Genomic DNA, 45,803 nt, shown 5'->3' with positions numbered 1-45,803 from the left:
TATTGTAGGGGCGAATTGCATTCGCCCAAATAATTGTGCCTACCTACTTAGGACATTCTGGGCGCACGCGATGCGCCCCTACCATTGGCACAATAATAATATTATTATTGTAGGGGCGAATTGCATTCGCCCTCTTTAATTATAAACCCTTTTTCTAATAAATTGTGTCAAATATATCTTGACAAAAATCGATAAAAATGCTAATTAAATTACGAACAGCTTAATATGTCCCGTGGGAAACAGTGGGACAAAAGCGAGCGGAAGACCGCCAAAAATGCCTCTTAGCTTAACTACTATAAGAATTCATCTTTCTATCGTATTGAGGACGACAGGGACTACCCCAAGCGACCTTTTGAGCGGGAATATCGGCAAATACGCTGCTTCTTGCCCCAATAACAACATTAGAGCCAATTTTTACCCCCGGAGCCAAAAAACAATCGGCTGCGATCCATGTACCATTACCGATGAGGATGGGAGTGGTTTTTAAGCCAAAAGAGCGATCGCCGGGATCGTGACTGCCAGTGCAAAGATAGCATTTTTGAGAAATCACACAATGACTGCCGATGGTAACGTTATCTAAACTATAAATCACCACATCATCGCCGATCCAAGTATAATCACCGATCGCCACTTTCCAGGGATAAGTCACCCTTACCGTCGGGCGAATTTTCACCCCAAGGCCGATTTTAGCCCCAAATAGCCGCAAAATAGCGCAGCGAAAGCTATCCATCTGGTGCAAACTGAGGGGAAAAAGAATTCCCTGTACTAACCACCAAAGTAGGATAATTGGATTAGAACGACCGCGATCAAACCAAGATTGATCGTAGGTACGCAGATCTAGCCATGCTTCCTCATCGGTGCGGATTTCTGGGGACATAGGACTTATTTAATCATTTCTACCGGTTGAGGTTCCGAGGGTTTAATCGGGGGATTAACATGGGTATTAACGTTTAATTTACCGCCAAATCTCCGTAATTCGTACAATTTAACCCCAATTTGGTATTCATACTGACTCAAAAGACGACCGTAGATATAACCAGCTTTGCCATCCAAGAAACCGAGACGGATAACATAAAAGAGAATAAAGCGGAGCAGCGGTTTAAAGGGCAGTTTTACCCAAATTTTCTTTAAAAAACGTTTTCTCTGCACCGCGTCACCGAACAGGTGCGCTCCGATCGTGCCACTTTCGTCATTACCCGTGAGAATATTGTAATAAACCCGGGCCTCCCAGTTGGAATAACGATTATGTCTTTCTAACCAATGATAGATATCGCGGAAATCGATGTGCAGCATATCATTTTTTAGATAGCCCACCTTGCCATTAAGGATAACGTGTTCGTGAACTTCGTTATCTCCCGTGTTGGGTATATCTTCCGTGTTTAAATTCTCATATCTACCCGACTTATGTTTAAATAAACGCAGATTCCAGTCGGGATACTTGCCACCATAACGAATCCATTGTCCGAGGAAGAAAACGCGACGATTGAGATAATAACCGTTATAGTTGGAATCTTGGATCACGGTGGCGATTTCGTCCCATAGTTCGGGGGTGATTCTCTCATCACAATCGACGATTAATACCCATTCGTTGCGAAAAGGCAGGTTATCAAGGGACCAGTTTTTCTTTTTCGGCCAACGACCATTAAAATAAAATTGGACTACATTAGCCCCATAGTTGGTAGATATTTCGATCGAGCGATCGATACTTTGGGAATCGACGACAAACACTTCATCAGCCCTAGCAACACTCTCTAAACAAGCGGGAAGGTTAGATTCCTCGTCTTTGGCGGGAATTAACACCGAAACGGGAATTTTTTCTGATTGACTAAACATTGGTACACTGTGGCTAGGTAAAGTGTTCGCATCTTTCCTTAAAACCCTCCGTCACTCAGAAAGCGAGAACTAGGACTTAAGATTTTTTTCAATCATACTATACCTTATTTGGTTTTTAAGTCATTCTCCTGCTTTTCTCCCTAAATTGCTAACTGCGAAATAGACGACTATACTGGGTTTCGTGGTTCATACTGGCAAAACTTAGCCCCCAACTCCAACTGGTCAGGTTTTCATCGGCTAAACTGATAATATCTGCTGTTGCTGTTAATAAACTGGGCTGTAAACCGATCAGAAGCGCTTGTCCTAGGGTTTGTCCAAGGGGAATTAAACGCAGTCCTGCATTGATTAAATTACTTGCCCAACTGTGTAAATAGCCTAAAACCGCTAATTCTTCCCCAATTTGCCAATGACTTGCCCCGATCGCAAAGGCGGTGGCATAATTAGCCTGTTCCGGTAGATTATCTCTGTCTGGTGCTAACTCCCGCAATAGGTTTAACAGCGATCGCCCCATTTGCCAGCTTTGTTGTCTTAATTCGGCCGTTTCCCGCGTTGCCGATAACCAATTGTCCCAATAATTAAGTTTTGTAAAATCTTCTTGACAAAAACAACGATATACCCTTAGCAAAACAGCCGCTTCTAAGCGAATCGAGCCTTGACAAAGCGATCGCTGTAACCAATCATTTAAGCTGGCACTATTGGAGATAATCCCCTTTTCGACGAGGGTTTCTAGCCCTTCAGAATAACTATAAGCCCCCACAGGTAAAATGGGACTAGCCAATTGTAATAAACACAAAAGTTCTTTTTGATCGAGCATAGAAAACCGAGAAAATTGTCCTTAACACAATCAGGGAAATGCTTGGCGCTTCGTTATTTAGATTGAGCGGGTAGAAAGCGGCACTTTGTGAATTATACCGTGATTAATAGGCACAATTATCAACTGTTATACTTATGTCCTCACGAAAACAGCATTTTCTGAAAATAAATCTTGTCGTTCTCCTCTTGATTTTAGCTTTGATTGCTGGGGTTGATCGGGCAGAATTACCCTCTAGTCTTTTGTTTTATCCTCCCGCTACTCCCCCAACTCCGATCGCTGGTTTATTAACCCATTCTTTTCAGTTTCTTTGTTGTTTACCTCCGATTGTTTGCCTTTTTAGTTATGCTTTATTGTCCCGCAAGACAAGTTTCAATAATTCTGACAATTTTTTACTTTTTTCTGGTATAGTAACGGGGCTTTTTGCCATCAATGAAATCTTCAGAATTCATATCATTCTCCTCTATTTTAATATTCCCAAATTCTTAACTATCTCTGTTTATGCCCTCGCAATTCTGATTTATGGGTTAGCATTTTGGCGGCGAATAGGACAAACTTATTACCAAATTTTAATCATTGCTTTAGCACTTTTAACTTTTGCGATTACTATCGATCTTCTCCAGATTAACAATCAAGGTTTTGCTAGTCTAAGTGAAGGAATTCCTAAACTGTTAAGCGCAGTGAATCTGGCCAGCTATTTTTGGGATGTATCTTTTCAAGAAATTTCAGACAAGATAAAATCTCAATAAATTATCCATTCATCTGTTTAACCAGATGTAAAATTTCAGGAAGAATCAGTTTTTCTAGGGCTAATTTAACGGCATTAGTGGAACCAGGGAGAGAAAAGACCAATAGGTTTTGATAAACCCCAGCTATTGCCCTCGATGCCATGGCACGGGAGCCGATTTCCTGATAGCTAAGATAACGAAATAATTCGCCAAAACCGGGCAAAGTAATCCTTAATAAAGGTACTAAAGCATCGTAGGTGGTGTCTCTGGGAGCAATACCCGTCCCCCCATTAAGAATTAAGACTTTTATCTGATTTTGATTGCTAATCTCTGGTAAAATTGCTTGAATTTGTAAGGGTTCATCGGGGATAATTAAGTATAGGCCGATATCATGACCCGATCGAGTTAGTAACTCTTGAATTATTTGGCCACTTCTATCCGTCTCTGGGGTACGAGTATCACTCACCGTGACTACGGCACAGGTAAGATTAAGGGGGGCGGTGTCGGGATGGGGAATAAAGGTCATAATTAGCGATCAGATGAGAGTTGGAGAAAAACAAGCATTAAGAACAAATGTATGTACTGACCAGCCAGTGCAGTCACCGTGAAATAAAAAACTTAACTTTGGCAAGTATTGCCGATTTTTGCTGGTTTTTGCAACCTTTTCGCTGGTAATGACGACAAAGTAAAGGGAACTTCTAGAGAACAGATTATCCCAAAATAACAAAATCGAGATTATCATCTAAGTTGGTATAGATTATGACTGGAATTATGAGTCAACTCAGTCCCCTACAAGCCGAACAAATCAAGGAAATCGGGACTTATTTACGTCAAAAACGAGAAGAAAGCTGCCTGAGCATAGACGATATCGCCGCCGTGACGATGATTAGATTGCCAATGCTAGAAGCGTTGGAAACGGGGAATTGGGAGAAATTACCAGAATTAATTTATGTCAAGGGATTTATTAAACGCTACGGTGATGCCCTAAAAATTGATGGTAAAGCTTTAGCCGATCGCTTGTCTCCTAGTGCGGAACAATTAGCTCAAGAGGTAACTATCCCGAAAACACTGCCCACAAAAGCTACCCCCATCCCCAAGGCTGAACCGGCTGCCCCAAAAGCGGAACGAGTGAAACCAGAAAACTCGGCCCCAGAAACTAGCCCCCAACCAGCTAAATCGACCTTTTTCGGGATATATCTCTGGTTAGGCTTACTGGCGGGCATATTTTGTGGTATTGGCTATCTTTTCCTCCGTCCCCCTCTCTCTAATCCCCCTGCCGTTACTCCCTCTCCTTCCCCCGTGGGTTCCCTCGCACCGGTAGTCCCTCCTGCGCTGGTAGCCTCTCCTTCCCCTTCTCCTCCGCCAAAAGTTCCCCTCTCAGCCGAAGTAACTATTGAACAGGCCACTTGGGTAAGGGTAATTGCCGATGGCAAAAAAGTCCACGAAGGCAATCTCCAACCCGGGACCAAACGAACTTGGACAGCCCAAAAGAGTTTAAATATTCGATCGGGCAATGCTGGTGCTGTTAAAATCTCTCTTAACGACAACCCTGCCCAATTAATGGGTAAAGCTGACCAAATCGGCGAAATCACCCTCACTGCACCCCCTCTCAGTGATCAGTAAACAGTAATCAGTGAACTAAAAACTCACATCTGAAAACTGAAAACTGAAAACTGAAAACTGAAAACTGATAACTGATAACTGATAACTGATAACTGATTAGGCTGCATCATCCCAGATGGGGGTAAGGGTTTGATAATCGTAGCGGGAAGCGTTGGGATGACAGGTGACACAGGTGGTGTGACCGAGAGGAGTGGGTAAATTGACCCTAGGGTGCAAAACCTTTAAATAACTGGACTGTTCAATTAGGAGGGGAACAAAAGTAGTCTCCCTAAGAGGGCGGGAAGAATAACTGAGATAATCCCAGATAAGACGCTGAGTAATGCCGACAATTGGTTTTAAACGGATACCATAGTGAGAATTAGGATTTTCTAGGATTTTTTTCCAAGTTTGACTCGGTAGGATGCTGGGAGGAATGGCAATATGGCAGGTGGCACAATTTTCTAGATAGGTTTGCTCTCCAATTTGATAACGATTTAGCAATGTATCCGAGGAGGGAGATTGGGCGATCGCTGGTTGTTGAAGTAGCGAAGCCAGTAGAATACCCCCTAGAATACTGAGGAGAAAGAGGATCAGAAAAAAAATCGATTTCACTTGACCGCTGGAAGGCATGACTGGGATGACGAGTAATTGAACACAATTTTGACACTCTCGCCATCACAATGCCAAGCTGTGTGATGGGAGATTCTTGCTTCACAGAAACCTGCTTTTTGAGACGAATCCCAAGGAGTCTTACAGTCTCTCCACAAGTTTAAACTCCTGACTGCCCATCAGTATTTGGGTTCTTCTGGTTTATGTGTGGAAACGAGGTCTATACTGATATTTTCTAGTTTCTTCTGCGGCTCGACTGAGCATCGCCGAACGTTAAAATAGCCCTAAAAGTCTTGCTTGATAGGTATTTCACGGTTTCATCAGCAAAAATTATAACACAAAGTCGAGAAGAGCCTCTTAACTTTTTTTGTATCAAAATTACTTGAACGGGGGCATTAAAAGGGGAGAATTACCCCATCAATCTAGACAAAGAAACTATTGACTGCAATAGGGCCGAGCGCCGGGAAAGCACCCGTTAACCCAGTCAGATTAATCACCAAATCATTAGCACTTTGGAAACCTGCTGTACCGTCGTTGATAATTAGGTAAGTGGTAGTAGCATTAGCAACCCGCACTAAAGCAGCACTGTTAGTTCCGAGAGCTTGATTTCCGGCTGTTGCGCCATTAGCATCGGTAAAGACGTTAGTAACAATAGTGTCAATATTAGTCGTGGTGCTATCTGTTGCCCGGGTAAAAGCGACCGGGGCATTAATGGCCCCACCAGCTTGACTAAGCAGGTCAATCTTATCAGTACCGATAGCAAAATCCGTAACTCGGTCTAGGGCTGCGGCAGTGGACTGACCAAACTGGAAGATGAAGATGTCTGTCCCTGTCCCACCGGTTAAAGTATCGCGTCCAGCAGCACCATTGAGGGTATCGTTACCAGCAGCACCATTGAGGCTATCGTTACCAGCAGCACCATTGAGGTTATTATTGCCACTATTCCCTGTAATCTGGTTATTTAAGCCATTACCCGTGCCATTAAGATTACCACTACCAGTGAGGAGGAGATTTTCCACATTGTTAGGAAGGGTATAGGAAAGGGAAGCTTGCACGGTATCGGTTCCCTGGTTGAGAGCTTCAATGACCAAATCCCCGGCGTTATTTACCGTATAAGTATCGTTTCCGGCTAATCCAGTCATGGCATCTGCTCCAGAGGTTCCCACAAGGGTGTCCGGACCAGAAGTACCGATAAAGTCATCATTATTGATGGTTCCGGTGGCAGTAGCGGTGGTAATGGTAGCGCCGTTGGTGGCATTGGAGAGGGTGACGGTAAAGTTTTCGTTCAGTTCTACTGTTGTATCTCCCTGAACGTCAACAGTAATCACCTTACTGCTTTCTCCCGGGGCAAAACTCACTACCCCACTGGGTAACAATCCCCCAGCAAAATCAGTGGCATTGGCAGGATTGCTGCCGCTGCCGGTAACTGCCCAGTCAACGTTATTGCTTCCCGTGGTGTTATCCCCACGAGTGACGGTGAAAGTAAAGGCTTTACTGCCACTGTTGCCCTCGGTTTGATTGGCATTGGTGGCGGCAATGGCGAGGGTGGGAACTGTGGGACCACCCACATTTAAGGCCCACAATTCCTCACCGTTAACGCCGTTATCGGCAGTGAAGAACAGGGTGTTGCCCACTACCGTCATATTGTTGGGGTAGGAGCTAGAGGCACCGGGGGAGATGTCGGCCACCAGAACTGTACCCGCCGCCGTGCCATCGCTTTTCCATAATCCCCCACCGTTAACGTCGTCATAGGCAGCGAAATACAGGGTGTTGCCCACCGCCGTCAGATTGCGGGGGTAGCTACCACCTCCGGGGCGGATATCTTTGACCAGAACTGTACCGGCCGCCGTGCCGTCGCTTTTCCACAATTCATGGCCGTCTCCTACCCCACGGGCACTGAAGAACAGGGTACTGCCCACCGCCGTCAGATAGCGGGGGTAGGAGCTATAGGAACCAGGGCCGATGTTCTTGACCAGAACCGTACCAGCTGCCGTGCCGTCGCTTTTCCATAATTCTTGACCGTTAACGCCGTCATCGACAGTGAAGAATAGGATGTTGCCCACAGCAGTTAGAGAAAGGGGGTAAGACCAAGAGGCACCGGGGAGGATATCTTTGACCAAAACCGTACCGTCCGCCGTGCCGTCGCTCTTCCACAATTCCCCACCGTTAACGTCGTCATAGGCATTGAAGAACAGGGTGTTGCCCACCGCCGTTAGACTGTGGGGAGAGGTCAGAGGGAAAGAGAAACCAGGGCGGGTATTTTTGACCAGAACCGTACCAGCTGCTGTGCCGTCGCTTTTCCACAATCCAAACATACCGTTAACGCCGTCAAAAGCAGTGAAGAACAGGGTGCTGCCCACTGTCGTTAGATGGCGGGGGTAAGACCAAGAGGAACCGGGGAGGATATCTTTGACCAAAACCGTACCGTCCGCCGTGCCGTCGCTTTTCCACAATTCCCCACCGTTAACGTCGTCATAGGCAGCGAAGAACAGGGTATTGCCCATCACCGTCAGATTGCGGGGGTGAGAGCCGGAGAAACCAGGGTAGATATCCTTGACCAAAACCGTGCCCGCCGCCGTGCCGTCACTTTTCCATAATTCTTGACCGTTAACGCTGTTATTAGCCCGGAAGTAAAGGGTGTTGCCCAGCGCCGTCAGATAGCGGGGGTAGGAGCTATAGGAACCGGGGCCGATGTTCTTGACCAGAACCGTACTGGTCGCCGTGCCGTCGCTTTTCCACAATTCATAACCGTTCACGCCGTCATTTGCCCGGAAGTACAGGGTGTTGCCCACTGCCGTCAGAAGGCCGGGGTCGGAGCTATAGCCACCGGGGCGTATATCCTTAACTAAAAAAGGAGTTGACATGATTTTTTCCTGAATAAAGGGTGAAAATTTTAAAATCGCCGTTTCCCGCACTTGGGACAGCCCTAGTCGTTACCATGCCAAGAAGCGGCTCAATCATCGCCGTCAGCGTTGGGTTTCATGCTTTAACCCAACCCAAGTTCACCTCTGGTATAGATTAGAATCGATTATTAACATTGATTTTTGCTTATGATTTATTATGGTTTCAGTGGGTATTAATGGGGGTTATTATAAACAAACCAATCAATATTATTGATAAAGTTTTTTGAACGGCTCTTCTGGTTTATGTTTGGGAACGAGGTCTATTCTCGCGAAACAGGTGCAAGATTTTGAGGGAATCGTGCTTCAAAACCTTGCGTTTTCATCGGCCCCCGTCCTGTAGGGGCGAAGCATTCGGATAAAAAATCTACGGTTTCACCGATAGGTTATTGCCCGAATGCTTCGCCCGTACTTCTTGCCGCAAACCCTAGATAGAGTCCTACAGCAGCGGGCAGAAGGTAGTATTTTCGCCGCTTTTGCCCCCTTTTAGAGAGATTCTTCGATCACGGAACCATCTTCTTGCACCCAGGCGAGATTTTTAATCATTCGATCGCGGGCATAGGTGCGAATTTGTGCCTCGCTGCGACCACCTAAATCGATCGCCACCCTCAGATTCGGATCACTGGTGCGAAGGGAGCGAGCTTTACTAAAAGTCGCTATCTGGGCGTTATTACCCAAAGGGATAAGCAACCAGTCGAGGGGGGGAGCTTGGGTGGGTAAAGTCTGCCCTGATAATAGACTTTCGTGCAGTTCTTCGATATTTAGGGAAAAACCGATACCCGGAGCCGATTGGCCCTGGGGATGAAAAACGCCCAATAATTGATCATAGCGTCCGCCCTGGCCTAAAATACTGAGATTTTGCTGGTGATCACTAACCGCTTTAAAAACGATGCCGGTGTAGTAATCAAAGGTTTGAATCAGACTTAAATCGAGAATTAGGGGGAAAGGACTAGAGCGATCGGCATTAAGCAGCTCTACTAGGGATTTAAGGTTATTAACGGCTTTTTGGGCTGATTCTTCCTGGGCTAATAGGGCCACTTGTGCGAGGACATCGTGAGGATTACCGCGCAGGTGAAATAATTTTCGGGCTTGCTGCCGGAGGGTTTCGTTGGGATAGGGAAGATTTTCGAGGCTAACATAGTCCAGGAGGGCTAAACAGCGTTTCACCTGTTCGCGTAAGGGACCGGGAAAAGGGGAAAGTAGGGAACGAGTCAAACCCGCTTCTCCTAAAATAATCTGCCAGTTAGGGACGGCCAAACTATCGAAACAGTCAGCCAGGAGCAGTAAAATCTCGGCATCAGCTAGTAAACCGCCAGAAAAGAGCAGTTCTACCCCTGCTTGATAGAATTCCACTTGACGACCGTGATAACCGGCGCTAGGGCGACGAAAAACGTTGGCCCGATAACAGAGACGTTGGGGATAGGACTCCCCACTCATGCGGGTGACGGCACTACGCGCAATGGAAGCGGTTAATTCAGGGCGTAATCCCGATAGTCCTTGACTATCCCCGTGGAGTTGGATCACGGTGCTGGGATCGATCGTACCGCCTGCGGTGAGGGTATCGAGCCATTCAATGGTTGAGGTGACGATCCTTTGATAGCCCCAACGCTGAAAGACAGACTGAAGGCGATCATTAATCCAGCCTTTTTGGGTAACTTCTAGGGGTAATAAATCCCTTGTCCCCGCCGGGGGTTGATGAATCATCGAAAATTTTGGGTCTGAAACCCCGTCGTTCTACGACGGCTTTACTGTTAAATATTAGCACATTTACAAAATATATGCTAGAATGTGAGACATGGAAAAAGCCTACTCGTTTCGATTTTACCCCACACCAACACAAGAGTCGCTATTGCGGCGCACTTTGGGCTGTGTAAGATTAGTTTACAATAAAGCTCTCCACGAACGAACACAAGCATGGTACGAAAGACAAGAAAGAGTAGGATATGTTCAAACTTCTTCAATGCTAACCGATTGGAAAAAACAAGAAGAATTAAACTTTCTCAATGAAGTAAGCTGTGTACCTTTACAACAAGGGTTAAGACATTTACAAACAGCTTTCACTAACTTCTTTGCTGGTCGTACTAAGTATCCTAACTTTAAGAAAAAACATCAAGGAGAAAGTGCCGAATTTACCAAATCTGCTTTTAAATTTAAAGACAAACAAATCTATTTAGCCAAATGCACAGAACCTTTACCTATTCGATGGTCAAGACAAATACCAGAAAGCTGTGAACCAAGCACAGTAACAGTCAGATTACATCCTTCTGGACGCTGGCATATTTCAATTAGATTTGATGACCCAACGATTAAGCCATTACCAGTAACAGATAAAGCCATCGGAATTGACTTAGGAATTAGTAGCCTAGTAATTACCAGCGACGGCGATAAAGTATCTAATCCTAAGCATTTTAAAAAGCATTATCGGAGACTGCGAAAGGCCCAAAAAAGCCTTTCTAGAAAACAGAAAGGGTCAAAAAATCGGGAAAAAGCAAGAATCAAAGTAGCCAAGATTCACGCTCAAATCACCGATAGTAGAAAAGACCATTTACATAAGCTAACCACTCAATTAGTTCGTGAAAACCAAACGATTGTGGTTGAGAATTTAGCCGTTAAGAATATGGTCAAAAACCCGAAATTATCTCAGGCAATATCTGATGTAAGCTGGGGAGAAATCACCCGACAATTAGCCTATAAATGCCGTTGGTATGGGAGAAACTACATCGAAATAGATAGATGGTTTCCTAGTTCTAAAAGGTGTAGTAATTGCGGGTATATTGCTGAGAAAATGCCGTTAAATGTTCGAGAATGGGATTGTCCAAGCTGTGGGACTCACCATGACCGAGATATTAACGCCAGTAAAAATATTTTGGCCGCAGGGCTTGCGGTGTCAGTCTGTAGAGCGACCTGATGACCAGAACAGAGTAAATCTGTTAAGGCAGGTGCGAAAAATCCTTCGGGAAAGAAGCAGAAACCCAAATCGTGAGGTTTGGGAATCGCCGTCCGTTTTACGGCGGCGAGGATGTCAAGGGAGTTTGCTAATCAAAATCGGTGGCACTGGTCAGTCCTATTTCTTTTTACCACCAAATCGAGACCAAAAACCGCCCTTGCGCTCTCCTTCCTCTTTTTGTCCTTTCTGGTCTTGCATTTCAGTATTAGAATTAATTACTTTATCTAGTTCCCGTTTGCTCCTAATCACCGTCGCATCTTTGGGGTTGGTTTGCCAAGCGCGATTGATATGAACCCGGGCCATGGACAGTTGATTTTGTCGCAGGTAGGCTAAACCGATCAGGGCGTGACAGATGCCATTATCCGGTTCTTGCCGCAGGGCATCGCGCAATTCTCGCAAAGCTTGGGCGGGGTTATTTTCGTCAAGAGAAGCTTGGGCGCGGCGAATATAGGCTTCTAGGGGCGATTCCTTCGCTTTAGCTGGGGCTGCCGTGGTGACAGCCGCGACCACTAACTCGGACTGGTTAGTATTGCCCTGGGAGATAAAGACTTTCGGGGTGGTTTTCCTGTTGCCCCTACCTTCGGTTAAGATCAGATAAACGAGATTGAGTTCACTGAGTTGGGCGATTTTTTGATAGGTATTTTCCAGAGCGGTATATTGATCGATCGCCAAAGATTGCAGGATTTTTTGATAGACTAATTCGTAGTTAGCGCTAGATTGGGCTAGTTTTCTAGCTGGTTCGCTACTGATGGTGATTTTACTCAAATCTCTCCCCATTGCCTTGCCCATTTGTGCTAAAACAAGGCGAAATTCTTCGCGAGATAGATCGTGGCTCAGATGTTCGTAGGCGGGGTTAACTAATTTTGAAAGTAACTGATGAGCCTGTTCTTTTTCATCGGGGGTGTAAGTGCGACAGGTATCAGGATGGAGTTTATAGGCGATTTTTAAGTAACGCTGGCGAATCTCCTCCTGTTCGGCATCGATCGAGACTCCTAAAATAGCGAAGTGATCGATTAAATCATATTGAAATAATCCCTGGGAAATTGGAAAAGTCATAGAGAGTATCCTAACTTTAATCAAAATGATAATCGCATTAAAACTGAAAGCTCCAAGAAGCCGCTTTTTGCAGAGCTTGGCTTAAGGGGGTGTGAATCTGTCCGTTAGTAGCCAGGATTCGCCCCGTTTCTATCAAAAAAGGACTCTCATCGTAGGCGCTAATTTTACCCCCAGCTTCTTCGATCAGAATAACTCCTGCGGCCAGATCCCAGGGATTAATCCCTCGTTCCCAATAACCATCTAAGCGCCCACAGGCCACATCGGTTAAGTCGTTGGCAGCGGAACCGCTGCGGCGTACCCCTTGGGTCAGATGGGTCAAATAACAGAATTCGGCATAATTATTATCGGAGGTTTGACAGCGATCGTAGGCAAAACCCGTCACCAGTAAACTTTTTTCTAGTTCACCGGTCCGGGAGACATGGATGGGACGACGGTTCAGAGTGGCCCCCAAACCCCGGGCTGCCCGAAATAGTTCCTTTCTAAAGGGGTTATAGATGACTCCCACTGCTGCTATCCCTGCGATCAGTAGTCCGATGGAGACGACGGATACGGGATAACCGTGGGCATAGTTGGTGGTTCCATCGAGAGGATCGATCGCCCAGAGATAGTCGCTATCGGTCCCTGGCAGTTTTCCCGATTCTTCCGCTAAAATCCCGTGTTTGGGAAAGTGACGGCCAATAATTTTGAGAATTTCTGTTTCTGCTCGACGATCTATTTCCGTCACTAAATCGCCCGATCGCCCTTTTTCTTCTATTGTCTCGATTTTACCCCAATTATCGAGGATAATTGTTCCCGCCGCTAGAGCGGCTTCGCTGGCAATGTCTAAGTATTTTTCTAATTGGCTGCTGGTATCTAGCACGATTAATCCCTAATCTATTCCTCATCTAAGGGTAAACCAAAACGCACTTTCCCACGAGCAAAAAAGCGACCGAATTGCAGTTCATAGACTTCATCTTCGTCCTGGGTGGCTACTTCCAGATCGCCACGGGCATAACTGACACAAAGTAAAGCATAACCTCTGGCTTTTAATTCCGGCGATAGTCCGATCGCTTCTGGTTGATGGATATCTCCCGATAATACCCTGACCGCGCAGCTGGTACAAGCTCCATTGCGACAGGAAAAGGGTAATTGATAGCCCTGTTTTTCCAGACTGTGGAGTATATAGTTATCCTCAGGAACGGTGGTGGTAATTTTTTCGCCCGTCTGACGATTGTTAACGGTGATTTGATGATATTTAGTCATAGTTTAGTTAGGCGGAAATTAAAGCTGTAATTCTAGATAGTTCTGAATTTAGGTGCTATTTTGGTCAGCCGTCTTGATTATATCATAAATCATTGCTCAAATAGTCATCATAATCTCTATAAATGCTTCCTGACAAAGGGGGCGGTTTTCGGGGAATTTGCCTAAATCTAAGAATCTCCTACCATCATCTTTAATCCTCAAAAATCTACGCACTTGAGATAGGCGAAAAATCAGCATCTTTTCTTAAATTACAATGAAATTGATTAATGTTAATAGTTCTCACAAAACGTTTAGGAGAGAGAGACTTATAAGGTTTCAGGCTGGGAATAGATTGACGCACGATTTATCTATTTGAAAAGATTGGTTACAATTTTGTAAATCTCTCCTAAGGATTTAGCCTGTCTCTTAATACTGCATTACTCAGTTATTATCAATTACAAGTCAGCATCAAATCAGGTTATGCCGTCATAATCCCAATCGATCGCCCAGTAGTCAATCAAGGCAGCAAGGTTATCCTTAATCGCCTTCCTTAGTTCGGCTTTTTAGTGATCTTGTCAAAACCTGTACTTGATGCTTATCAATATTGTCATTAAACAGAGTATCGGTACATTCAGAACGTAAAGCTTTCCATAATGTTGCTTCTTCATAGTGTTCAATCTCTTTTGGAATATAGTCTAGGAGAGTTTTAGAGCAAACTACTATTAAACGCTTTTTAACTCTTGAAAATGCAACGTTTGAGCGATTTAAACTAAGAATGAACTCCACAGTCTTGCCAATTGCTGATGGATTACTTGCTGTTGCAGAAACGATCACATTGTCACGCTCACCACCCTGCACTTTCTCGACTGTATCAATTACATCTACAGCGTTTTCATAATAATTTGCTAATTTGGTTTTTAGTAGCGATCTTTGAGCGCGATGGGGTGTAAGAATTGCAGTAGAACCATTAGGAATATCTCCTCCCGCATCAAGAATTTTTTTGATTATTTTCACTTCAATTTGATTGCTACGTTTTGATTCACGTTCATCATGAACAACAAGATAAAGACCTCCATTTCCCTGTAAAAGTTTTTCCCAAGTTCCCGTAATTTCATCTTGTTTTATACTTTCATCTCTTGGTTTTCCTTGTAATTCAATGTTATCTTTGCGATAAAGACGTGCAATAAGTTCACGAATTTCATGGGGTAAACGATGAGTATAATCTAAAGCTGAACGTAATATTGCTTCATCAGATATTTCAATATCTGAGTTTTCTTTAAGATTTTGAATAGCTTGATAAGCACTGACATAGGGTTGATAAAGTAAAACAGGAGGACGATCTTCATTTTCCCAATCATGAGTAATAATAGGAGCGAGTTGTCTGTGATCTCCTGCCAACATAATTTCACCATCATCTTTAACTAATGTAGCTAAAGCCAGAAATTGAGGAAATACCATCATACTTGCTTCATCGACTATTAAAGTAGTTGTTTTAAAACCTTGAGGATAATATTGAGGAAAAGTTTTTGCCTGTTGCAGTGTATTTAACATCTTTAAAATTGCGCCCGTTGTTCCACCAATAACTGCTATACAGTTATATATAGTTATTTTTTTAGCTGTTTTCTTACCTCGTAAATTATTAATTTTTTCAAAGCAAGATTTTGCGGAAAAATCAGTGATATTTCCGCCTGTTCTCTTAATTTCTTTAGAATGCACTTTACTCAACTTAATTGGTGGAACAGAAAGTTGATAATCATTGGCGTGTTCTTGCAAAGTTGGCAACAATTTATCTAAACGTAAGAGTAAATTATCTACAGCAGTATGCGTATGAGCCGCAATCAGAACAATATCGCCAACATTGCGACGCGCCAAGATTCTTAGAAAAGTAGCGATCGCAGTTGTTTCTGTTTTTCCAGTTCCCGGTGGTCCTTGTAAAAGTTGAATTCTTGTATTCAATCCCTTAATAATTACTTCAAGTTGCTTTTCATCCAGTTTTTGATTGTTTGATAACGGTAAAGTATCAAGTAGATTAGAATATTGTTCTAAATCATTCTCCGAAATAGGAGTTTGTGGGGGGATTTGAGGAGTTTGCGGATTTAACCATTTACAAATGTGATTATCTTTAGCATTTTGTAATTTTTGATCAACCCTTCCAGCTATAAAATCCGATGGACTTTCATCTAAAGTCGCGTTTTGAAAAACTTGTGTTACGCCGTTATGAGATTTACTGTAAAGTCGATAGAGTTGTGACTTACCAGGAATAACAGAAAGCTCTATCTGCTCAGTATCCCAGTCAATTTTTTCTACAACACAGGTACTTCCACCAGCAAAAAGTTGTCTGATTGTTTGACCTTGATGTGGATCTTCGGAACTAGGACTAAGTCTAACAAAAGAACCTACATCAATGGTACAGTTAGCTTGTAAAACTTCAGCCGTAATATTATATCCATCAAGATTAATTTCTGCTGTTAGTCTATTATCACCCTGTAACCTTACATTTTTTACAGGTATTGTTCTCCCTAAAGAAACACGGTAGATAGGTGGTATTAAATGATTAGCAATCCAATCTGTTACCTTAACGTGCTGATCCAAACGAAGAAAATCAATAGCTGCCTGGGCAGCATCCACATCTAAACTAAAAACGGGTAAATCAGCAATAGTCAAAGATTTTTTTGTTATTTCTGGATTCTTAAATCTAATTCCTTCTTCAATCCATCTGATAGCATGAGTACGAGCGCGAAAATACTCTTTTAAATAATTCGGTTTTTGTGCTTGATTGTAGCGTTCAATGGAGCTTTTTAACTTGGGGGGAAGTGTTGGCTCATTAGGGTCAGGAAGTGTTCGCCATAAGGCACGCCAATAAGCTGCACTTAGAGAATTAAAGTATCTTAGTCTAACTTCAAACTGATGCTTACGAACATTTTGAGATTGTGATGTCGCCCATTGATTATTATCATCTATTTCTAAATTATTTTTAAAGTCAAATATATCTTGAGAAAAAGCCTGATCTAAATTAACAAGCCTTCCATTGATCTCCCGTCTCCAATGGTAACGTCTTCCAAACCACTTAAGAGAAGTGACAACCGCTAAATCTCTACCTGTCCATCCTAAAGCATAACGGCGATCTACTTCATCGGAAAGACAAGAGTAAATAAGTTGTTCTAAACTTTCTCGACATCCTAGTAACTCTCGTAAATGACTCAATAGTGCTGAATTAACGCGAGAACATCCCTCAACTAATTGAGTCATTTCTTGACGTGACCAAACATAAAAATGAATGGGTGCTTGTTCTGTTTTAGCTATCTTGGCAATCTTACCAACTAATTCTAATAAAAATCCTTGTATTAACTCTTTTTCAGAACCATTATCTTCTTTATAATCTCCTGTCCATGCTGAAGTTTTAAATTTAATTAAATCTTCTCCCTCAAGTTCTTTTTCTTTAAAAATAGGTTTATTATTTTCATCAATTCCTTCTTCTAAATATTCTTTAATGTTAGGATCTGGTTGCCATTTACCATCTGCATTTTGCTCAAATTTTGGGTCTAATTTTCCCTCACTTTTAGTAACATGAGCAGCCAGCGCACCTATTCTATTTTCTACATAATCATACTCAACAGAAAGATAGACACGAATAAGGCGTTTTCCATTAATTGTATGTTCTGGAAGTTGACTCTTACCTGAATAACTCGGAAGTGCCGTCACTTCATAGGTTCTTGGATCTAAGTCTCCACCAGGAAGAGTCCGCCGACGAGTGTTTGCCTTTAATTTAAGCAGTTCTAGATTCTCTGTAAAACTTATATCTTTTTGAAGTTGAATAGCTTGATTTCCTGCTAAGTCAATCTCGGCTAAATCATCAAGATTTTGAATACCTACTTTATTCAATGATTTAACAACTGATGAATCTATTCCCAATAATTCTAAACGGCGTTCTCTTGCACTTTCAGCTAAACAATGAACACTCAATGTGCAGTCACTACATTTTTGGTCTAATTGATAATCTAAATCAGTTAAATCAGTTTCAATAATACGTTTTAGCACACCATCAGAAGCTACTAAACGATTAATATCAGCTTCTATTGTATCTAGGTTTAAAGCTTCAGATTTAATAATATCTTGACTTTTATTAGTATTTTCATCAATGCGAACTACAACACATTCAATATTTTTAGGCTTTAAATTTATTCCATTGATAGTGATTGGATTATCGTTTATCAGTTGACGTAAAAGCATTCTATATAAAGCAACTTGTACTCGATGATAAGTTCTATCTTTTCGAGACGCTTTACACTCAACTAATCGCAGTTTAGGTTGTTCATTTTCCCAAAAAACAATTACAAAATCAATTTGCCCACTAATCTCAAATTCTCCCAGTTTTCCATTGATACCAATTTCCCGTCCATAAGCTTTTTGTCCGACTGACAAATTTGTTAACTTTTCAACAAAGTCATTCCAATTAGTTGATTTGTCTTCCTTAGAATTCTGCTCTATTTGGGTTAAATCTACTAATCCTTCTTTCTGAAGTGATTTCTCCCATTCATCCTCTCTTTTTCGACCTTCTGCTTCTAAAACCGGGTCTAAAGAGGTTGAAAAAATCAACTCATAAAAAGGAATATCTTTTTTGGCAAGTTCATAATTTTTGTACTTTAACTTAAAACGGCGATCGCATGATTGATAACGAATATATTCAGCAATGTCAGTAGCTCTAACCAATGGGATTGTCATTTGAGCTTCTTGGTTCTCCGTATTTTCGTCGGGCATATTCGTAGATTTCTCGAATTTTTGTATTATAATTCACTAAAATTTGTCATTTTACAACACTTTAGAGGAGATATTTTCTCTATTTCCCCGTCCTCCTTCTTTTTTACCTGATAAATATCCCACCGCAATTGCAGATTCAGCCAGAAATCGGGTGAGTTGCCGAAGAACTTTGCCAGACGGAGTGCCGTGCTGGGGGTAATGCCTCGTCGGGCATTGACTAGCTCGTTGACTCGCTGGTAAGGAACGTGAAGTCTTAAAGCCAGCTCTCGCTGTGTCAGGTTCATCGGTTCCAGAAAATCATAAAGGAGAACTTCTCCTGGATGGCTGGGGGCGCGATGGGTTGGTACTCGGATCATCTTTCACCTCAATGGTAGTCCACTATCTCTACTTGAGAAGGTCCGCTTTCTGTCCAAACGAAACAGATGCGGTACTGGTCGTTGATTCGGATGCTGTACTGCCCCTTCCTATCTCCTCGGAGTGCCTCCAACTTATTCCCTGGTGGAATTCGGAGATGGTTTCTTGACTAGGTGCGCTTGTGCCACCTAGCAAAAGTGAGGGAATGGCCGCTAAAAAAGGAGATATTTTCATATTAAACAAGCAAGGGGAAATATCAGGTATTCCAGGAAGAATAATTTCCAAATAAATTGGTAGAATCGGCTGATTTCGCTTTTATCTTCTAAATTTACTCCGCGACTACGCCACCAAAGAAGAACAAGTAGGAGCAGATGGGCGACAATGGCCAGAGGAGAATTAATTCCCGTTATTCCCAAGAGACCGACGACAATCATACCTGCATAACACAGAGAAATTGTCAAGAGAGAAATTGTTAAGATTTTTTCTGGGCCGAGCAGCAGGGTAAAAGTGGTAATTTGGTAAATGCGATCGCCTTCTAGGTCAGGAACATCCTTGAAAATAGCGATCGCAACGGTGAAAACGAGAACAAAAGCGGTTAAAACCCAGACTGAGGGATAGATAGACTGATTTTGATTAATAACTGTGTTGTAGTGGCGAAAAAGACCTAAATTAACGATGACACCCCGGACGGTAAAAATACAGAAGGCTGCCCAGAGGGGAAAGCGTTTTAACCGCACTGGTGGCAAGGAATAGGCAGTGCCGATGAGTAAACTAATCCCCACGGTGATTGACAGCCAAAAACCACCGATAAAAGCCAGTATGATTGCTAAAATACCGCTAAAACCCACGATCAACCCGCCTGTTAACCGAGAAAATTCGCCCTTGGCTAGGGGAAGATGGGGTTTATTGATTTTATCGATGTCGATGTCTTCCAACTGATTTAAACCGACAATATAGACATTACCCGCAAGACAAGCAGTCCAAGTGAGCAATAAAACCGACCAATGGCTAAAAAAATCGCTAATATTGCCTAAAGCAATCAAATACAGACTTAAAACACTTAAAGAAGTGCCGATAATCGTATGGGGACGGGAAAATTTCCAGAGACTCCCTAACCGGTCGAGAAAGTTAGGCCGGGGATGGTTAACTGGAAGAAAAGGAGCTTGATTCATAAAAAAAAATCAATCCTAGGACAAGTAATCTGTTAAAATAATAATCCAGACTCAAACCCTGTGGAGAGGTGGCAGAGTGGTTGAATGCGGCAGACTCGAAATCTGCTTTAGGGTCACACCTAACGTGGGTTCAAATCCCACCCTCTCCGTTGAACTGATAACTTATAACTTAGTGCTGTCGTTAAGGAGCTTAAGGGATGTAGCGTTGTCCTGGGTGGTTTCCGCAAGAGCAAAAGCTTTTCTAATACCTCTTAGCTTATTCACTTTTTCATGGCCAGGGTCAAACCATCACCAATAGGAATAATACTGATATTGACCCGTTCATCCTGCTGAATTTTGGCATTAAGGGAACGGATAATTTTGGTGCGATTATCATTGCTATCGGCCGTCGCTACCCGTCCTGACCAAAAAACATTATCAATAGCGATAATTCCGCCGCTTCTGACCAATTGCAACGCCTGTTCGTAGTAGCAATCATAATTACTTTTATCGGCATCGATAAAGACAAAATCAAAACTATTACTTTCTCCCCCGGCGATTAATTGATCTAAAGTCTCCAGGGCCGGGGCAATTCTTAAATCGATTTTATCGGCGACACCGGCCTGCTGCCAATAACGGCGGGCTATACTGGTATATTCTTCCCTCAGATCACAGGCGATGAGCTTGCCTTGCGGGGGTAAAGCTAAGGCTACCACTAGCGCACTATAACCGGTAAAAACCCCTATTTCTAGGGCTTTTTTCGCCCCGATCGCCTGTACCAAAAAAGCCATAAACTGACCTTGTTCGGGGGCAATCTGCATGACTGCCAGGGGTTGAGAGGCAGTTTCTTGACGTAATTGAGCTAAAATCGGAGATTCTCGCAGACAGATAGATTGATAATAGGAATAAAATTGTCGATCGAGTCCAAGAGTTTGATTAGCCATAAAAAAATTCCTAGTGGATGGATTTATCGGGTAAAATTCTGGGTAATCTGAAGCTAGAGAGAGCGCATTGGTTGACCAAAAAGGAAGACTTGGCAGGAAGCAAATCATGATGAAACCCGACTGGGATCATTTCTTTAACGAAGATCTCGAACAGTTGTTAGAGAGTTTAGAAGACAAAGACACCGACGGTGACGAGACCCTAGACGAACTTAGCTTTTTATTTGAGCAGACTTCCCCGCCAGCGGCGAGGTATGGGGCTTCTCTTGACCAAACCCTGTCTTTCTTGCCCTTAGAACCGGAATTAGCAGAACTTTTTAGCGATAGCATCAATTGGGAAGAAACCGCCACTAATGATCTTCATTCTACCCGTGGGACTGCTGCCAAGTCAGAAGCCGAAGATTGGGATGATCTGGAATCGCTGCTGCTAGAAAATGCAACAGTCCAGGACTCAGAGGCAATTATAACCATCAGCAACCCGAATTTTTACGACAGCCTCGAAGACTTAGAAGCTTTTCTGGAAAAACCCACTCCACCAGCGCAATCGCCACTGCCGGACATCTTTGAATCCCTAGAGGTCTTCCTCTGGGAATCCACAGCAGGGGAGCCTCTGGCCGCGACAGAACCTCTCCAACGGTTAGAATCACTGGAAATTGCCACGGAAAGCTCCCCAGAGCCTGAATTCAAGGATTTAGAAAAACTCCTCGAAGAAACCAATCCACCGGTCGGGTTAAATAACCTGCGTCCCCTTGTTGGTAAAGCTTTTGAACAGACGATGCGGGTGCCGATCAAACAATTGGACAACCTCAGCAATCTGATCGGGGAACTGGTGGTTAAACGCAATCACCTTGAACAGGAACAGGATCGCCTGCGTCTCTTTTTAGATAATTTGCTAACCTGCGTCCAAAATCTCAGCGATGTGGGCGTTCGGATGCAGGATCTCTATGAAAGAAGCCTCCTAGAAGGGGCTTTACTGGCTAGTCGCAATGCTGGTGGTGCCATCGGTTACGATGGAGTTCAGGGAAAAAATCAGGGCAATTCGACTATGACTGGGGAACTAGATGCCCTAGAGATCGACCGTTTTACCGATTTCCACTTATTATCCCAAGAGATGATCGAATTGATCGTGCGAGTGCGAGAATCGGCCTCTGATCTTCAATTTGTCGTCGATGAAACCGATCAGGTGACGCGCAGTCTGCGACAGGCTACCACCCAACTACAGGAAGGGATGACCAAATCGCGCATGGTTCCCTTTAGTCAAACTGCCGATCATCTACCCCGGGCAATTCACGATATTTCCCTGAAACTGCACAAACAAGCCAAATTAAAAGTGGAAGGAGGGGGTGTTCTCATCGATCAGATGATCCTCGAAAATCTCAATAGTCCCATGATCCATCTGGTCAACAATGCGATCACCCACGGCATTGAATCACCCGAAGAACGCCTGGCCAAAGGCAAACCTGTCCACGGTACGATCTCGGTTCGGGCATTCCTACAGGGCAATCAAACCGTGATCACCGTTAGTGATGATGGGGCCGGTATTGATGTTAATCTGGTTAAACTTAAGGCGATCGAAAAAGGCCTGATCAGCGATCGGGAAGCTCAAAACCTCAGTACCCAAGAAGTCTATGAAATTCTTTTTCATCCCGGTTTTAGTACCAAAGATCAGGCCGATGATTTTGCCGGTCGTGGGGTGGGTTTAGATGTGGTGCGTACCAGTTTAATCGATGTGCGCGGGACGATTACTATTGACTCGGTACTGGGCCAAGGAACCACTTTTACCCTCCGTTTACCCCTAACCCTGAGTATCTGTAAGGCCCTCTGTTGTGTTAGTAATCATGCTCGCATCGGTTTCTCCATGGACGGAGTGGAAGATGTGAGGGATTTCCGGGCCAGGGATATCCAAATGGATCGGGAGGGACGGCGCTGCGTTTTCTGGCAAAACACTTTACTACCTTTCCAACCCTTGAGCGATTTGCTTTCCTACAATCGACAACTTAGTCGCGGTAGTTTTTACACCGGCAAACAGGGGGAAGACTCTTTTGCGATCGTGATCCTGCGCGGTGGTAATAATCTCCTCGCGGTACAGGTGGATCAAGTGATCGGGGAACAGGAGATCGTGATCAAACAGATTGAAGGACCGATTCCGAAAACGGCTGGGATTGCTGGGGCGACGGTTTTAGGCGATGGTACGGTGATGCCCGTCGGCGATGTGTTAGAGTTGATCGACATCGCCAGCGGTCGTCTGCGTATCGATAACGGTGGTCTTTGGCGCCAATCCGTACCGCCTGTAGATGTGGAAATTAGCCAAAAATCCGAGGCTATGGTTCTGATTGTCGATGATTCGATTACTGTTCGGGAATTGCTCTCTTTAAGCTTTAGTAAAACTGGTTATCGTGTGGAACAAGCTCGGGATGGTCAAGAAGCTTGGGAAAAATTACGCGGTGGTTTGCCCTGTGATATCGTTTTTTGTGATATCGAGATGCCCCGCATGAATGGCCTGGAATTACTGTCTAATTTGCAAAAATACCCCCGATTAGCGACGATTCCCGTGGCTTTGTTGACTTCCCGAGGCTCGGAACGTCATCGTCAGGTGGCGGCGAAATTAGGGGCCAGTGGTTATTTTACCAAGCCCTACACGGAAATAGATTTACTCTCGGCAGCTGAAAGAATGATTGCGGGGGAAGTATTACTAGCTAATAGTATTAAAGCGACCTCTAATCAGCTTTCATCCTCCGATACAACGATTATTGATAGTGATCCCGCTAATTTGTTAGCACAATCGAGTCCTCTCGTCTTGATTGTCGATGATTCGTTAATAGTGCGGGAAATGTTAGCGATTTCTTTGGTTAAAGCTGGTTATCGCATTGAACAGGCCCAGGACGGTTTAGAAGCATGGGAAAAATTACAGGCCGGATTAGCTTGTGATCTGATTCTCTGCGATATCGAAATGCCTCGCCTGAATGGGTTAGAATTACTCTCTCGTCTGCAAGAGGATGAACAACTTCAGGGGATACCAGTGGCGATAATTGCCTACCAAGGGACGCAAAAAATGCAGCATCTTGCCGCCGCTAAAGGGGCAAAAGGTTATTTTGTCAAGCCCTATATTGAGGATGTTTTACTTTCAGCAGCCCAACGTTTAATCGCTGGTGAGGTATTAATCCAGAAAGAAAGTTCCGTGGATTAGCTGAGGTTGAGTAGCTGGTTATAATCAAATTTAAAATGGATTTTAGGTTCGATCCCCCCTGCTCCCTAGGGTTGATTCATTTAAATTAAGTACAACTGATGCTAAATTCAGTTATTAAAAACTGATTATTTATTCTCCGTTTTGCCTGAGTGCCTCTCTTGATATGTAGTCCATACTCAACGGATTTAGTATGATAAGCATTTCAGGGCTCAGGAAGAAAGTATGGGGAAAATAGGCCAGCAATTCTAAATTTGCCCTGTAATAAGGCTTTTGGGAGTTAGTTCGCATAATACGGGGTAAAATTCAATGGGATGGCGAATTTCATTTCACGAGTCTTCGGGCTTTTGACGTGATAGTACACCCAAAGTTGCGCCAAAAATCCCCCTTTAAAATGTTCTTTAAATCCCTAAAAGGCTTGCTGTGTCTAAAACTGAGAATTGCTGAGGATTTTGCCGATAGCTTGCAGATGTTCTTGTAATTGCAGTTCTTCTTGAGCATTCATGATGCCTACATCTGGTATGGTTAGTTTAGGACTAATTATCCTCTATCTCCCTCTTCCTAGCCATCAGCATTTATACTCATTACATATCTGGGATGCTCCCCGTTGAACAAGCAATTTCCGATAGTGATAGGTCAAGAATCCCCCGTCACAGCGCAGCTTGACGGTGGGAGTATGTCAACTATTCTGATTGTTATTTGTGGGGCAACTGCCACAGGAAAATCCAGTTTAGCCCTACAATTGGCCGAAAAGTTTAATTCAGTAATTCTCAGTGCCGATTCCCGACAAATCTATCGAGAATTTAATATTGGTACTGCTAAACCTAGCTTAGAAGAATGTCAGCGGATTCCCCATTATCTAATTGATATTTGTGATCCTCAAGATAATTTTACCCTAGCACAGTACCAAGAACAGGCTGAGAATTTAATCAGCAATCTCCAATATTCTCCTCTGTTTTTGGTCGGTGGTACGGGACTTTATATCAAGTCCATTGTCAAAGGTTTAAAAATACCGAGGGTTTCTCCTCAAGCGGATTTGAGACGGCAATTACAAGCTTTAGGACAATCCTATCTTTATCAAATTCTAATGCAGGTAGATGAAGAGGCCGCTAAAAAAATTCATCCCCATGATCAGGTCAGGACTTTACGCGCTTTAGAGGTTTTTTATGTGACAGGAAAACCTATCTCTAGTCAGCAGGGAGAAAATCCCCCCACTTATCCAATTTTACAAATTGGTTTAGACTGTTCCCCAGAAAGTTTAGACAAGCGGATCACTGTTCGTACTCATCAAATGATCACAAGGGGATTAGTAGCAGAGGTGCAGAATTTGGGGGATAAATACGGTTGGGATTTGCCACTTTTGCAGACTTTGGGTTATGCAGAGATTAAGCAATATCTCCTCGGAGAAGTTTCTTTAGAACAGGCGATCGATCTAATTATCCTCCACACCCGTCAATTTGCCAAACGTCAGCGCACTTGGTTTCGTGCCGATGCTAATATTGTCTGGTTTCCCGTCGATAAAGAAAATTTATTGGAATTGGTGGAACGAAAAATTATTTTGTTTCTTGAGGGGTTGTCAAGGCCCGATATAAAAACACATCATCCTGATTAACGATTAACTGAAAGTTCTCATTTTGATTCAGTTTATTTAAGTGATCATCAATTAGTTCTGGTGAACTAGACCAACCGGGATGACGGCGATCGAGTAGGATATAATTAAATTGATTTAAATCCAGGGATTGGGAACCTTCGATCGCTAATTTGATCATTTTCCGATGGGTAAGATGGGGGGCAATTCTAGAAGTAGTCAAGACACTGTCACTGGTGGTAATTTGGGTAAGAGCTTTTTGGGTGGCGGACCAAGTATCGAGGGAATTTAAATACAGTGACCAAAAATAGCCGTATTTAGCTAGGGCAAAAAAGGCAATAATTGCCCAAGTAATTATCCATTTAGGTTTTTTTAACCAGTTACCATTATGGGCTAAAGTGGCGATAACCGCTAGAAATAAAAAGGGCAAAATTGGCAGGGAATATTGAGTGGTTAAGTTTTTTTGTGGGGCATGATCTGCTAATAAATTTAAAGCGAGTGCGGGAATAGCGGCAATTATTGCGGTAGAATAGCGCCAAGATAAACCCCAAACTAAGGGAATAATTAATAGGATGAGGTATTCTAGATTATTGCCAGTAAAGATTTTTCCTAAGACAAGATCGGGTTTGAGGAAAAGATTAAAGATAATTGCTGGCAAACTATCTCCTAGATAACTATATCGAGAATCAGCCATTTCAATAACTGCCGATTTTCCTGTCAGGAGAGGGATTAATAATTTCGTGGTGATAATAAACCAAAGAATGCCGCTAATCATAGCAATTATTCCTGGGATTTTTTTCTTTTCCCAGAGAAGTAACCAGATACCCATTCCCAACAATGTTAAAGAGAGAATTGCTTTACAACCGAGAATAATAATAATTCCTAGACAAAATCCCCAGGGATTATTTAATCTTGCCGCTAAAACCGTCCAAAAAATGGCTGGCACTGCGATAACTTCTGGATGAAAATCAAAGAGATTAACGTTAAAAATCAGGGGATAGAGCAGATAAACTAAGGCTAATGTATAAGCTTGTTTTTCTTTTAATCCCGCTTGTATTGCCAATTGCCAGAGGGGAAAAACGGCAAGGGAAAGGGAAAAAGCTTGCAAGAAAAGCAGCCAATAAACGCTAGGATAAATTTTATAAAGTAAGGCTATAGGATAGAGAATAAAAGCGATATGATCGCCTAAGATATGGTAGCCAACAAAAGATATAATCGGTGGTTTAGCTTGAGAAATTAAGTAAACTCCCTGATCGAACCAACCAAGATCAAGAGCATTAGATTGAAATAAAATATGTCTGATAGCACTGCAAATAAACAGGATTATTGTAGCGCAACCAATTAACCAAAATAAATCATTCTTTTTGTGCATAATCGTTAAATTTTACTGGGATCTTTCGGGATTATTACGACAATACTGCCAAGTATCTCTAAAATAAGAAGCAACTTCAGTAAACCATGCTTTAAAAATATTTCTGTTCTCACTGGTGACGATAACCCCATTAATAAACTCTTGCCATTGGGGATCATTAGCGGGAAGAATGAAACCATAATAATCACAATTTAAAGGATTGCGGGGGATAAGTTGATAATCTTGTTCTAAGGATAAACCGAGAATGACAGCTTCTCCAATTAGCAGAATCCCATCACTAGCAAAAGCATCTATTCTATTCCTTCTTAAACTTTGAATACCTCGCAGTCTTCCCGTCACTCCTTGAAATTCTTGATAGGTAGCAAGAGGATATTTTTGTCTTAATAATTCTTGAGTGGTGGTATCTCGCAAAACTCCAATACTTATACCTTCTAAGGACGAAGAAAAGTTAAAATTATTCTGATTATCACTCCGAACTAAAAACTGAGTTCCCGTCACAAAAAAAGGGCGAGAAAAACTGACACCATCAGGTATATTTTTTCTGATACTATTAGGACCACACTCAAAATCAACGGTTTTATTTTCCAATAACTGGAAGCGATTAAATAAAGTCGATTTATAAATTTTGACACTGATGATTTGGAGGTTTAATTTGTGCTTGAGTTCTTCTCTAAGCAATTGGATAAAATCTAAGCACAATCCCTGCAAATTATTATTACTATCTCGATAGCCAAACGGAATGGCATCTTCTCTCATCGCTACTTCTAATAATCCCGTGCGTTTAATTTTTTCTAGCACTGTTTCAGATTTAGCTGGGAGAGTAGCAAAAACATTAGATAAAATAACGAGAGTAAGAATGATTAATTTCATGGTTTTTGCCGAGATTATTTAAGATTTGTTATGGACTTGATCCCACTGATCTAAAATGTCTTTGAATAATAATTCATCTAACCATGTTTTTACTACCACTGTCAAAGGTAAAGCCAATAATAAACCTAAGATGCCAAACATTTGAGCGAAGAAAATTTGAGCGATTAGGGTAATTGCCGGTAGTAAAGATACCTGTTTAGCCATGACAGTGGGTGTCAATAAATAACTTTCGACATTTTGGATAATAAAATAGAGAATCAGAATAGCGACAATTTTCCAAGGTGCATCGATAACAGCAATGAGGATCGGAAAAATCACACTAGCAGTCGGTCCGATATTAGGGATAAAATTGAGCAATCCTGCTAGGATAGCATGAACGAGAACTAGATTAATTTGTAGAACCAAAAGACCGAACCCACTTAATAATCCTACCATAGTTGAACTAATGGCAATTCCCAACAACCAATTACCTAAACCCGCTTCCGATAGGGTAAGAATTTCCTCAGCACGACGACGATAGAAGTTAGGAAATAATTTTAAGAAAGCTTGTCGATAGGGTTGGGGGTTGGCTAACATCATCATTGCTAACACCAGCACGAATAATAATTGCAAAATTGCCGCAACCGAGTTAGAAAAGAAAGTAAAAAAGTTACTAAAAACAAAAGTTCCTAAAGGTTGTAACTGCTGTCCTAAATCAGTTAAATTAGGCAGCGATGGCAACCAATCAAATTGAAATTGTTGTCGCCATTGAATCGAGTTATTGCGGACTAAATTCCAAGCTTGCGGTAAAAGTTCAATTAATTTTTGAAACTGTTCGATAAAGGGGGGAACAATAATTATAAAAAATAAAATCGCAATTCCCAGACTCGTCAGCAGGGTAATTAAAATAGCCAAACCCCTTTTAATACCTAATCTCTGCAATCCTTTCACACATCTATTTAAGGCTACGGTAAACACGATCGCCATAAAAATCAATAATAACAGCTGTCGAATCTGCCACAATACATAAAGAGCCATTATTAAACAGATAAACCCCAACCACTGACCAAATTTCACGACCTTAATTTATCCTATCGGGACAAATTTTATCATACAGCAGTCCGCCGTCAGTGGTCAGGATTCAGGATTCAGTCTTCGGGAGATTATTTTTATTTATTCTCTCCATCTCCCCATTCCCCCATTCCCCCCATTCCCCCACTTCCCCACTTCCCCACTTCCCCACTTCCCCACTTCCCACTTCCCTTTCAAATCAGCAACGCCTTGGCTTCTCCAGGATGATATTCTAGGAGTTAATCTTTATGTAAATCCGTTGTCACAGAGGGAGCTAACTCATGCAAGTAAATAATCTCGGCTTTATCGCTAGTATCCTATTCGTCCTAGTCCCCACCGTTTTCCTCTTGATTCTGTTTATCCAAACCAGAGAGGAAACCGAGGGTTAAATTCCTTCCCTATCCAGGGTAAGCGCATCTTAACAAGCCTTGACAAAATGAACTTTATGTGAGTTGCTTACCCAGAGAGCGATTCAGGCATATTTGAGGAGAATTGGCCATCTCAATTGTTAGGCAAAAATCCACCCATTTGGTCGATTTCCTAACTATTTTGATTGACTGGTATCACTTGAAATGCCCATGCGGATCACAAAATTGGCCAATTGTCAATAGCGTTTGAGATGCTCTCACCCTGCTTCCCTATCCCTATTCTTCCTAAAAACCCCGGTGATTTCTGGAAGTCATGCGGGGTTTTTCCCTTGAATTAGGGGAAAATGCCAGTTTCGTCACCTGATCCTAAATCCGCTGAGTATAGGCTACTTATGAGGACAAGCACTTATGCAAGAGGCAAAAGGGTGAATAAATAAAGTGATTTCTGATCAAGAAGATACCTGATAAGTAGTTGGAAAAAAGTAAAGTTAACTGTGGGGTAAGGAGTCGGTCGTCGGTCGTCAGTAAGAATTACGGCAATTTACATTTCTTAAGATAGACAACAGAATTTATGTCCGACTACTTAGTAACCATAATTGAGAAAGTTTGTGCTGCTTAAATAAAGAGGTTTTGACAACCAAATTAAAGCATATCTAAAGAGTTTTGAGTTAAAAGTTAAACTTCAGGTTTTCACTTAGAACTATTGTACTAATTAACTAATTTTTTGGGTAAAATTATTTAACTCACCACTATAACATATAACTAATTTTCAAGAGTTATATAATTTATAATTCATAATTCCCACTCCCAACTCCGGCTCTCCCTTTTGCTGAAGAAAAACCCCACGGTTATAGAAATCTTGGCGGAAAAGTCTCTACAACCAGGTTTTTCTAGGAATATTAGGAAAGGAGATTGCCGCGACTACCGTTAGGAAGAATAGTTTCTTCAAGGGAAGCGGAAAGAAGATTATTTTCGGTTAAAATCGCCCCGATTAAATTAGCTCGTTTGAGATTAGCTCGTTTAAGATTGCTTCCCACTAAATAACTCAAGAGTAATCCCGCTTGGTGTAGATTAGCACCGGAAAGGTTAGCGGAGGCTAAATTAGCGCCGAGAAGATTACAACCGGTTAAGTTAGCTTGGCGAAAATTGGCTTTATTCGCGTCAGTTTTGCTTAAATCGGCACCGGTTAAGTTAGCTCCCTCAAAATCACTACAATTGAGGTTAGCTCCCGTCAGATTAGCTCCTTCCAGGTTAGCATAACGTAAATCCGCCCCCCGTAAATCCGCCCCGCGCAAATCGGCATAGCTGAGGTCGGCGTATTGAAGGTGGCAGTTTTCCAGATTAGCTTGATAGAGATAGGCTCGAATTAGGTTAGCCTCTTTTAAGTTAGCATGGCTAAGATTAGCAGAGCTAAGAATAGCACGAGTGAGAATAGCCCGTTTTAGGTTAGCTTTCTCCGCCATGGCATGGGTTAAAGTGGCTGAGGTGAGATTAGCCGCTTCCAGATTCGCCTTGAACAGTTGAGCAAAAAGTAGGCTACTGTGAATTAAACAGGCAGAACTTAAATCAGCCTTTTTCAGAACAGTATTACTCAAAATTGCGCCGCTTAGGTTACTTTGGTGCAAATTTGCCCCAGAAAGAGCGGCTTTAGTCAGGTTAGCATCGATAAGACAAGCTTTGCTTAAATTGACTTCTTCTAGGTCAGCAGCCTTGAAATTAGCGTTAATTAAACAAGCTTCGGTTAAATTGGCTTGTCTTAAGTAACTATGACTTAGGTTAATCTGGTTTAAACACTGTCTCTTTAAATTGACTCCGCTAAGTCTGACTTCCGCAAAGTTGCGTTCACCTCGATTATACAGTTCGATTAGATGCTCACGATCGATTAAGGCATTGCTACTCATAAAATAACTAAATTGTCCTGGAAGGTGATTTCCAGAGAATTGGTTGGGGAAAATTACTGATCATGAAGTCGATCTCTAAGATTAGTACAGGGAGCGACTGGGGATTTTTGCGAATAAATAGAAATTTTCAACCAATTATGGGCTTAAAATCCCTATTGGCAATTACTGAAGCGGGTAAATAACCACAAGAATCGGGGTTCAATACCAAAAACAACCTTTACCTAAACCCGCCACTTGTTACCAGCCAGGTCTAGGCATTAAATTAGAGAAGTCTTGTGCGTCAGTTTTTCTGACTGAATCTACTGCCTCGCCGATGTCTTGACTCGGTATCATACAGTTGAATTTGTTAGGTCTGCTTAGTCAGTCCAGTAGCCAACAGGCTAAAACTCTTAATCACCAGATTTCGGGGACTTTCTAGTTGAGCAATCATAAAACTTCGTAAAAGTCAATCCCTCTTAAGGATAAATCGCCCCATTCTCTTCCCTGAAGCCTTGGCTCAACCAGTTTATCAGGTTGTGGTCTGTTTTGGCAAGAGGCGTTAATGGCTTTTCAGTAATTCCCAAGGCAAACGGTAGCACAGAATACAGAATCATTCTTACTCTTGCCCTTCAAAATCAAGTGAAGGGTTTGAATAGTGGGTTTCGGGGGAATGGAAGTCAAACAACTGAATTTTATGGGGATGCTGAACTATTTCCAGTTAGTTATCGCCGGGATAACTGACCCTCGAAATGCCAGCAATGCCAGCCGCTACAGTCTGAAAGACTCAATATTAGTGGCATTTGCCGAGTTTTTTCGCCAGAATGAATATTTCTAGAATATCAGCGTCAACTTAATATAAGTAGTCGTGCAAAATTAATTTCCTAGTCGAGACAGGAGACTCCGAGACGGGAGACGGGATACAGCTGTTAGGGATCGGATTTGAGTTTTCAGTTCACTGTTTACTCACAGCAGAAGTCTGACGGAGTAGTGGCTTAGATGTGTAATTAATTGTGCTTAGATAATTAGCGATCCTAAATCATTTTCAAAAAAGTGATAAGACAATATTGAATGTTTAACTATACCAAAGACAAAATGATTTTTATTTGGGGTTGTAGAAGGCAAATCCTGATTTTTTGCAGAGGAGGGGATCGAGGTTGTCGAGCTTGTCTTTGTAATGGTTATAGGCTGCTAAGACCTCCTCTTTGGTCGGCTCTAACACGCAGTCGAAGCGACGCAGCACGGTGAAAGGCAAGATGACATCTTGATATTTGCCGCGCTTAAAGGTATCGCGGATCAAATCCGCGATACTCCAAATAAAACTTACCTTGTCACCGAAGTTGTTCATCTGTTAAGACCGCAGTTTCCCCGCGACCAACCCCATTCTTCCACTCCCACGGAAATTTGCGAACCGGGACGGACATCTCCTTTCGATAAGTCTATCAGAGTGACACTGACTGCGGCGAATAAACTGCCCCGATAAATCGGCTGTCCTTTGTTGTTAGTATTTTTAAAACTAAGACTAGAAACTTGGGGAGGTTGACCGGAGCGTGTCCAGCGAATGCGCTCAAAACGTCCATTGATAAATTCTGCTGAATAGGACCAACCGTTATTCATGCGGCCTCGACAAAAAAGCTGTTGTGTGGCTACAGTAGCGGGAATATTGACAGATAAACTCAGAAGGCTGAATGTAGCGAGAGCGATCGGCAAAAATTTCATAAAAGTTGGCACTATAGGGTCAAATAATCCTATTATAAGTTTTTAGTTCGCAAATTTAACTATCGCGGCCGCGGTAAGTTCCGGTTTTTCGAGGTGGGGAACATGACCACAGCGAGGAATCCAGACCAGTTGATTATTGGGTAAGGCCTGCTGAAATATCTTCGCGTCTTTTGTGCCTAAAATTTGATCGTTTTCTCCCCAAATAATCAGCGTTTCTCGGTTTATTTGGCTTAATTTCGGCAAAAATGCCCCATAACCGCCACTTTTGGTAAAGGAGATTAAAGCCGCACTCCAGTGGGGACAATTCAGGTGCAGATTGGCACAGGTGCAAGCATCAACAGTGGCTAAAGTTGCATCAAAATAGGCAGTACGACTGATATTTTGACGCACGCGGGGATTGGCTAAAAAATTAGTTGCCCACTTATCGAGGGGAGAAAACATCAATTTACCCAAAACTGGGGGGTTAGCTAGTCCTGCGCTGTCAATCAGGACTAATTTCGCCACTATTTCCGGGTAGGAGAGGGCAAAATCTAGGGCCACTGCACCCCCCATGGAAGCACCGACTAAAATCATCGGTTTAGCGATCGCAGTTTGCCAGAAATGGTAAAGATGGCTTTTAATAGTTTTCGGAGATACTTGTAAATCTGGGTATCGCTCAGTAAAACCAAAGCCGAGCAGATCTATCGCCCAAGTTTCCCTATTTTGGGCGAGTAAGGGTAGTAAACGCCGAAATTCCAGCAGGGAACTATCAAAACCGTGTAGAAGGAGAAAAGGCGGTTGACCTTGCCCTTGTTGACTATAGGTAGTTAGAATCGATCGAGGATAGATGGGGCTATCGATGGCAATTTGTTGGATATTTTCGAGGAGAGCAAGGGAGGTATCTTCACTCAATCCCTCCCTAACAGTGGGTAGAAAGTTAGGATAATTCACGGATGAGGGCGAAAGTTTTCTAGATTTTCCGAGCATCGGTGCTGATTTTAAGCTGTTGACTATCTAAATTACTCGTTAGGACTGTCTATGAGCAGGAGAGCGAGGAGAGAGAGTTTCAGCATTTGTACTAAAATACTCAATAGGCAGTTTAAATGCAGTACAGCTTAACTGATAGCTAAAGGTTATTTTAATAGCTAATTTCGAGGGTGACAGCAGCGCGCAGGGTTTGTTCCCCTCCGATAACCGGGCTACTGGCAGCATCGGCACTCCGAAAAACCGCTTCTGAGCGGGCTATTGGTACGGGATTACTGGTATTACCCACTTGGATAGAAACCGTTTCTTTCGGCACTAAACCGAGGGCTTGTAACACGATTGTAGCCTGTTCTCTAGCTTGTTCCGTGGCTTTGATGAGAGCGGTTCTTTGGGCAGCTGCGATCGCTGACTCTCCAGCAGTAAAACTGACCCCATCGATGCGTGTTGCCCCGACTTTGACCGCTTCATCGATTAAAATACCCGCTTGGGCTATATCAATCTGAAAACTAATCAAATTAGCCCCGATATAACCGATTAAACGTCTTTGATTGTTGCTGAAGTCGTAATTGGGCTGTAAACTAATGCCGGTGGTTTCCAATTTTTCCACTTGACGGGAACGGAGAAATTTAACCACCGCATCGCTACGAGTGGCGGTTTCCCGCTGCACCTTACCCGCTTCTTTGCCTTGAACTTCTACCCCTAAGCGCACTATTGCTTGAGAAGTGGCGATATTTTCTATTCCTTCTCCCGTTACGGTAATTGTCCTCAATTCTCTTTCGTTTGCGTAACTAGGCATAACTAATCCGGTGTTGATGAGGATAAGGGACAGCAAAAAAGCCAAGCAAAATTTTCTGTAATTCATGAAAAATCCGTAGCGATCGATACTATATTTCGATTCTAGCCTTTATTTTGGGCAATTGAGTGGAAGATTATCCCTTTTCTGTCACTTTCGGAAAATCCCCGTTAACTCCAACTGCTGAAACTCTTACAGCCTTTCTCACAAATATGAAGTACAATGTTATCGATATCCTTTCCAAGAGAATTTACTGGAAATTCTGGCCAACTGGCGCAAGAGTTTGGAATTAAGAGATAATTTAAGTGCCGAAGAACAGGAGGACATTATGAACCTATCACCAGCTTATTTACAACAACGAGAAGAGTGGAAACAAGAAGGAAAGCAAGAAGGCACTTTAGAAGGACAACTATCCCTGATAAGCAGTCTTCTGGAAGGACGTTTTGGCAGCCTAGATACAGAATTATCTGGTCTGGTGGAACAGATTGCCCAACTTCCTATCTCGGAACGCACCGGGTTACTTCTTTCTCTGGCTAATTTATCTCGCTCAGAACTGTTAGAAAGATTCAGGGAAAATTAAACTTTCACTCCCCCTAAGCTAGGAAAAACTATCCCCAAGCATTAATAGAAAACGGTTTTCTCGGAGAAACCCGTTTTCTGTGCGTTACTCAACGGATTTAGTATGACAACTGATAAAAACCCCTCCAATTAATGAAGGGAAATTGTAGGATTTTATTGATGGTATTAGGAGACTTTTGTGGTTTCTTTTTCTGAAAAGACGGACAATAAAAGGAAAATACACACTTTTGTCTTTATAACTGTATTTTAAGCTACATTTTTATAAATATTTACATTCCTCTCCGTCAGGCTTCTTTGGCAACTTTAAGAGCGATCGCCTTCTATCTTTTAGTAGTCAATAATGCCGATGACAAGAGCTAAGTTAAGATTGAAGGGCATTCAGTTGTTAACTCATGTAATTCTTGAGTGGGGGTAAACGATGACGACACTACTTGTGCAAGCGACCTCGGCTCCTTTGATGATTGATCTTCCTTGGATTATGCCGATGACGGAGGAGCAGTTTTATGAATTTTGTTTAGCCAATCGAGATTTACGCATTGAACGCAGTGCTAGTGGAGAAGTGATCGTTATGCCTCCTGCTTTTTCAGATACGGGTAATCGCAATTTTAATATAGCTCTGCAACTGGGGAACTGGTCAGAACTAGATGGGACGGGGCTTGGGTTTGATTCCAGTGCGGGTTTTACGCTGCCCAATGGTGCGACTCGTTCACCCGATGCTGCTTGGATTAAATTAGAACGCTGGAATGCTTTAACAGAAAAACAAAAAGCCTCTTTTGCCCCCATCTGTCCCGATTTTGTCATTGAATTACGTTCTGCTAGTGATACAGTATCCAGTTTGCAGAAAAAGATGGAGGAATATATTGCCAATGGTACTTTATTGGGTTGGTTAATCGATCGCCAAAATCGCCAAGTCTATATTTATCGTCCCTATCGAGAACCGGAGATTTTAAATGCTCCTGAAACCATTAGTGGTGATCCAGAATTGCCGGGGTTTGTATTAGTAATGGCTAAGATTTGGTAAATGCGATCGCTGATGAAAGGTTCCGTCAATATAGAACAACTAAGCACGATTAACGCTGTTCTATATTGTTGCTCACGGGAATCCTCAACACTGATAGAACAGCGATAACTAATCATCCTGTTAAGATTGGGACAGGGTAGCCAATTCTAAGGCTAAAGGATCAACCCGGCGTAAATTTGCCCCTAATGCTCTTAATTTACCCTCTAAATTATCGTAACCTCGATCGAGGTGATGGAGTCCCTGCACAATAGTAGTCCCCTGGGCTGCTAATCCTGCTACCACCAAAGCTGCCGAAGCGCGTAGATCCGTGGCCATCACCGGCGCCCCAGACAGGAAAGGCACACCGCGCACTAAAGCCACATTTCCTTTGACCTTGATATCTGCTCCCAGACGCTTTAATTCGGCCACATGACGCAGACGATTTTCAAAAACCGTCTCATTAACCACGCTACTGCCCTCGGCTAAAGTTAATAGAGCCATAAATTGGGCCTGCATATCCGTGGGAAACCCGGGATAGGGCAGGGTTTCCATATCGGTGGCTTTTAAGTCTCTAGGGATAATCCGGAGACGATTGGGACCATCTTCCACCACTTCCGGACCGATTTCGTGCAGTTTGGCAATTACCGAAGCTAAATGGCTAGGAATCACGGGATAAAGACTAATTTCCGAGCGGGTAATCGCCCCAGCTATCAGTAAAGTCCCGGCTTCAATGCGATCAGGAATGATACTGTAATCGGTACTGTGCAGACGGGAAACTCCCTCAATAACAATTGTATTGGTCCCAGCACCGCGAATTTTTGCCCCCATGGAAACACAAAAATTGGCTAAATCAATCACCTCTGGCTCCTGGGCCGCATTACCGAGAATGGTTTCCCCGAACGCTAAAGTCGCCGCCATCATTAAGGTTTCCGTCGCTCCCACACTGGGATAATCCAGATAAATATTCGCCCCTTTCAGACGACCATTACCCTTAACGCGGGCGTGTACCATGCCGCCATCGATTAATACATCTGCACCCATTGACTGTAGGCCTCTAACGTGCAAATCCACTGGTCTGGCCCCAATGGCGCAGCCGCCGGGGAGGGGAACTTTTGCTTCTCCTAAACGGGCTAAAATCGGTCCAATGGCAAAAAAACTGGCTCGCAACTGGGAGACGAGATCGTAGGGCGCTTGAGCTTGTTTGAGGTCTCTGCCATCAATCTCTAGTCTATCTCCGGTGTGACGGACTTGCACGCCTAAAGCCGAGAGAATTTGACTCATCCGCTCGATATCGGCTAGGGCAGGTACATTACTAATCTGGCACTCGTCGGAGCAGAGTAAAGCTCCCGCCATAATCACTAGAGCGGCATTTTTGGCACCACTGATTTTAACTTCACCCTTGAGAGAGTGACGACCTTGAATTTCTAAATAGGGATGCTCGATATCGATAGTCATAGGATCATTCATTTATCTTAGTTGGGAGTCTTGGCTAAGGCAAGCTTCGGTAAAATTAGACTGCATCTTATCAGATTTTTGAACGAATTATCGGTGATTCTACCTCGAAAAACGATTTTTGTCTTAATTATCTCAACTATCTTGACTTATGGATTGTCCGATAGTATAATAAGAGATCGTGAAAGAAAAATGCGGAACTGGCGGAATTGGTAGACGCGCTAGATTCAGGTTCTAGTGTCTGCAAAGACTTTCGGGTTCAAGTCCCGAGTTCCGCATTATCTCCCTCAAAACGTAGTTATTTAGGGCAGCCCTAGCGGGGTGAAAAATCTGATTGGCTATGATTAGCAGTGTTCAAAACCCTTTAATCAAGCAAATTCGCAAGCTACACCGCACTAGAGAGCGACAGGAGCAGAATTTGTCCTTAATTGAGGGAACCCACTTACTAGAGACGGCTTTAGCCCTGAATTGTTCCCTAGAGACGGTTTGTTATACTGAAAAGTGGCAGCAAAGACAGGGAGAATTAGCGGAGAAGCTTCAAAATCAGGCGAAACGAGTCGAGATAGTTTCCCCGGAAGTCCTCGCTTCCCTAGCGACAACGGTTAATCCCGATGGTGTGATTGCCACTATTTCCCGTACTCACCTTCATCCAATCCCCCAAAATCCGCTACAATTGGGCTTAGTTTTGGAAAGATTGCAGGATCCAGGCAATCTCGGCACTATTATCCGCACTGCCGTGGCTACGGAAGTACAGGGTATCTGGTTAAGTCTCGATAGCGTCGAAATCGATAACCCCAAAGTGATCCGCAGTTCGGCTGGGGAATGGTTTCGATCGCCCCTGGTGGTAGAATCGGATTTATCGGCTTTAGTGAAAAAATATCAAGCACAGGGGGTAAAAGCGATCGCGACTTTACCCACAGCCACCAAAAGCCATTGGGAGATTGATTTTACCCGTCCGACTTTAATATTATTAGGCAATGAAGGAGCCGGTTTATCACCCCAATTAGCGACTTTAGCCGATGAAACGGTGAAAATTCCCCTCTTTGGTGGTGTAGAATCTTTAAATGTTGCGATCGCTACTGCTGTCATCCTCTACGAAGCTAGAAGACAATTAAGCTGCCCGCGCATTTGAATTGCTTGTTGAGATGAGGCACTCATGCAAGGGGCAAGAGGCAACAGTAAAGAGATTGGGGGAGATTTAGCCAATCTAAGAAAGTGATAGCAAAGTAGCGATTGCGGGGAGCAGTTTTGCACATGACTCGGCCAGTTTGGCAGCATCGGGCAAACCGGCAATCGTTCCTTTGAGAATTTTCAAAGCAGTTTTTGCCGCTTTTTGGAGTGCATTATCTTCGGGTTTCTGTCCTGCTTCTGCGAGGGTTTTGACCTGTTCCATCGCCTCCGCTTTATCTTCCGGCGCTAGGTGGGATTCATTTTTGATCGCAGATTGAAGCTGTTCGAGCAGTGTGGCCAGTTGAGTTGCTTCAGGGGTATTCGTCGATTGCAGTTGACCGATGCTGTTCGTGACCACACCGCTAATTTGTCCGAGTGCAACCCCGGTCATGGTTTGGTTTTCGCCTGCGGCGGCAATTCCGCTCACGTTTCCCTGTACGCCGCTGATGTTGACGTTTCCTTTATTTTCTGTCATAGTTTCTACATGGTTGTAATATTTTTCCACGTGAATCTTTGGGCTGCTGATGGCGGGTTCAGCAAAGTTAGAATCAACCGCTTCATAAGCCTTTCCTGTTAGAGTGCCCTTGTATTGAACGGACTTCGAGTCTTTTTTTTGCCATTTAACATAATCATATTCTTCTAATATATCGAAGGTTGCGAATTCGACATAAGGAGTGATATCAAAACCATTGTAATCTACCCAAAGATGACTGTTAACAGTCGGACAGTAGTACCAAATACTGTCCTCTTTAAGATGACCAGCCCGTACTTCTTTGACTATCCATCGTAAAAGGTTTTTTTGATTTTCTGTTAGACTCATATTTACACCTCCAAAAATAATTAACAGTACCATTATACTATGTAGTTTTGATTTTCGTAACGGGAATTTGCTAAAACCGACATCTATATAGGGTCTGCTGAAAAAGTACGGGCGAAGCATTCGGATAGAAAATCTACGGTTTCACCGATAGGTTATTGCCCGAATGCTTCGCCCCTACAGGACACGGGCCGATGAAGACGCAAGGTTTTGAACGACGATCCTCTCAAAATCTTGCACCTGTGAGAGCAAAACAGAACCCTAAAACCCTTACCTTGTCTATATTTCACATTTATTCAGCAAGCCCTATATAAATCCCTCGGATAGGTGAAACTGTTTCTATGAATAGTGAAATTTGAGACAGTCAACCAATTTTTTACACTTCCGTTTTTTTGGCAGGTTTTGGCGGAATTTGCTCGGCTGTTAAGGTGACAATTTGGCCATCTTTGAAAATGCTGATAGACTCTCCTAAGAGGCGGTGTCTCTCAATTGCTTCTGCGATTGCGACTCTGACACCTGTATCGATTCGTTCCGATAATTTATCAGGAATTGGCTCAGTCATTGGCTGCCTCGGTTATTTGTTGTCAGATAGAGGGGTCATAGATTTCTGGGGTTGCTGATTGGCGATGGGAATCTTCTTGTGTGGGGTTTTTAAAACCTGGAGCCAAAGTAACTTTTGGATAGGATGCACAGTTTGGTGACTTTCTCTCACTTATGATGAGCAGCAGAAGTTATTCAAAGAGGGCGAATGCAATTCGCCCCTACAATAAACAATATTATTGCGCCAATGGTAGGGGTGCATCGCGTGCGCCCAAAATGTCCTAGATAGATATTTCTCCAAAGCAGAAAAATTAATTCTGACTCAAAAATAAACTGGGCAATCCGATAAGATTATCCTGCTTAAAAAAGATCGAATTTTGTTGTCGCAATTTACCGATTAATCTTGTTACTGTTACTCTGGTAGTGCCGATGGCGCTGGCAATTTGAGCGTGAGTTAGGGGATAGGGAAGATAATAGCCTTCTACACAGGGTTGACCGTATTCTTCCAGTAATAAAACCAAGAACCCCATTAATCGATCGAGGGAGCGTTTTTGACCGAGAATACTCAACCAAAATAACTTACGCTGGTATTGATGGCGAAAAGTTTCCATAACAGCCGATCGCAATTGCGGCCATTGTTGTAGGTCTTCCCAGTATAACCAGACTAACTTGGTTCCGTCTAGATGAGCTTGGGCTTGTAATTGAAAGGGAAATTGAGAAACAATCTCAAAAGGTTGACCTGCACCCACAAAACCGAGAAATACTTCCTCACTATCGGCAATAGGTAGTTGACGGGGAAATTTTTGGTCGATAACGTTAACTTGTGCCTTACCAACAATACGAATCGCCCCAGATTCGACAAAGTATAACAGTCCGGGGCGTGTGGCGACTTTTTCATCTTTGGCAAAGGTATGATTACGATAATGGGATTTTGCCCAGTTAAAGATTTCTGTTTCTTGACCGATTAAGGGTATAAAATCCGACGAAGGAACCGAAGAAGACATTAAAATTAATAACCCATTGGGGCGTTGAGGGAACTGTAAACTAATGTAACAAAAAATTGCTGCGATTGGGGGGGGTCTTGTGGCCGCTCGATGCTTATTGGTCAATAATCCCTAAAAGTTGCGGGGATTGAGCAGATAGGAGAATTATTAAGTATTCTTAACAGAATACCCGCCCCAATGTTACAAAAGCGAGATAATCACCTTATCTATTCTTAACTTTTTCTCGCTTTTCTGGGGACTATGGCATAAGATAGGATGCGTGACTATTAGTTTTCTATCTATGATATAGCGTTTCTCTTAAAGATGAAGTATAAAGAAATTTGGCATTATCTCTTGGCGACCGGCTACTGTTAACCGTTCCCTGTTCCCTAAAACCAGATACTTCGTACCTCACTATTAAGATAACTGCTATAGATTATAGTTGATAGATAATTTAAATTTATACTTTTCCTTAAAAACTTCGGTCAAACTTGTATGAATAGCATTAGACAAAAAGTGGAATCCCTCTTGAATCAATTACCAGATGATTGTTCAATTGAAGATATTCAGTATCATTTATACGTTCTGGAGAAGGTGCGTCAAAGTTTGAGCGCTGCCTCTCTGGAGAATACAATCCCCCAAGAAGAAGTTGAGGGTCTTTTAAACAAATGGCTGATCGAGTGAATTATCGCCTTGTCTGGTCGCCCAAAGCAATTGAAGACGTGGATGCGATCGCATCTTATATTAGTCGAGATTCCCCGTCCTACGCGGCGGCCGTCGTGCGTCGAATTCTTGATATAAGCTATTCTTTAGAAAATTGTCCCCTAGAAGCGAAAAAATGCGCCGAATTTAGCGATGATACCATCCGAGAAAAGTCTGCCTATGCCTACCGTCTGATCTATCAAATTCAAGGAGCAGTAGTTATTATAGCGGCGATCGTCCATAGTAAGCATTTCTTGGATTGATCGAGTCAGTGATCAGTGATCAGTGATCACTGATCAGTTATCAGTGGTCAGTTATCAGTGGTCAGATTTGAATTTTCAGTTCACAAGGGCTGAATCTAGTACCCAATTTGTTAAGCTAAAAGCTTTAATTTACTCAGTTTCTAACCTTCTTTTTAGGTAGGAGAATTGCCAGATTCTTTCTGGGAGCCTATTGCCTGTTGCCTTCAGTTCACTGATTACTGATTACTGTTTACTGATCACTGAAAAGTCCCCCACCCGCCAATTTTGAGCCTAATTCCCGCTTAATCCGGTTGAGAATCGAGGTTTCATCGAGGGAATCGAGAATACTGGCTACCACTGCCTTCGGGCCATCGGGTCCCCAGGTGGCCCCATTAGCGAGATAGGTTTTCGTCACTTGGCCGATCGCATAACAGGATACACCGGCAACCCCCGCTTGAGTCAGGGCGATCGAAGTATAGGGAAGGAGAGAAATGCCGCCAGTGGCAGGAATCGAGAGGCCAAGCAGTCCTTTGAGGGAACTTAAGCCCAAAACCGCTAAAAATTCGCTGGCACTAATACCCCCCATATTGAGGGCAATTTTTTGTAAAAGAGCGATCGCCCCCCGACGAGTTAAATCGATGCCGTATAAGCGAGAAAGAGCGAGAATCATGGCTAAATCGATAACTGCCCCCGTAAACAGATCCAACACCGTCACCGGATTAAGAGCGATCGCCGATGCTTTGATCATCACTGCTTTTTGAATCAATTGATTAGCGCCGCGATCACGGATAGCCATTTTGCGGGCGACAATTTGCTCGTTTACCTCGTCCGCATACAGCATAGAATTGAGTGCTACGAGGGATTTACCCTCTCGCTCTAGAATTTCCAAAATTTTGATTTTCAGGGCTTCTATCTGGGGTTTTCCCCGAAATCGTTGCGTTTTTAGCCGCCCATCCTGCCCTTTAACCGTCTCCGCCAAGAGGGGAGAGGCCGCCACCATAACGATCTCATCGGGGGAGAGTAGTTCTTTCACCCGTTCTGAGGCGATTTTCTCATAGATAGCGAGGCGATCGACTTCCGGATACTGATCGATTTTATTAAAGACCAAAATCATCGGTTTTCCCGCTTCCCGCAACTTGGCCAGGGCGGAAAATTCCACTTTGGTCATATCACCAGAGATGATAAAAAGGATTAAATCCACCTGCTGCGCCACCTGACAGGCGAGAATTTCCCTCGTTTGCCCATCTACCTCATCAATACCGGGAGTATCAAGCAATTGCACCTGAGCATTACCCTGGCCGTTCAGGGTCAGACGCGCTAGATTGGGGAAAGTATCATCGCTGCTCAACTGCCAATTTACCCCTTTAATGGTGCGGGTAACTCCGTGTAGAGGACCGGTTGTAAAGATTTCTTGACCGACCAGAGCATTTAAAATCGAGGATTTTCCCCGGCCCACCAGACCAAAAGCGGCAATTTGAATCAGGGAGCGATCGAGTTTTTCCAGCAGGGCCACTAGGCGATCGATCTCCGCTTCTAGACCAATTTTCTCGATCGAGGTAAGATCCAGACGCTCAACAAGTTTGCCCAGAGAATTGCGTGCCTGATTATAGTTGAGTTCTTCTTGAATAGTGCCGACACCTCGAAGCGCTTGTTCTAGGTCTTCGGTATTCCAAGCTTGATCGAGGAACGGGTCAGAGGTCATTTCAGTTATCAGTTATCAGTTATCAGTTATCAGTTATCAGTTATCAGTTATCGGTTATCAGTTGTCAGTGATTAAGTGGGTGGGTGTTAAAAATTGTCAGATACCCCCCTTATTAAGGGGGGATTAAGGGGGGATCAAGGGGGGAACCATCTTCAATTTAATTATAACCAGCTACTTTATTAAGGATAATCAGGATGAGTGTCATCTACGACTTGGAACACATCACCACCTATCATTATCGTAAACCGGTAACTTTTGGGGAACATCGGGCGATTTTTTTGCCTAGTGCCGGTCACGGTGAAAGAATTATCAGTTATTCTGTAGAAGCGAATATTGCCGCCAAAACGCGCTGGACTATGGATACTCTATCTAACAACGTGGTAGGGATTGAATTTGCTGAACCAGCGTCAGAATTAATCGTTACCTGTCGATTACGGGCGGAACATTTTGGCTTAAAAGCGATCGCTGATTTTCCCCTCGCTCAACGGGCGATCGAAATTCCCATCCAGTACACCCCCGATGAATGGTTAGATCTAGTGGTGTTTATGCGTCCCCACGCTGAGGATGCCGACGGCAGCTTGGCAGCTTGGGCCAAAAGTTTTGTAGCGGGGGACCAAGATAATACCCTCGATGCCATGGCAAGAATGATGGCCGCTATCAAAGATAATTTTACCTACCAATCCAGAGAGAGTGAAGGAACTCAATCCCCCGGAGAAACCCTGCGGCTAAAGTCGGGAACTTGTCGCGATTATGCTTGGTTAATGATCGAAGCTTTGCGAAGATTGGGTTTAGCCTGTCGTTTTGTCAGTGGCTATCTCTACGATGCTGCCCTCGACGGTGGTGAAGTGGGGATGACTGGCTCTGGTGCTACCCATGCTTGGTTACAGGTTTATCTACCGGGGGCCGGTTGGCGTAATTATGATCCGACTAATCAAATTACCGCCGGCTTTGATTTAATTCGAGTGGCGATCGCTCGTCATCCCGGTCAAATCATACCTCTTTCCGGTTCTTGGTTTGGTGATGCCGATGACTTTTTGTCTATGGATGTTAAAGTGACCATTCGCAAGCTGGGGACGCTGCCGGATTTTGATCCGAGGGAATAGGTTGAATTATCGGGTTTTTCCTTGACTGGCGATTTTCCAACTAATCCTACTTGACCCAGGGTAAGCGCATCTTAACAATCCTTGACAAAAGGGACTTGATGTGAGTTACTTACCCAGAGAGCGATTCAGGCATATTTGATCAGAATTGGCTATCTCAATTGTTAAGCAAAAATCGACCAAATGGGTCGATTTCGTAGCTATTCTGATTGACTGGTAACACTTGAAATGCCCACGCGGATCACAAAATTGGCCAATTGTCAATAGCATTTGAGATGCTCTCACCCTGTACTACTACTGACTCATAGCTGTTATAATTAGATAAATGTCCCAGCCAGGGGAAAAACTATGACAACTCTCGACATTTTACCAGAAGTTACCTGTCCCCCCACGGATTTATGGAGTGATGAACCACCCTTGGAAAGTGATTTACACCTGCAACAAATCATAATTCTACTCAGTTGTCTAGAATTATTATGGCAAGAGAAAAACGATTACTACGCTTCTGGTAATCTGACTATCTACTATAACGAAGAACAACTGAAAAAGCGCGATTTCTGTGGTCCTGATTTTTTTGTGGTTTTAGATACAGAAAAACGTCCCCGCAAAAGTTGGGTGGTTTGGGGAGAACAGGGGAAATATCCCAATGTGATCGTCGAGATTCTCTCCGATTCCACGGCCAATATTGACCGAACTAAAAAGAAAATTCTCTATCAAAACACTTTTCGCACTCCTAATTATTTTTGGTTCGATCCTAATACCTTAGAATGGCAAGGATTTAGACTAATTGAGGGACAATATCAAGCTATTTCTGCTAATGA

39 protein-coding genes, 2 tRNA genes and 3 pseudogenes are annotated in these 45,803 nt (G+C 43.2%); 16 read left to right on the top strand and 28 right to left on the bottom strand.

The genetic code is table 11. The annotated features are described in order from the left end of the window. Positions 1–286: 286 nt before the first annotated feature. The 3 genes from hpsU to H6G40_RS13220 all read right to left on the bottom strand — a co-directional run bounded on the left by hpsU (position 287) and on the right by H6G40_RS13220 (position 2,647). The gene (gene hpsU / locus H6G40_RS13230; protein ID WP_002736876.1) at positions 287–877 is read right to left on the bottom strand and encodes a hormogonium polysaccharide biosynthesis acetyltransferase HpsU; all 591 of its coding nucleotides are present in this window, start codon (positions 875–877) and stop codon (positions 287–289) included. 5 nt (positions 878–882) lie between these two features. Continuing rightward, on the bottom strand, positions 883–1,833 hold the full coding sequence (locus tag H6G40_RS13225; protein WP_002752838.1) for a glycosyltransferase family 2 protein: 951 nt from the start codon (positions 1,831–1,833) through the stop codon (positions 883–885). Positions 1,834–1,981: 148 nt separating this feature from the next. Next, positions 1,982–2,647, bottom strand: coding sequence for an urease accessory protein UreF (locus H6G40_RS13220; protein WP_069474136.1), 666 nt, complete (start codon positions 2,645–2,647; stop codon positions 1,982–1,984). A 134-nt stretch (positions 2,648–2,781) separates the two neighbouring features. Here H6G40_RS13220 and H6G40_RS13215 point away from each other — a divergent pair, with 134 nt between their 5' ends. Continuing rightward, positions 2,782–3,393 carry a hypothetical protein gene (locus tag H6G40_RS13215; protein WP_190537804.1) on the top strand — a complete coding sequence of 204 codons (612 nt, stop codon included), beginning with the start codon at positions 2,782–2,784 and terminating at the stop codon, positions 3,391–3,393. A gap of 1 nt (position 3,394) precedes the next feature. On the opposite strand, the gene H6G40_RS13210 is transcribed toward H6G40_RS13215, so the two are convergent. After that, positions 3,395–3,898: a MogA/MoaB family molybdenum cofactor biosynthesis protein gene (locus H6G40_RS13210; protein ID WP_190537793.1), complete on the bottom strand. Its 504-nt coding sequence runs from the start codon at positions 3,896–3,898 to the stop codon at positions 3,395–3,397. 233 nt (positions 3,899–4,131) lie between these two features. Between H6G40_RS13210 and H6G40_RS13205 the strand changes: the two genes are divergently transcribed. After that, positions 4,132–4,995: a helix-turn-helix domain-containing protein gene (locus H6G40_RS13205; protein WP_069474133.1), complete on the top strand. Its 864-nt coding sequence runs from the start codon at positions 4,132–4,134 to the stop codon at positions 4,993–4,995. Positions 4,996–5,091: 96 nt separating this feature from the next. Here H6G40_RS13205 and H6G40_RS13200 read toward each other — a convergent pair whose 3' ends face one another. The 3 genes from H6G40_RS13200 to H6G40_RS13190 form a co-directional block, all read right to left on the bottom strand. Continuing rightward, positions 5,092–5,604 (bottom strand): hypothetical protein, encoded by a 513-nt coding sequence (locus tag H6G40_RS13200; protein ID WP_002752828.1) that lies wholly within the window; start codon positions 5,602–5,604, stop codon positions 5,092–5,094. A 401-nt stretch (positions 5,605–6,005) separates the two neighbouring features. Beyond that, on the bottom strand, positions 6,006–8,447 hold the full coding sequence (locus tag H6G40_RS13195; RefSeq protein ID WP_069474146.1) for an ELWxxDGT repeat protein: 2,442 nt from the start codon (positions 8,445–8,447) through the stop codon (positions 6,006–6,008). A gap of 522 nt (positions 8,448–8,969) precedes the next feature. Then, positions 8,970–10,187, bottom strand: a complete 1,218-nt coding sequence (locus tag H6G40_RS13190; protein WP_069474132.1) for an ATP phosphoribosyltransferase regulatory subunit — start codon at positions 10,185–10,187, stop codon at positions 8,970–8,972. Positions 10,188–10,278: 91 nt separating this feature from the next. Here H6G40_RS13190 and H6G40_RS13185 point away from each other — a divergent pair. Beyond that, a pseudogene (locus tag H6G40_RS13185) lies at positions 10,279–11,466 on the top strand (RNA-guided endonuclease InsQ/TnpB family protein). 81 nt (positions 11,467–11,547) lie between these two features. Here the strand turns inward: H6G40_RS13185 and H6G40_RS13180 are convergent. The 7 genes and pseudogenes from H6G40_RS13180 to H6G40_RS13150 all read right to left on the bottom strand — a co-directional run bounded on the left by H6G40_RS13180 (position 11,548) and on the right by H6G40_RS13150 (position 19,991). Continuing rightward, positions 11,548–12,486, bottom strand: a complete 939-nt coding sequence (locus tag H6G40_RS13180) for a J domain-containing protein (protein ID WP_190537778.1) — start codon at positions 12,484–12,486, stop codon at positions 11,548–11,550. A gap of 37 nt (positions 12,487–12,523) precedes the next feature. Next, positions 12,524–13,345 (bottom strand): inositol monophosphatase, encoded by an 822-nt coding sequence (locus tag H6G40_RS13175; RefSeq protein WP_190537777.1) that lies wholly within the window; start codon positions 13,343–13,345, stop codon positions 12,524–12,526. A gap of 14 nt (positions 13,346–13,359) precedes the next feature. Then, entirely contained in the window at positions 13,360–13,728 is a 369-nt protein-coding gene (locus H6G40_RS13170) for a 2Fe-2S iron-sulfur cluster-binding protein (RefSeq protein WP_002737677.1), read from the bottom strand. A 516-nt stretch (positions 13,729–14,244) separates the two neighbouring features. After that, positions 14,245–18,465: an AAA domain-containing protein gene (locus tag H6G40_RS13165; RefSeq protein ID WP_199309415.1), complete on the bottom strand. Its 4,221-nt coding sequence runs from the start codon at positions 18,463–18,465 to the stop codon at positions 14,245–14,247. A 26-nt stretch (positions 18,466–18,491) separates the two neighbouring features. Next, positions 18,492–18,821, bottom strand: a complete 330-nt coding sequence (locus H6G40_RS13160; protein WP_002735448.1) for a HigA family addiction module antitoxin — start codon at positions 18,819–18,821, stop codon at positions 18,492–18,494. 8 nt (positions 18,822–18,829) lie between these two features. After that, positions 18,830–18,976, bottom strand: a pseudogene (locus tag H6G40_RS13155) (type II toxin-antitoxin system RelE/ParE family toxin); the annotation flags it as partial. A gap of 73 nt (positions 18,977–19,049) precedes the next feature. Then, entirely contained in the window at positions 19,050–19,991 is a 942-nt protein-coding gene (locus tag H6G40_RS13150; protein ID WP_069474128.1) for a homogentisate phytyltransferase, read from the bottom strand. A gap of 62 nt (positions 19,992–20,053) precedes the next feature. On the opposite strand from H6G40_RS13150, the gene H6G40_RS13145 reads away from it, so the two are divergent. Continuing rightward, a tRNA-Ser gene (locus H6G40_RS13145) sits at positions 20,054–20,140 on the top strand. 111 nt (positions 20,141–20,251) lie between these two features. Here H6G40_RS13145 and H6G40_RS13140 read toward each other — a convergent pair. Beyond that, complete coding sequence (locus H6G40_RS13140) at positions 20,252–20,914, bottom strand: class I SAM-dependent methyltransferase (protein ID WP_002735180.1); 663 nt, start codon at positions 20,912–20,914, stop codon at positions 20,252–20,254. 106 nt (positions 20,915–21,020) lie between these two features. Here H6G40_RS13140 and H6G40_RS13135 point away from each other — a divergent pair, with 106 nt between their 5' ends. Both H6G40_RS13135 and miaA read left to right on the top strand, forming a co-directional pair. Beyond that, the gene (locus H6G40_RS13135; RefSeq protein ID WP_042790758.1) at positions 21,021–24,098 is read left to right on the top strand and encodes a hybrid sensor histidine kinase/response regulator; all 3,078 of its coding nucleotides are present in this window, start codon (positions 21,021–21,023) and stop codon (positions 24,096–24,098) included. A gap of 673 nt (positions 24,099–24,771) precedes the next feature. Continuing rightward, positions 24,772–25,707, top strand: coding sequence for a tRNA (adenosine(37)-N6)-dimethylallyltransferase MiaA (gene miaA / locus H6G40_RS13130; protein WP_036396432.1), 936 nt, complete (start codon positions 24,772–24,774; stop codon positions 25,705–25,707). On the opposite strand, the gene H6G40_RS13125 is transcribed toward miaA, so the two are convergent. Genes H6G40_RS13125 through H6G40_RS13115 form a run of 3 tightly spaced genes read right to left on the bottom strand, consistent with a single transcriptional unit; the run spans position 25,649 to position 28,981 of the window. Next, a complete protein-coding gene (locus H6G40_RS13125; protein ID WP_069474127.1) occupies positions 25,649–27,055 on the bottom strand; it encodes a DUF2079 domain-containing protein in 1,407 nt (468 codons plus the stop codon). The genes miaA and H6G40_RS13125 overlap by 59 nt on opposite strands. A gap of 12 nt (positions 27,056–27,067) precedes the next feature. Beyond that, positions 27,068–27,925, bottom strand: coding sequence for an amino acid ABC transporter substrate-binding protein (locus H6G40_RS13120; RefSeq protein ID WP_069474126.1), 858 nt, complete (start codon positions 27,923–27,925; stop codon positions 27,068–27,070). Positions 27,926–27,943: 18 nt separating this feature from the next. Then, positions 27,944–28,981 carry an AI-2E family transporter gene (locus tag H6G40_RS13115; protein WP_002745895.1) on the bottom strand — a complete coding sequence of 346 codons (1,038 nt, stop codon included), beginning with the start codon at positions 28,979–28,981 and terminating at the stop codon, positions 27,944–27,946. 275 nt (positions 28,982–29,256) lie between these two features. On the opposite strand from H6G40_RS13115, the gene psbM reads away from it, so the two are divergent. After that, complete coding sequence (psbM, locus tag H6G40_RS13110; RefSeq protein ID WP_002745897.1) at positions 29,257–29,364, top strand: photosystem II reaction center protein PsbM; 108 nt, start codon at positions 29,257–29,259, stop codon at positions 29,362–29,364. A gap of 878 nt (positions 29,365–30,242) precedes the next feature. On the opposite strand, the gene H6G40_RS13105 is transcribed toward psbM, so the two are convergent. Continuing rightward, positions 30,243–31,244, bottom strand: coding sequence for a pentapeptide repeat-containing protein (locus tag H6G40_RS13105; protein ID WP_002737262.1), 1,002 nt, complete (start codon positions 31,242–31,244; stop codon positions 30,243–30,245). A gap of 649 nt (positions 31,245–31,893) precedes the next feature. On the opposite strand from H6G40_RS13105, the gene H6G40_RS13100 reads away from it, so the two are divergent. Next, a complete protein-coding gene (locus H6G40_RS13100) occupies positions 31,894–32,058 on the top strand; it encodes a hypothetical protein (protein ID WP_176721629.1) in 165 nt (54 codons plus the stop codon). 264 nt (positions 32,059–32,322) lie between these two features. On the opposite strand, the gene H6G40_RS13095 is transcribed toward H6G40_RS13100, so the two are convergent. The 4 genes from H6G40_RS13095 to H6G40_RS13080 all read right to left on the bottom strand — a co-directional run bounded on the left by H6G40_RS13095 (position 32,323) and on the right by H6G40_RS13080 (position 34,764). Continuing rightward, positions 32,323–32,568 (bottom strand): type I restriction-modification system subunit M N-terminal domain-containing protein, encoded by a 246-nt coding sequence (locus H6G40_RS13095; RefSeq protein WP_002752797.1) that lies wholly within the window; start codon positions 32,566–32,568, stop codon positions 32,323–32,325. Further along, entirely contained in the window at positions 32,565–32,939 is a 375-nt protein-coding gene (locus tag H6G40_RS13090; protein ID WP_002752795.1) for a hypothetical protein, read from the bottom strand. Before H6G40_RS13090 ends, H6G40_RS13095 begins: the two co-directional genes overlap by 4 nt. A 42-nt stretch (positions 32,940–32,981) precedes the next feature. Further along, positions 32,982–33,905, bottom strand: coding sequence for an alpha/beta fold hydrolase (locus H6G40_RS13085; protein WP_002752793.1), 924 nt, complete (start codon positions 33,903–33,905; stop codon positions 32,982–32,984). A gap of 151 nt (positions 33,906–34,056) precedes the next feature. After that, positions 34,057–34,764 (bottom strand): SIMPL domain-containing protein, encoded by a 708-nt coding sequence (locus H6G40_RS13080; RefSeq protein WP_042790756.1) that lies wholly within the window; start codon positions 34,762–34,764, stop codon positions 34,057–34,059. Between the two features lie 166 nt (positions 34,765–34,930). Between H6G40_RS13080 and H6G40_RS13075 the strand changes: the two are divergent. Together H6G40_RS13075 and H6G40_RS13070 are read left to right on the top strand one after the other, a co-directional pair. Continuing rightward, a pseudogene (locus H6G40_RS13075) lies at positions 34,931–35,275 on the top strand (hypothetical protein); the annotation flags it as partial. Positions 35,276–35,692: 417 nt separating this feature from the next. Continuing rightward, positions 35,693–36,295, top strand: coding sequence for a Uma2 family endonuclease (locus tag H6G40_RS13070; protein ID WP_061431455.1), 603 nt, complete (start codon positions 35,693–35,695; stop codon positions 36,293–36,295). 120 nt (positions 36,296–36,415) lie between these two features. Here the strand turns inward: H6G40_RS13070 and murA are convergent, their stop codons facing one another. Beyond that, positions 36,416–37,729, bottom strand: coding sequence for a UDP-N-acetylglucosamine 1-carboxyvinyltransferase (murA, locus tag H6G40_RS13065; protein ID WP_069474125.1), 1,314 nt, complete (start codon positions 37,727–37,729; stop codon positions 36,416–36,418). 191 nt (positions 37,730–37,920) lie between these two features. On the opposite strand from murA, the gene H6G40_RS13060 reads away from it, so the two are divergent. Both H6G40_RS13060 and H6G40_RS13055 read left to right on the top strand, forming a co-directional pair. Further along, positions 37,921–38,004, top strand: a tRNA-Leu gene (locus tag H6G40_RS13060). A gap of 62 nt (positions 38,005–38,066) precedes the next feature. Further along, positions 38,067–38,858: a TrmH family RNA methyltransferase gene (locus H6G40_RS13055; RefSeq protein ID WP_123230317.1), complete on the top strand. Its 792-nt coding sequence runs from the start codon at positions 38,067–38,069 to the stop codon at positions 38,856–38,858. A gap of 75 nt (positions 38,859–38,933) precedes the next feature. Here the strand turns inward: H6G40_RS13055 and H6G40_RS13050 are convergent, their stop codons facing one another. The 3 genes from H6G40_RS13050 to H6G40_RS13040 all read right to left on the bottom strand — a co-directional run bounded on the left by H6G40_RS13050 (position 38,934) and on the right by H6G40_RS13040 (position 41,257). Further along, positions 38,934–39,716, bottom strand: a complete 783-nt coding sequence (locus H6G40_RS13050; RefSeq protein ID WP_242028754.1) for a hypothetical protein — start codon at positions 39,714–39,716, stop codon at positions 38,934–38,936. 373 nt (positions 39,717–40,089) lie between these two features. Then, on the bottom strand, positions 40,090–40,275 hold the full coding sequence (locus H6G40_RS13045) for a hypothetical protein (protein ID WP_069474122.1): 186 nt from the start codon (positions 40,273–40,275) through the stop codon (positions 40,090–40,092). Between the two features lie 289 nt (positions 40,276–40,564). After that, entirely contained in the window at positions 40,565–41,257 is a 693-nt protein-coding gene (locus tag H6G40_RS13040; protein WP_069474144.1) for a Crp/Fnr family transcriptional regulator, read from the bottom strand. Positions 41,258–41,731: 474 nt separating this feature from the next. On the opposite strand from H6G40_RS13040, the gene H6G40_RS13035 reads away from it, so the two are divergent. Further along, positions 41,732–41,920: a hypothetical protein gene (locus H6G40_RS13035; protein WP_002752772.1), complete on the top strand. Its 189-nt coding sequence runs from the start codon at positions 41,732–41,734 to the stop codon at positions 41,918–41,920. After that, positions 41,905–42,201: a type II toxin-antitoxin system RelE/ParE family toxin gene (locus H6G40_RS13030; RefSeq protein ID WP_002737690.1), complete on the top strand. Its 297-nt coding sequence runs from the start codon at positions 41,905–41,907 to the stop codon at positions 42,199–42,201. Before H6G40_RS13035 ends, H6G40_RS13030 begins: the two co-directional genes overlap by 16 nt. Before the next feature lie 229 nt (positions 42,202–42,430). Here H6G40_RS13030 and H6G40_RS13025 read toward each other — a convergent pair whose 3' ends face one another. Next, positions 42,431–43,882 carry a GTP-binding protein gene (locus tag H6G40_RS13025; RefSeq protein ID WP_069474121.1) on the bottom strand — a complete coding sequence of 484 codons (1,452 nt, stop codon included), beginning with the start codon at positions 43,880–43,882 and terminating at the stop codon, positions 42,431–42,433. 194 nt (positions 43,883–44,076) lie between these two features. Between H6G40_RS13025 and H6G40_RS13020 the strand changes: the two genes are divergently transcribed. Together H6G40_RS13020 and H6G40_RS13015 are read left to right on the top strand one after the other, a co-directional pair. Beyond that, positions 44,077–44,985, top strand: coding sequence for a transglutaminase family protein (locus tag H6G40_RS13020; protein WP_069474120.1), 909 nt, complete (start codon positions 44,077–44,079; stop codon positions 44,983–44,985). Positions 44,986–45,330: 345 nt separating this feature from the next. Then, a partial coding sequence (locus H6G40_RS13015; protein WP_190537775.1) for a Uma2 family endonuclease occupies positions 45,331–45,803 on the top strand: 473 nt, incomplete at its 3' end.

This window comes from Microcystis viridis FACHB-1342, from assembly GCF_014698335.1.
Classification (GTDB): domain Bacteria; phylum Cyanobacteriota; class Cyanobacteriia; order Cyanobacteriales; family Microcystaceae; genus Microcystis; species Microcystis ichthyoblabe_A.
Note: the sequence above shows the minus strand (reverse complement) of the source record. Positions and strands in the feature narration are given on the sequence as shown.

Coding starts and splice junctions, on each gene's coding strand:
- H6G40_RS13190 (WP_069474132.1), bottom strand. CDS start 10,187: ATGATTCATCAACCCCCGGCGGGGACAAGGGATTTATTACCCCTAGAA.
- H6G40_RS13025 (WP_069474121.1), bottom strand. CDS start 43,882: ATGACCTCTGACCCGTTCCTCGATCAAGCTTGGAATACCGAAGACCTA.
- H6G40_RS13160 (WP_002735448.1), bottom strand. CDS start 18,821: ATGATCCGAGTACCAACCCATCGCGCCCCCAGCCATCCAGGAGAAGTT.
- H6G40_RS13135 (WP_042790758.1), top strand. CDS start 21,021: ATGATGAAACCCGACTGGGATCATTTCTTTAACGAAGATCTCGAACAG.
- H6G40_RS13180 (WP_190537778.1), bottom strand. CDS start 12,486: ATGACTTTTCCAATTTCCCAGGGATTATTTCAATATGATTTAATCGAT.
- H6G40_RS13220 (WP_069474136.1), bottom strand. CDS start 2,647: ATGCTCGATCAAAAAGAACTTTTGTGTTTATTACAATTGGCTAGTCCC.
- H6G40_RS13120 (WP_069474126.1), bottom strand. CDS start 27,925: ATGAAATTAATCATTCTTACTCTCGTTATTTTATCTAATGTTTTTGCT.
- H6G40_RS13200 (WP_002752828.1), bottom strand. CDS start 5,604: ATGCCTTCCAGCGGTCAAGTGAAATCGATTTTTTTTCTGATCCTCTTT.
- H6G40_RS13170 (WP_002737677.1), bottom strand. CDS start 13,728: ATGACTAAATATCATCAAATCACCGTTAACAATCGTCAGACGGGCGAA.
- H6G40_RS13090 (WP_002752795.1), bottom strand. CDS start 32,939: ATGAAATTTTTGCCGATCGCTCTCGCTACATTCAGCCTTCTGAGTTTA.
- H6G40_RS13085 (WP_002752793.1), bottom strand. CDS start 33,905: ATGCTCGGAAAATCTAGAAAACTTTCGCCCTCATCCGTGAATTATCCT.
- murA (WP_069474125.1), bottom strand. CDS start 37,729: ATGACTATCGATATCGAGCATCCCTATTTAGAAATTCAAGGTCGTCAC.
- miaA (WP_036396432.1), top strand. CDS start 24,772: ATGTCAACTATTCTGATTGTTATTTGTGGGGCAACTGCCACAGGAAAA.
- H6G40_RS13045 (WP_069474122.1), bottom strand. CDS start 40,275: ATGACTGAGCCAATTCCTGATAAATTATCGGAACGAATCGATACAGGT.
- H6G40_RS13105 (WP_002737262.1), bottom strand. CDS start 31,244: ATGAGTAGCAATGCCTTAATCGATCGTGAGCATCTAATCGAACTGTAT.
- H6G40_RS13070 (WP_061431455.1), top strand. CDS start 35,693: ATGACGACACTACTTGTGCAAGCGACCTCGGCTCCTTTGATGATTGAT.
- psbM (WP_002745897.1), top strand. CDS start 29,257: ATGCAAGTAAATAATCTCGGCTTTATCGCTAGTATCCTATTCGTCCTA.
- H6G40_RS13205 (WP_069474133.1), top strand. CDS start 4,132: ATGACTGGAATTATGAGTCAACTCAGTCCCCTACAAGCCGAACAAATC.
- H6G40_RS13035 (WP_002752772.1), top strand. CDS start 41,732: ATGAATAGCATTAGACAAAAAGTGGAATCCCTCTTGAATCAATTACCA.
- H6G40_RS13050 (WP_242028754.1), bottom strand. CDS start 39,716: ATGAGTCTAACAGAAAATCAAAAAAACCTTTTACGATGGATAGTCAAA.
- H6G40_RS13030 (WP_002737690.1), top strand. CDS start 41,905: ATGGCTGATCGAGTGAATTATCGCCTTGTCTGGTCGCCCAAAGCAATT.
- H6G40_RS13195 (WP_069474146.1), bottom strand. CDS start 8,447: ATGTCAACTCCTTTTTTAGTTAAGGATATACGCCCCGGTGGCTATAGC.
- H6G40_RS13225 (WP_002752838.1), bottom strand. CDS start 1,833: ATGTTTAGTCAATCAGAAAAAATTCCCGTTTCGGTGTTAATTCCCGCC.
- H6G40_RS13140 (WP_002735180.1), bottom strand. CDS start 20,914: ATGGCTAATCAAACTCTTGGACTCGATCGACAATTTTATTCCTATTAT.
- H6G40_RS13215 (WP_190537804.1), top strand. CDS start 2,782: ATGTCCTCACGAAAACAGCATTTTCTGAAAATAAATCTTGTCGTTCTC.
- H6G40_RS13100 (WP_176721629.1), top strand. CDS start 31,894: ATGGAAGTCAAACAACTGAATTTTATGGGGATGCTGAACTATTTCCAG.
- H6G40_RS13020 (WP_069474120.1), top strand. CDS start 44,077: ATGAGTGTCATCTACGACTTGGAACACATCACCACCTATCATTATCGT.
- H6G40_RS13150 (WP_069474128.1), bottom strand. CDS start 19,991: ATGAATCAAGCTCCTTTTCTTCCAGTTAACCATCCCCGGCCTAACTTT.
- H6G40_RS13055 (WP_123230317.1), top strand. CDS start 38,067: ATGATTAGCAGTGTTCAAAACCCTTTAATCAAGCAAATTCGCAAGCTA.
- H6G40_RS13165 (WP_199309415.1), bottom strand. CDS start 18,465: ATGCCCGACGAAAATACGGAGAACCAAGAAGCTCAAATGACAATCCCA.
- H6G40_RS13080 (WP_042790756.1), bottom strand. CDS start 34,764: ATGAATTACAGAAAATTTTGCTTGGCTTTTTTGCTGTCCCTTATCCTC.
- H6G40_RS13095 (WP_002752797.1), bottom strand. CDS start 32,568: ATGAACAACTTCGGTGACAAGGTAAGTTTTATTTGGAGTATCGCGGAT.
- H6G40_RS13125 (WP_069474127.1), bottom strand. CDS start 27,055: ATGCACAAAAAGAATGATTTATTTTGGTTAATTGGTTGCGCTACAATA.
- H6G40_RS13210 (WP_190537793.1), bottom strand. CDS start 3,898: ATGACCTTTATTCCCCATCCCGACACCGCCCCCCTTAATCTTACCTGT.
- hpsU (WP_002736876.1), bottom strand. CDS start 877: ATGTCCCCAGAAATCCGCACCGATGAGGAAGCATGGCTAGATCTGCGT.
- H6G40_RS13040 (WP_069474144.1), bottom strand. CDS start 41,257: ATGTCTTCTTCGGTTCCTTCGTCGGATTTTATACCCTTAATCGGTCAA.